This is a genomic window from Bradyrhizobium sp. GW821-FHT13H05 (assembly GCF_058804065.1).
The window spans coordinates 1-57671 of the sequence record NZ_JBXAPO010000015.1 but is presented as its reverse complement, the minus strand read 5'-3'; the positions used below and the strand labels follow the sequence as shown (position 1 = coordinate 57671).

General features: G+C 64.8%; 47 protein-coding genes, 2 tRNA genes and 1 pseudogene (1 of these 50 running past the window's edge). 33 read left to right on the top strand and 17 right to left on the bottom strand.

Annotated features, from left to right (window positions below):
* Positions 1 to 707 carry the 3' portion of a hydroxymethylglutaryl-CoA lyase gene (locus tag AC1RR3_RS31345; RefSeq protein ID WP_492827944.1) on the top strand. Its footprint begins 205 nt before the window's first position, so 707 of the gene's 912 nt are visible here — the last part of the coding sequence; its start codon lies off the left edge, out of view; it ends in the stop codon at positions 705 to 707.
* A gap of 206 nt (positions 708 to 913) precedes the next feature.
* Here the strand turns inward: AC1RR3_RS31345 and AC1RR3_RS31340 are convergent, their stop codons facing one another.
* The 4 genes from AC1RR3_RS31340 to AC1RR3_RS31325 form a co-directional block, all read right to left on the bottom strand.
* Entirely contained in the window at positions 914 to 1840 is a 927-nt protein-coding gene (locus AC1RR3_RS31340) for a dihydrodipicolinate synthase family protein (protein WP_492827942.1), read from the bottom strand.
* A 73-nt stretch (positions 1841 to 1913) separates the two neighbouring features.
* Positions 1914 to 2897, bottom strand: a complete 984-nt coding sequence (locus tag AC1RR3_RS31335) for a TRAP transporter substrate-binding protein (RefSeq protein WP_492827941.1) — start codon at positions 2895 to 2897, stop codon at positions 1914 to 1916.
* A gap of 25 nt (positions 2898 to 2922) precedes the next feature.
* A complete protein-coding gene (locus AC1RR3_RS31330; protein WP_492827939.1) occupies positions 2923 to 4188 on the bottom strand; it encodes a TRAP transporter large permease in 1266 nt (421 codons plus the stop codon).
* A complete protein-coding gene (locus AC1RR3_RS31325) occupies positions 4188 to 4796 on the bottom strand; it encodes a TRAP transporter small permease (RefSeq protein ID WP_492828185.1) in 609 nt (202 codons plus the stop codon). The genes AC1RR3_RS31330 and AC1RR3_RS31325 overlap by 1 nt, the downstream gene beginning before the upstream one ends.
* Before the next feature lie 229 nt (positions 4797 to 5025).
* On the opposite strand from AC1RR3_RS31325, the gene AC1RR3_RS31320 reads away from it, so the two are divergent.
* A complete protein-coding gene (locus tag AC1RR3_RS31320) occupies positions 5026 to 5718 on the top strand; it encodes a GntR family transcriptional regulator (RefSeq protein WP_492827937.1) in 693 nt (230 codons plus the stop codon).
* Positions 5719 to 5836: 118 nt separating this feature from the next.
* Here the strand turns inward: AC1RR3_RS31320 and AC1RR3_RS31315 are convergent, their stop codons facing one another.
* From AC1RR3_RS31315 to AC1RR3_RS31305, 3 genes are read right to left on the bottom strand one after another with little or no spacing between them, the layout of a single operon-like run.
* The gene (locus tag AC1RR3_RS31315) at positions 5837 to 7195 is read right to left on the bottom strand and encodes a TRAP transporter large permease (RefSeq protein ID WP_492827935.1); all 1359 of its coding nucleotides are present in this window, start codon (positions 7193 to 7195) and stop codon (positions 5837 to 5839) included.
* Entirely contained in the window at positions 7192 to 7764 is a 573-nt protein-coding gene (locus tag AC1RR3_RS31310) for a TRAP transporter small permease (protein WP_492827933.1), read from the bottom strand. Before AC1RR3_RS31310 ends, AC1RR3_RS31315 begins: the two co-directional genes overlap by 4 nt.
* Entirely contained in the window at positions 7761 to 8783 is a 1023-nt protein-coding gene (locus tag AC1RR3_RS31305) for a TRAP transporter substrate-binding protein (protein WP_492827931.1), read from the bottom strand. Before AC1RR3_RS31305 ends, AC1RR3_RS31310 begins: the two co-directional genes overlap by 4 nt.
* Positions 8784 to 9135: 352 nt before the next feature.
* On the opposite strand from AC1RR3_RS31305, the gene AC1RR3_RS31300 reads away from it, so the two are divergent.
* Positions 9136 to 9378 carry a pentapeptide MXKDX repeat protein gene (locus AC1RR3_RS31300; RefSeq protein ID WP_492827930.1) on the top strand — a complete coding sequence of 81 codons (243 nt, stop codon included), beginning with the start codon at positions 9136 to 9138 and terminating at the stop codon, positions 9376 to 9378.
* Between the two features lie 138 nt (positions 9379 to 9516).
* Here the strand turns inward: AC1RR3_RS31300 and AC1RR3_RS31295 are convergent, their stop codons facing one another.
* Complete coding sequence (locus tag AC1RR3_RS31295; RefSeq protein ID WP_492827928.1) at positions 9517 to 9864, bottom strand: DUF6481 family protein; 348 nt, start codon at positions 9862 to 9864, stop codon at positions 9517 to 9519.
* Positions 9865 to 10130: 266 nt separating this feature from the next.
* Between AC1RR3_RS31295 and AC1RR3_RS31290 the strand changes: the two genes are divergently transcribed.
* The 3 genes from AC1RR3_RS31290 to AC1RR3_RS31280 all read left to right on the top strand — a co-directional run bounded on the left by AC1RR3_RS31290 (position 10131) and on the right by AC1RR3_RS31280 (position 11644).
* The gene (locus AC1RR3_RS31290; RefSeq protein ID WP_492827926.1) at positions 10131 to 10367 is read left to right on the top strand and encodes a hypothetical protein; all 237 of its coding nucleotides are present in this window, start codon (positions 10131 to 10133) and stop codon (positions 10365 to 10367) included.
* Between the two features lie 77 nt (positions 10368 to 10444).
* The gene (locus tag AC1RR3_RS31285; protein WP_492827924.1) at positions 10445 to 10693 is read left to right on the top strand and encodes a hypothetical protein; all 249 of its coding nucleotides are present in this window, start codon (positions 10445 to 10447) and stop codon (positions 10691 to 10693) included.
* Positions 10694 to 10867: 174 nt separating this feature from the next.
* Entirely contained in the window at positions 10868 to 11644 is a 777-nt protein-coding gene (locus tag AC1RR3_RS31280; RefSeq protein WP_492827922.1) for a hypothetical protein, read from the top strand.
* Between the two features lie 366 nt (positions 11645 to 12010).
* Here the strand turns inward: AC1RR3_RS31280 and AC1RR3_RS31275 are convergent, their stop codons facing one another.
* The gene (locus tag AC1RR3_RS31275; RefSeq protein WP_492827920.1) at positions 12011 to 12172 is read right to left on the bottom strand and encodes a hypothetical protein; all 162 of its coding nucleotides are present in this window, start codon (positions 12170 to 12172) and stop codon (positions 12011 to 12013) included.
* Positions 12173 to 12937: 765 nt separating this feature from the next.
* Here AC1RR3_RS31275 and AC1RR3_RS31270 point away from each other — a divergent pair.
* Both AC1RR3_RS31270 and AC1RR3_RS31265 read left to right on the top strand, forming a co-directional pair.
* Positions 12938 to 14599: an autotransporter family protein gene (locus AC1RR3_RS31270; protein ID WP_492827918.1), complete on the top strand. Its 1662-nt coding sequence runs from the start codon at positions 12938 to 12940 to the stop codon at positions 14597 to 14599.
* A 299-nt stretch (positions 14600 to 14898) separates the two neighbouring features.
* Complete coding sequence (locus AC1RR3_RS31265; protein ID WP_492827916.1) at positions 14899 to 15117, top strand: hypothetical protein; 219 nt, start codon at positions 14899 to 14901, stop codon at positions 15115 to 15117.
* Between the two features lie 147 nt (positions 15118 to 15264).
* Here the strand turns inward: AC1RR3_RS31265 and AC1RR3_RS31260 are convergent, their stop codons facing one another.
* Positions 15265 to 15483, bottom strand: coding sequence for a hypothetical protein (locus tag AC1RR3_RS31260; RefSeq protein ID WP_492827914.1), 219 nt, complete (start codon positions 15481 to 15483; stop codon positions 15265 to 15267).
* 179 nt (positions 15484 to 15662) lie between these two features.
* Positions 15663 to 15739: transfer RNA gene (locus AC1RR3_RS31255), tRNA-Arg, on the bottom strand.
* A gap of 405 nt (positions 15740 to 16144) precedes the next feature.
* Here AC1RR3_RS31255 and AC1RR3_RS31250 point away from each other — a divergent pair.
* From AC1RR3_RS31250 to AC1RR3_RS31220, 7 genes are all read left to right on the top strand, one after another.
* Entirely contained in the window at positions 16145 to 21349 is a 5205-nt protein-coding gene (locus tag AC1RR3_RS31250) for an alpha-2-macroglobulin family protein (RefSeq protein ID WP_492827912.1), read from the top strand.
* Positions 21346 to 23547 carry a penicillin-binding protein 1C gene (pbpC, locus tag AC1RR3_RS31245; protein WP_492827910.1) on the top strand — a complete coding sequence of 734 codons (2202 nt, stop codon included), beginning with the start codon at positions 21346 to 21348 and terminating at the stop codon, positions 23545 to 23547. The genes AC1RR3_RS31250 and pbpC overlap by 4 nt, the downstream gene beginning before the upstream one ends.
* 50 nt (positions 23548 to 23597) lie before the next feature.
* A complete protein-coding gene (locus AC1RR3_RS31240; protein WP_492827908.1) occupies positions 23598 to 25340 on the top strand; it encodes an ArnT family glycosyltransferase in 1743 nt (580 codons plus the stop codon).
* Position 25341: 1 nt separating this feature from the next.
* Positions 25342 to 26187, top strand: coding sequence for a phosphatase PAP2 family protein (locus tag AC1RR3_RS31235; RefSeq protein WP_492827906.1), 846 nt, complete (start codon positions 25342 to 25344; stop codon positions 26185 to 26187).
* Between the two features lie 65 nt (positions 26188 to 26252).
* Positions 26253 to 26987, top strand: coding sequence for a glycosyltransferase family 2 protein (locus AC1RR3_RS31230; RefSeq protein WP_492827905.1), 735 nt, complete (start codon positions 26253 to 26255; stop codon positions 26985 to 26987).
* Positions 26984 to 27322 carry a lipid-A-disaccharide synthase N-terminal domain-containing protein gene (locus AC1RR3_RS31225; RefSeq protein WP_492827903.1) on the top strand — a complete coding sequence of 113 codons (339 nt, stop codon included), beginning with the start codon at positions 26984 to 26986 and terminating at the stop codon, positions 27320 to 27322. Before AC1RR3_RS31230 ends, AC1RR3_RS31225 begins: the two co-directional genes overlap by 4 nt.
* Positions 27323 to 27365: 43 nt before the next feature.
* The gene (locus tag AC1RR3_RS31220) at positions 27366 to 27806 is read left to right on the top strand and encodes a DUF3592 domain-containing protein (RefSeq protein WP_492827901.1); all 441 of its coding nucleotides are present in this window, start codon (positions 27366 to 27368) and stop codon (positions 27804 to 27806) included.
* Here the strand turns inward: AC1RR3_RS31220 and AC1RR3_RS31215 are convergent.
* Both AC1RR3_RS31215 and metC read right to left on the bottom strand, forming a co-directional pair.
* Positions 27777 to 29468 (bottom strand): Na/Pi cotransporter family protein, encoded by a 1692-nt coding sequence (locus AC1RR3_RS31215; RefSeq protein ID WP_492827900.1) that lies wholly within the window; start codon positions 29466 to 29468, stop codon positions 27777 to 27779. The two genes, AC1RR3_RS31220 and AC1RR3_RS31215, sit on opposite strands and share 30 nt — an antisense overlap.
* A 133-nt stretch (positions 29469 to 29601) precedes the next feature.
* Positions 29602 to 30786, bottom strand: a complete 1185-nt coding sequence (metC, locus tag AC1RR3_RS31210) for a cystathionine beta-lyase (RefSeq protein ID WP_492827899.1) — start codon at positions 30784 to 30786, stop codon at positions 29602 to 29604.
* Positions 30787 to 31181: 395 nt separating this feature from the next.
* Between metC and AC1RR3_RS31205 the strand changes: the two genes are divergently transcribed.
* From AC1RR3_RS31205 to AC1RR3_RS31185, 5 genes are all read left to right on the top strand, one after another.
* The gene (locus AC1RR3_RS31205) at positions 31182 to 32198 is read left to right on the top strand and encodes an amino acid ABC transporter substrate-binding protein (protein ID WP_492827897.1); all 1017 of its coding nucleotides are present in this window, start codon (positions 31182 to 31184) and stop codon (positions 32196 to 32198) included.
* A 26-nt stretch (positions 32199 to 32224) separates the two neighbouring features.
* A complete protein-coding gene (locus AC1RR3_RS31200) occupies positions 32225 to 33430 on the top strand; it encodes an amino acid ABC transporter permease (RefSeq protein ID WP_492827895.1) in 1206 nt (401 codons plus the stop codon).
* Positions 33427 to 34947 carry an amino acid ABC transporter permease gene (locus AC1RR3_RS31195; RefSeq protein ID WP_492827893.1) on the top strand — a complete coding sequence of 507 codons (1521 nt, stop codon included), beginning with the start codon at positions 33427 to 33429 and terminating at the stop codon, positions 34945 to 34947. Before AC1RR3_RS31200 ends, AC1RR3_RS31195 begins: the two co-directional genes overlap by 4 nt.
* Before the next feature lie 11 nt (positions 34948 to 34958).
* Positions 34959 to 35696 carry an amino acid ABC transporter ATP-binding protein gene (locus tag AC1RR3_RS31190; RefSeq protein WP_492827892.1) on the top strand — a complete coding sequence of 246 codons (738 nt, stop codon included), beginning with the start codon at positions 34959 to 34961 and terminating at the stop codon, positions 35694 to 35696.
* Between the two features lie 125 nt (positions 35697 to 35821).
* Positions 35822 to 36355, top strand: coding sequence for a DUF805 domain-containing protein (locus AC1RR3_RS31185; protein WP_492827890.1), 534 nt, complete (start codon positions 35822 to 35824; stop codon positions 36353 to 36355).
* Between the two features lie 23 nt (positions 36356 to 36378).
* Here the strand turns inward: AC1RR3_RS31185 and AC1RR3_RS31180 are convergent, their stop codons facing one another.
* The 3 genes from AC1RR3_RS31180 to AC1RR3_RS31170 all read right to left on the bottom strand — a co-directional run bounded on the left by AC1RR3_RS31180 (position 36379) and on the right by AC1RR3_RS31170 (position 39723).
* Positions 36379 to 37413: a cysteine synthase A gene (locus AC1RR3_RS31180; protein WP_492827888.1), complete on the bottom strand. Its 1035-nt coding sequence runs from the start codon at positions 37411 to 37413 to the stop codon at positions 36379 to 36381.
* A gap of 299 nt (positions 37414 to 37712) precedes the next feature.
* Positions 37713 to 38303 (bottom strand): hypothetical protein, encoded by a 591-nt coding sequence (locus AC1RR3_RS31175; RefSeq protein ID WP_492827886.1) that lies wholly within the window; start codon positions 38301 to 38303, stop codon positions 37713 to 37715.
* Positions 38304 to 38445: 142 nt separating this feature from the next.
* Entirely contained in the window at positions 38446 to 39723 is a 1278-nt protein-coding gene (locus AC1RR3_RS31170) for an NAD(P)/FAD-dependent oxidoreductase (protein WP_492827884.1), read from the bottom strand.
* A 421-nt stretch (positions 39724 to 40144) separates the two neighbouring features.
* On the opposite strand from AC1RR3_RS31170, the gene AC1RR3_RS31165 reads away from it, so the two are divergent.
* The 9 genes and pseudogenes from AC1RR3_RS31165 to AC1RR3_RS31125 all read left to right on the top strand — a co-directional run bounded on the left by AC1RR3_RS31165 (position 40145) and on the right by AC1RR3_RS31125 (position 52224).
* Positions 40145 to 41629, top strand: a complete 1485-nt coding sequence (locus AC1RR3_RS31165) for an efflux transporter outer membrane subunit (protein WP_492827883.1) — start codon at positions 40145 to 40147, stop codon at positions 41627 to 41629.
* A complete protein-coding gene (locus AC1RR3_RS31160) occupies positions 41619 to 42998 on the top strand; it encodes an efflux RND transporter periplasmic adaptor subunit (protein ID WP_492827881.1) in 1380 nt (459 codons plus the stop codon). The genes AC1RR3_RS31165 and AC1RR3_RS31160 overlap by 11 nt, the downstream gene beginning before the upstream one ends.
* Positions 42999 to 43035: 37 nt before the next feature.
* Positions 43036 to 46185 carry an efflux RND transporter permease subunit gene (locus AC1RR3_RS31155; protein WP_492827879.1) on the top strand — a complete coding sequence of 1050 codons (3150 nt, stop codon included), beginning with the start codon at positions 43036 to 43038 and terminating at the stop codon, positions 46183 to 46185.
* Entirely contained in the window at positions 46185 to 49292 is a 3108-nt protein-coding gene (locus AC1RR3_RS31150; protein ID WP_492827877.1) for an efflux RND transporter permease subunit, read from the top strand. Before AC1RR3_RS31155 ends, AC1RR3_RS31150 begins: the two co-directional genes overlap by 1 nt.
* 37 nt (positions 49293 to 49329) lie before the next feature.
* Complete coding sequence (locus AC1RR3_RS31145) at positions 49330 to 50070, top strand: tRNA-uridine aminocarboxypropyltransferase (RefSeq protein ID WP_492827875.1); 741 nt, start codon at positions 49330 to 49332, stop codon at positions 50068 to 50070.
* A gap of 198 nt (positions 50071 to 50268) precedes the next feature.
* Positions 50269 to 50985, top strand: coding sequence for an ABC transporter permease (locus AC1RR3_RS31140; protein ID WP_492827873.1), 717 nt, complete (start codon positions 50269 to 50271; stop codon positions 50983 to 50985).
* 163 nt (positions 50986 to 51148) lie between these two features.
* Positions 51149 to 51745, top strand: a pseudogene (locus tag AC1RR3_RS31135) (ABC transporter ATP-binding protein); the annotation flags it as partial.
* A gap of 57 nt (positions 51746 to 51802) precedes the next feature.
* A tRNA-Cys gene (locus tag AC1RR3_RS31130) sits at positions 51803 to 51876 on the top strand.
* Positions 51877 to 52077: 201 nt separating this feature from the next.
* Complete coding sequence (locus AC1RR3_RS31125) at positions 52078 to 52224, top strand: hypothetical protein (protein ID WP_492827871.1); 147 nt, start codon at positions 52078 to 52080, stop codon at positions 52222 to 52224.
* An 81-nt stretch (positions 52225 to 52305) separates the two neighbouring features.
* Here the strand turns inward: AC1RR3_RS31125 and AC1RR3_RS31120 are convergent, their stop codons facing one another.
* Complete coding sequence (locus tag AC1RR3_RS31120; protein ID WP_492827869.1) at positions 52306 to 52500, bottom strand: hypothetical protein; 195 nt, start codon at positions 52498 to 52500, stop codon at positions 52306 to 52308.
* Between the two features lie 259 nt (positions 52501 to 52759).
* Here AC1RR3_RS31120 and AC1RR3_RS31115 point away from each other — a divergent pair, with 259 nt between their 5' ends.
* The 4 genes from AC1RR3_RS31115 to AC1RR3_RS31100 all read left to right on the top strand — a co-directional run bounded on the left by AC1RR3_RS31115 (position 52760) and on the right by AC1RR3_RS31100 (position 57520).
* Entirely contained in the window at positions 52760 to 53023 is a 264-nt protein-coding gene (locus AC1RR3_RS31115; protein ID WP_426608876.1) for a hypothetical protein, read from the top strand.
* Between the two features lie 440 nt (positions 53024 to 53463).
* Positions 53464 to 54396, top strand: coding sequence for an ABC transporter substrate-binding protein (locus AC1RR3_RS31110; RefSeq protein ID WP_492827867.1), 933 nt, complete (start codon positions 53464 to 53466; stop codon positions 54394 to 54396).
* A 196-nt stretch (positions 54397 to 54592) separates the two neighbouring features.
* Positions 54593 to 56215 carry an amino acid ABC transporter permease/ATP-binding protein gene (locus tag AC1RR3_RS31105; RefSeq protein WP_492827865.1) on the top strand — a complete coding sequence of 541 codons (1623 nt, stop codon included), beginning with the start codon at positions 54593 to 54595 and terminating at the stop codon, positions 56213 to 56215.
* Positions 56216 to 56278: 63 nt separating this feature from the next.
* Positions 56279 to 57520 (top strand): acetamidase/formamidase family protein, encoded by a 1242-nt coding sequence (locus AC1RR3_RS31100; RefSeq protein WP_492827863.1) that lies wholly within the window; start codon positions 56279 to 56281, stop codon positions 57518 to 57520.
* Positions 57521 to 57671: the final 151 nt, after the last annotated feature.

Sequence of the window (57671 nt, the reverse complement as noted above, 5' to 3'; positions counted from 1 at the left end):
ACCTCAAGGGCGCGGAATTCCACGTGCTGGTGCCGAACGAGAAGGGCTATGACGCCGCCCGCGCTGCGGGCGCGAAAGTGGTGTCCGTGTTCGCTGCGGCCTCCGAGGGCTTTTCGCGTGCCAACATCAACTGCACCGTCGCGGAATCGATCGAACGGTTCAAGCCGGTGCTGGCGCGTGCCAAGGCCGACGGCGTGCCGGTGCGCGGCTATATCTCCTGCGTGCTCGGTTGTCCCTTTGACGGCGAGATCAAGCCAAAAGCTGTCGCCGATCTCGCCAACACGCTGTGGGAGCTCGGTTGCTACGAGATCTCGCTCGGCGACACCATCGGCGTCGGTACGCCGGCCAAAGCCAAGGAGATGCTGCGCGCGGTGAGCACCAATATCCTGCCCGCCAAGCTCGCGATGCATTTCCACGACACCTACGGACAGGCGCTTGCCAATCTCTATGCGGGGATGGAGGAGGGCGTGCGTGTGATCGATGCCGCCGCGGGCGGTCTCGGCGGCTGTCCCTACGCGCCGGGCGCGACCGGCAATGTCGCGACCGAGGATGTCGTCTACATGCTCGAGGGCATGGGCGTCAGGACCGGCGTCGACATGGCGAAGTTGCTCGCGGCAACGAACGAGATGAGCGGCGTGCTGGGCAAGCCGCCCGTGAGCCGCGTGGCGTCCGCGCTGAATGCGAAGAAGAAGCGGAGCGCTTCCTAGTTCTCCGTCATTGCGAGCGCAGCGAAGCAATCCAGAGTCCCTCCGCGGAAGGACTCTGGATTGCTTCGTCGCTTCGCTCCTCGCAATGACGACTGAGAGAGCTTCGTAGAGTGAGCAAAGGCGCGCAGCGCCGTGCCCACCATCTTTCTCAATCATTGGCAAATGGTGGGCACGCTGTCGCTTTGCCCACCCTACGAGACCTTCGATCAGGCCGCCTTCAACCCAACATCTGGCAGGCGGGGCCGGTTCTTGAGGGCGCGGACCATCATGGCCTCGACCTCGGCCTTCTCCTGCGGCAGCAGCGCGAGGCGGGGCGGGCGGGTGAGAGCGGTGCCGCGGCCCATGATGTGCTCGCACAGCTTGATGCACTGGACGAGGTCCGGGCGGGCGTCGAGATGCAGCAGCGGCATGAACCATTCGTAGAGCGGCATCGCTTCGGCGAAGCGACCGGCCCTGGCGAGGCGGAACAGCGTCTCGCCCTCGCGCGGGAAGGCGTTGGACATGCCGGAGACCCAGCCGACGGCGCCCATGGCGATGCTCTCGACGATGACGTCGTCGAGGCCGGCGAACAGCACGAAGCGGTCGCCGACCATGTTGCGGGTGTCAATGAAACGCCGCGTATCGCCCGAGGAGTCCTTGAAGCAGACCACGGTCTCGACGTCGGCCAGCGTGGCCAGGATGTCGGGCGTGACGTCGTTCTTGTAGATCGGCGGATTGTTGTAGAGCATCACCGGCAGGTCCGTCGCGCTGGCGACGGCGCGGAAATGCGCGGCGGTCTCGTGCGGCTTGGACGAATAGACCAGTGCCGGCATCACCATGACGCCGTCGATGCCGACGCGCGCGGCTTCCTTGGCGGTCTCGACGGCGAAAGCCGTGGTGAATTCGGCGATGCCGCACAATACGGGCACGCGCCCGGCCGCGACTGATTTCGCCGTCTCCATGATCGCGACCTTTTCCTTGCGCTCGAGCGAGGTGTTCTCGCCGACCGAGCCGCAGACGATCAGGCCGGAGACACCGTCGCGGATCAATCCGTCCATGACTTTCGCCGTCGCGTCGATGTCGAGCGAGAGATCGTCGTGGAATTGCGTGGTGACGGCCGGGAAGACGCCTTCCCAGGAAACGCGGCGGCTCATGAAGTGACTCCAAGCAAGGTTGCTGGCGGGGGGCTGGGACCGCCGGCTGTGGTGAAGAGGATGGCGGGGAAAGTTAGAGCGTGGCGCCGACCTTGCGCAGCTCGGCGAGAACCGGTGCCTTGGGCAGCCAGATCTTGTCGAACTCGGCGATGACGGCCTCGGTGTCGCCGGCCGGGACCTGGCGGATCGGAATCGGCGCGTTCTTGAAGTTCTCGATCAGGGCGGGCTCGTTGCCGGCGAGCTCGTCGATCTGCGCATCGAGCGTGGACTTGACCGTCTTGGCGATCAGCTCGCGGTCGGCTGCGGGGAGCGTCTGCCAGACCCGCCCGGAGACGACTGCGGCCATCGGCATGAAGACGGCGTTCATCTGGAGGATCACCTTCGAGACCTTGTCGAAGCGCTGGTTCCAGGAGAATTCGAGATCGGCCTCGAGGCCGTCGACCTGGCCGTTGGCCATCGCGTCGAACACCTGCGGCGTCGGGATCGGCGTCGGGGCGGCACCGAGCGAGGAATAGAAATCGCGATAGACCGGCGTCGGGTTGATGCGCAGCTTCATTCCCTTGATGTCGGCGAGGCTCGCCAGGTCCTTCGACGAGAACACGGCGCGCATGCCGGTGATGCCCCAGCCGAGACCGACGGTGCCAGTCTCCTGCGGCAGCACCTCGAACAGCTTGACGGCGACGGGATGCCGAACGAATTTCGCCACCGCCGGCGTCGAGCGGACGATGTAGGGCGCGTTGATCGCGGCGATGTGCGGCACGCGCGAGCCGAGCTCGGCGGCCTGGATGAAGCCCATGTCGAGTGCGCCGGACTGCAATTGCTGCATCATCGCCGGCTCGTTGCCGAGCTGGCCGGAGTGGAACACGGTCAGGGTCAGGCGGCCGTTGGTGGCGGCCTTGAGATCATCGCCGAATTTGAGCGCGGCCTTGTTCCAGGAATGGCCGTTGGGCGTGATCAGCCCGAGGCGGAATTCCTTGGCCTGGGCGAGCGCGAGCGAGGGCGCAAACACCGATGCGGCGGCGCTGGCGGCGAGAAAGCGGCGGCGTGAAAGCGGCATGGTCGGGCTTCCTTTTTGAACGGGCCTATTTGATGAGGATCAGCGAGAGCGACGGATAGAGCGAGAGCAGCACCAGCAGGACGCAGGAGATGACGAAGAAGGGCAGCGTCACCATGAACATCTTGCCGGGCTTGGCGCCGGTGACGGCGGCCGCGACGAAGAAGCAGAGCCCAACCGGCGGCGACAACAGGCCGAGCACCAGGTTGATCACCACCACGACGCCGAAATGCCGGGGATCGATGTGATAGACGTCGGTCGCGACCGGCAGCAGGATCGGCACCGTCATGATCAGGCCGGGAATGCCGTCGATGACAGTGCCGATCACCAGCAGGATGACGTTGCAGATCAGCATGAAGCTGATCGGGTCCTTGGCAGCCGTCTGGATCCAGGCCGCGGTTTCCTGCGGGACCTTGCCGAAGATCAGGACCCAGGAGAACACGGCCGCGGCGGCCACGAGGAACAGCACGATCGCCGAATAGATGCCGCTGCGCAGCATCATCTGCGGCAATTGCGAGAACTCGAATTCCTTGGTCCAGTATTTGCCGACCAAGGCAGCCGCAACCGCGCCGACGGCGGCGGATTCTGTCGCATTCGCAAGGCCGCTCAAGATGGTGCCGACGATGACGATCGGGATCAGCAGGGTCGGCGAGGTCCGCAGGATCGTCATGACGCGCTGGCGCGGCGTCTGATAGTCGGCACGCGGATAATTGTAGACGTATCCCATCAGCGCGATGACGAGGCAGAACATCACGGTGAGGATCACACCCGGCACGATGCCGGCGATCAGCATGTCGCTGACCGAAACCTGTGCCAGCACGCTGTAGACCACGAACATCACCGACGGCGGGATGATCGGGCCGAGCATGCCGCCATAGGCGGTCAATCCCGCCGCAAAGGTCTTGTCGTAGCCCTTCTTCTCCATCTCCGGCACCATGATCTGGGCCATGATCGCGACCTGCGCGGTCGCAGATCCCAGGATCGAGGAGATGAACATGTTGGCGAGGATGTTGACGTAGGCGAGCCCGCCCTTGAGCGAGCCGACGAACGCCATCGCCATGTCGACGATGCGGCGGGTGATGCCGCCGCCGTTCATGATCTCGCCGATCAGGATGAACAGCGGAATCGCGATCAGGCCGTAGCTGTCGACACCGCCGAACAGCTGCAGCGGATAGGACTGGAACAGCACCGGATTGCCTGATGCCGCGATGTAGACGAGGCCGGCGAGGCACAGGCAGAGCCCGATCGGCACGCCGACCAGCATGATCGCGACGAAGGCGGCGGACGTGATCATCAGTTGACCCCGTCGAGCTCGGAGAGCTGAAAGCCTCTCGGCGGCGTGCGCGGCACCAGCTCGAGGTCTTCCAGCAAATTGGCGAGGCCGTGGATGGTCATTGACGCCGCGAAGATCGGCAGCGTCAGATAGAGCACCCAGGTCGGCCAGTTCAGCGTCTGGGTGTGCTCGGTGTAGACAAAGTTGAAGGTCTCTGCTGCCAGCTTGCGCCCGTCGAAGCCGGCGCGGGCAAGGCCAATCGGATCCATCCAGAGCACGCAGGTGATGATGAGCGCGACACCGAACACGACGACGAGGCCTGTCGAGATCACCTTTGCGATCTTCTGGTGCTGTGGCGAGAGGCGCTCCGTCAGCATGGTGACCGCGAAATCGAGCCGCAGCCGCGTCATCGCGGATGCCCCGACGAAGGTCAGCCAGACCACGCAATAGACCGCGGATTCGTCGATCCAGTAGATCGGGAAGCGCGCGTAGCGGGTGACGACGTTCACCAGGATCAGGCCGGTGAGCAGGTACATCAGGCCCATCAGCGCGATGCGCTCGACCGCGAGCAGGGCGCTGGAGGCGCGGACGACCATGCGTCGAACGCTGAATGCGCGCGTGGCCGGCATCGTCTGCTCGATCATGAAAGAGGCCCCAATCCCTGAGAATTGTCGTGCTAAGGTCAAATGTATAATTTATACATTTCGGGTGTCAAATGCAGATTGCGGTCATTTCGGCGGCAGGACGCGCTTTTGGTGGGCACCGGGCTTGTATGGCTATTCGGCTTTTGCCTGGGCGTCTCATCATGCAAGAGAGACCGCGTCGGCCGATGAGTCGGGAAGGACAACGGAAGGTCAGATGAAACAGCCTCTGAAGCATCGCACGCTGTCGGCTGCGATCGTGGATCAGCTCAGACAAGCCATCCTCGACGGCACCTATCCGGCCGGCTCCCAGCTGCGTCAGGATGCGCTTGGCGACACCTATGGCGTCAGCCGCATTCCTGTGCGCGAGGCGCTATTCCAGCTGGATGCCGAAGGTCTGGTGCGGATCGTGCCGCAGAAGGGCGCCATCGTTTCGGAGCTGTCGCTGGACGAGATCAACGACGTGTTCGATTTGCGCTGCATTCTGGAGCCGCGACTGCTGGCGCAGTCGGCGCCGCATTTCTCCGCGGACGACTTCGATGCGCTCGACGACATCCACAGGCAGTTCGAGAAGGCGATCAAGGCGAAGAATGTCAGCGACTGGGGCCAGCTCAACGCCGACTTCCATCTGGCGCTCTATATGCACGCCCCGCAACCGCGCACGCGCGCGATCGTGCTGTCGCTGCTCCAGACCAGCGATCGCTACACGCGGCTTCAGCTCTCCAACACCAAGGCGATGGGCACTGCGGAGAAGGAGCACGCCCATCTGATCGCGCTGTGTCGGGCGCAGAAGGTCGATGAGGCCTGCCGGTTCCTGGAGCGGCACATCGAAGCCGTGCGCAAGGACCTGTTGCAGGTCGTGGCCGGCAGCGCGATCGCGCCGAAGGGGCGGCGGAAGAGCCAGCCGTAGTCGATGCGCTCGTAGCGTGGGCAAAGCGAAGCGTGCCCACCACTTTTAGCGGAATCACAAGAGATGGTGGGCACGGCGCTGCGCGCCTTTGCCTACCCTACGGCAATTGCGATTGCCGCTACCTGCTCCCGTCCGGCCCCATCACGAGATCCGGCAGTGCGGTCGAGATGCCCGGCACGAAGCACAGCAGCAGCACCGCGAGCATCATCAGCAGCACGAAGGGCAGGGTGCCCCAGATCACCTCGCTCAAGGGAATGTCGGGCGCGACGTTGCGGATGACGAAGATGTTGAGGCCAACAGGTGGATGGATCAGTCCCATCTCCATCACGATGGTCATGACCACGCCGAACCAGATGATATCGAAGTTGGCGGCGCGCAGCGGCGGCAGGATGATCGGGGCCGTCATCAGGATGATCGAAACCGGCGGCAGAAAGAAGCCGAGCACGACGACCATGACGAGGATCGCGAACAGCAGGCCCCAGCGCGGCAGATGCATCGCGACGACGGATTCGGCGACCGATTGCGAGATGTGCAGATAGCTCATGACGTAGGAATAGAGCAGCGACATGCCGATGATCATCATCAGCATGGTCGATTCTCGGATCGTCGATTTCATGATGGGCGCAAGATCGCTCGGCCGCCACACACTGTAGATCGCCGCGATCAGCGCCAGCGCCAGCAGGCCGCCGAGGCCCGCTGTCTCCGACGGCGTGGCATAGCCGCCATAGAGCGCGATCATGACGCCGGTGAGCAGCAGCACGAAGGGGATCACGCGCGGCAGCACACTAAAGCGCTCGGCCAGCGTGTATTCGTCGCGGGCGAGGATCGCCGCTTCCGGGCCGCCTTTCTTGTAGATCGCTTCGGCCGCGGCGTATTCCTGGCGAAAGCGGATCACGGCATAGGCGCCGAACAGGCTGACCAGCAGCAGGCCCGGACCGATGCCGGCAAGGAACAGCCGGCCGAGCGATTTTTCGGCTGCGACCGCGAACAGGATCATGGTGATCGACGGCGGCAGCAGAATGCCGAGCGTGCCGCCGGCGGCGATGATGCCGGCCGCGAAGCCGCCGGAATAGCCGCGCTTGCGCATCTCGGGGATGCCGGCCGAGCCGATCGCCGAGCAGGTCGCCGGGCTTGAGCCCGCCATCGCCGCGAACAGCGCGCAGGCGAACACGTTGGCGACGCCGAGTCCGCCGGGGACGCGGTGCAGCCAGGCATGCAGGGCCAGATAGAGATCCTGGCCGGCGCGCGACTTGCCGATCGCCGCGCCCTTCAGGATGAAGAGCGGGATCGACAGCAGCGTAATCGAGGCCATCTCTTCGTAGACGTTCTGCGTCACCGTATCGAGGGACGCTGTGGGCATGTAGATGCCCATGAATACGACGGCGACTGCGCCGAGGGCAAAAGCAATGGGCATGCCCGAAAACATCACGACCAGCGTCGCAATTCCGTAGGCGAGGCCGATACCGAACACGCTCATGGACGCTTCGCTCCTGCTAAAGGCTTGGCTCCTGCGAAAGGCAGCGCAAGCTGCACGAGGATCTGGATGCAGAGCAGGCTCATGCCGAACGCCATCAGCGAGTAGGGGATGGCGAGCGGCGGCGACCACATCGAGTTGGAGACCTGGCCGTCGACATAGGCCTCATGGGCCAGCGTCCAGGACTTCCAGGTGAAGAAGGCGCAGAACAGGAACGTCGCGGCGTCGACGAGCCAGAGCCGGATCCGGTTGGCCAGCGGCGACAGCAGCCCGACAAAGGCCTCGATACCGATATGGCCGCGGTTCTGCTGCACGTACGCAGCGGTCATGAAGGTCGCGCCGACCAGCAGGAATACTGCCGCTTCGTCCTGCCAGTAATTGGCGGCCTTGAACAAGGCACGGCTGAGGACGCTGTAGCTCAGGATGGCGCAGGCCGCGACCAGCGCGATCGCTGCGAACACGACGATGATGGTGTTGAGGATGGCGAGACCGCGATCGACCGCCGCCGCAAGGCCTGTCCTTGCGGCGGCGCTGGTCTGGTCGTCACGATCCGGGAGCGGACCGTGGCTCATGCAGCGACGTCGGTGGCGAGCTTGAGCAGGTTCGCGGCGGTCGCGGTCTTGGCGCCGTAATCCTTCCACGCGGTGTCGCGGGCGATGTCGCGCCATTTGCCGACGGTGGCGGCATCGAGCGCCGAGACCTTGGCACCGGCCTTCTCGTAGACCTTGGCGACCTCGACGTCGTCGTCCTGTGCGCCCTTGCGGCCGAACGCCTCGAGCTCCTCGCCGACGGCGACCAGGACGTCCTGCTGGTTCTTCGGCAGCTTGTCGAAGATCGCCTTCGACATCATCAGGGGCTCGAGCATGAACCAGTAGGAGGCGCCGGCGCCTGATGTCAGCGATTTGGCGACCTCTTCGAGGCGGAACGAGATCAGGCTCGTGGAGGAGGTGATGCCGGCGTCGCAGGCGCCGGTCTGCATCGCCGCGTAGATTTCGTTGGAGGGCACCGACAGCACCGAGGCGCCGGCGGTCTGGAGCACCATGTCCATCTCGCGCGAGCCGCCGCGCACCTTCATGCCCTTGGCGTCTTCAGGCGCGACGATCGGCTTGGAGCGGCTGGCGACGCCACCGGCCTGCCACACCCAGGACAGCAGGATGATGCCCTTGTCGGCGAGGAAGTCGGAGAGCGCCTTGCCGACCGGCTCCTTCTTCCAGCGCATGCCCTGGTCGTAGGTGGTGACGAGGCCCGGCATCAGGCCGATATTGGTCTCCGGCAATTCGCCGCCGGCGTAAGGCATCGGATAGAGCGAGATGTCGAGCGCGCCCTTGCGCATCGCGGAGAACTGCGCGTTGGTCTTGATCAGCGAGGAGTTCGGGTAGATCTCGGCGGCAATGTCGCCATTGCTGCGCTTGCTGACCTCGGCGGCGAACATGCGGCAGAGCCGGTCGCGGAAATCGCCCTTGTCGATGGTGCCGCCCGGGAATTGATGCGAGATCTTCAGCGTGGTCGCCGCATGCGCGGTCCCGGTGCCGAAACGAAGAATGGCGGGTGCGGCGACGGCGGTCGCGATCAGGTGGCGGCGCGTGAACATGGTGTGATCCCCTTGAACGTTTCTTCGAACGGTTCTTGTTTGCTGTGATTGGGTGGGTCGTTGAGACCAGCGCGTAGGCCCATCCTAGCCGGTCTTCCATCCGATGATCTCTAGTCTGATAGTTCGAGACGGAATGCCGCGGCAAGGGCCGGCATTGCTGCGCTGCACACTCGTCGTTCGTTCCGCGCCGTTTCAGCGGCGCCATACGCGAAGGTGATTGCGGCGAATAGGTGGATGGCAGCATCCCGCAAAAATTTATCGGCGGCGGCGTAACAACGCTGGCGGTCGATCCGTCGAGATCAGATAGCGGCGTCCGTCGCTGACAAACACGATCTCGAAGGGAAGATGATCCATGACCATTCGTAACCGCATCGCGCTTGGCGTCTCGGCTGCCGCTCTCTCGCTTGGCCTCGCGCTGTCGCCGGCCGCCTTTGCCCAGGACAAGATGGGCAAGGACGACGGCATGATGAAGAAGGACACGATGTCCAAGGACGGCATGAAGAAGGATGCCATGTCCAAGGACGACGGCATGAAGAAAGACCACATGTCGAAGGACGGGATGAAGAAGGACGACGGGATGATGAAGAAGAACTGATCTTCCACCGTCGTCGCAGCGTTTGCGACATGCAGACGCACGCTCTCGAGACGCCGGGGGCGGTCATTTGGACCGCCCCGCAGTGATGTCTTTGGTTCAAGTTCAATTGCAAATTCAATTGAACGTGAGGTGTAAACGCTACTTGCGCTTGGCCTTGCGGGCGGCGTAGCGGGCGTCGCGCTTGGCCTTCTGCTCGGCCTCGAGCTCGGCCGCCTTGGTTGCCGCTTCCTCGGCCTCACGCGCAAGTCGCGCAGCTTCGGCGGCTGCAGCTTCTTCCGCGATGCGCTTCTGCTCGGCCTTTTCCGCTTCGCGCGCAGTCTTTGCCTCGGCGCGCTTGGCCGCGAGGGCCTCGCGCTCGGCGCGCTTCGCCACCACCGCGGGATCATCGGGCCCGGGCTGCGACTTGAATTTGTTCAAAAGATTTTTGCGTGCTTCCTGCGCGGCCTTTTGCCGGTCGGAGAAACCTGGTTCCCTGAATCCACTCATCGAACGAACCTTGTCATCCTCGCTTTCAGTCTTACATCACTGTCTGTTGGTACGTCGGCTGGGCATAGCGGGCGCCGCGCGACGTAGAAGCGTGTACATCGGCGCGCGTCGCGAAGCCACCCATAATCGCAGCCGATCAGGTAGACGAAATATCGCCCCCCGACGATCTCTCGTAGCCCGGAAAAACTGCCGAATTGTGATGTCCCTCATAAAGGGGCCCCGAGGCGACGCCTAGCGTTTGCCCCGATACGAGACGGAGCACGGGCATGACGATCTCAAGACTGAGCCTGAAGGCGCTCGTAATCGCCGTCGCGGTGGCAGCCGTGGCCGGCGCGGCGCTGCTGCTCGCTCGTCCGCAGCCGATCGAAAGTGCCGTCCTCGGTACGGACTGGGAATGCACCCAGACCGCATTCGTGCTCACGACCTGCGCACCCCGGGTCCGCGAGGCGATCCCGGCCGTCGAAACCTCGCGCAAGGATGCGATCCGCCAGACCCGGGGCTGAACGGGAGAGGCTGGACGGGATGTGACGCCACGCCGCAGAGGTGATAAAGCGCGCCGCGCCCCTGTGATCGGTCAGCCATGTCCAAGCCCGAGTCAAAGCCCGAGTCCAAGCTTTCGTCCACGCCCAAACCGGGCGAGACACCGAAATCCCCGCCAAAACCTCAGTCCGGCGACAACCGGCGTGGCGCCATGGCCGGCCTGATCATCGCCATCGTGATCCTTGGCGTCGGCTGGTGGCTTGCCCGCGATCTCACCGCCGCCAGCAAGATGCAGGACTGCCTGATGTCGGGGCGGAGCAATTGCAACGTGATCGAGCCGGCCCGCTAGAACCGCTCCAGCGCGGCCCGCGCGGACGAAAAAATGCCGTGATCTTAATCATTTGTAACGGGACTAGCCGACCAAAGCAGGTCAGTTATGTCAGCCGGCATCAGCCAGGCGCGAGGCGAATCGTCTATCGCGTCAGGCACCACGGCAATCGAGAGAGTAGGGGGTCGAGCACGCATGAGTGCGTCCAGTCGTATGAAGATCATCATTCCCTTGGTTTCGGCCATGTCACTGCTCGCGCTTTCGGCGCAGGCACAGGACGCAACTGCGCCAAGGCATGACGGCCATCCGTCGGCAGGGCCGGGCGCCGGTGCGCCGCCACCGAACATGCGCAAAGGCCCGCCACCGCAGCAGACGGCCCGGCCTGCGCCGCAGCCCGGCGGTCCGCCCCATGCCGGCCCCGGTCCCGGCGGCCCCCACAATGCCGGCGGTCCGCCGCCCGGTCGTAATTTCGCCCGTGGCCCCGCGCCGGCGCGCGACTGGGGCGGACACGCCTATCGCGGTAATTTCGCCTGGGATGGTGGACGCTGGCGCCACGAGGTCCACAACGGCCGTTCCGGCTGGTGGTGGGACGTCGGCGGCGTCTGGTACTATTATCCGCAGCGGATGGCCGGTCCGCCCGCCTATATCTCGGAGGAGTACTACGACGACGTGCCGGTGGCCTATGCCCCGGCGCCGCCTCCGGTCGCCTATGAGCCGCCACCTCCGCCTCCGCCGCCGGCTGATCCCGGCGCGAGCGCGCTTGGTGGCGCCATCGTCGGCGGCGTGCTCGGCGGGTTGATTTCGGGCAACGCCTCGGGCGCGGCCGCAGGCGCCGTGATCGGCGGTGCGACCGGCGCGATTGCCGGTGCCACCGCCGCCTCGCGGCCCGGCTATTATCTGGCCCAGGGCAATTGCTACTACCGTTATCCCAGCGGCCAGTACGTGCAGGCCGATCCGCGCGCGTGCTACTGAAAATCTGAAAGCCAATATCTGAAGCGAAGAGGCGGGTGGAAAGCCCGCCTCTTTTGTTTTGGTGCCGATACGCCGGTCTCATTCGGCAGCGCACAACAACTGCCTCAAATTAACGCTGGCGCTCGTTGCCGCTTCACGCGAGTCTCAAAAGAAAAACGTCGGGACAAGATTCGCGGGGATGTGGGACATGCTGGATGCAATCCAGATCAGCGTGGCGTTGTGGGCCATGATCGTGTGCGGCGGGATCAAGCTGGCACAGGTGGCGCATTTCCTGTTCTAGCGCGTGATCCGCTGGGCCAAGCCTTCGTGCGCGGAGCTCCATGTGCGGAGCGTTGCGCGTGGAGGAGAGGGTGATCGCCTCGTGCGTTACGACACGAGCCAGTTGAAGAATGCCATCGCGCCCCAGACCAGGCCTCCGATCCAGGCCAGCATCACGATGCCGATAGTCGCAAGAAGGCTGACGCCAAACAGGTCGAACCTGTCCCGCGGTGTCGGGACGCGCGCGTCGGCTGCTGCTTCTCGTGTCATAACCGGCAAGACCACATGTCATCTCGCATCTTTGCGAGTGTTGAGCGCTGTTTAGCGGAGACGCCGGGTGCAGGCTGTGAGGCAATTCACAGATCGGTCCGAATGATGTCCGCTCTCACGGCTTCGTGCGGGACATGTCCCGAAACGATCCCGCCGTTCACGATGGAAATGACACCGCAATCATACGGACGAAATTGCCATCTGCTTGTCCAGATCGGGCGGATAGAATTGGCCTCATGTGTACCAAGTACGATCCACAGCATGAGGCTGAAGCCGCAATGAAGCGGGCCGCGGCCTCCGAAGGCGACGACCGGCAGAGACTCATAAAGCTGGCCCTGGCCTGGCATCAGCTCGCCCGCGATCGGCGCGACGAGCAGACGGACTGACTGCACTCAGGCGGGGACTGCCGGTCAGCGCGGCCGTCTCCCGATTTCGGACAAACGTGATTTGGCTTGATGATGTCGTCGTAGGCAGGTGATGCCATGCGCAGTGCGGCCGTGCGCGACACATGTTGTCTCCCTGCGTCGCAGCATCGTTGCAGTTCTCATCGATAGGAACAAAAACCCAATTATCTCAATGTCATAATATGTCTAGTTGCCAAATTATGTTGTTTTTGGGTCACGCTTAATTGCTAATCGTTGCTGGGAACCCGAACAGTAATTGCCCGTCCTCCTTCGTTCGACGTATTGCTTAGCGACTCGATATTGACGGCTATTCATTCGTTTTTCTGGAATTTCTTTAAGGGGGGTGGGAATGACTTCTTCCGTGACCCGTAAGGCCCTTTGGCTCGGTGGCGCTGCCTTTCTTGCGCTGGGGACATCGGCCAACGCGCAAAACATCGACACCCTTCCGCAGTGGAACGGGACCAGCTTCATCTCCTCGTATGGCGTGCCGAACACCGCGACCTACGGCCAGACCTTTACGCCGACCTCGGGGCAGACCAGGCTGAGCGGCTTCACGTTCCAGCTCGGTTTCGCCTCCAACCCGATCGCGTCGCAGGCCTTCGTCTATCAGTGGGACTCAGCCAATAGTCGCATCGTCGGTCCCGCGCTGTTTAGCTCGGGGACGATCAACTTGGCGGCGGGGGCCGGGTTTACTGCCGTCACGGTCAATACGGGCAGCGTCGCGCTCACGGCCGGACAGCAATACGTCCTCTTCCTGACGACGTCGAACCTCCAGGGCGGGGCGCCGGCGTCCTCCTCGCGCTGGGGCGCGCTGACCAACAACACGGCGATCCCCAACGGCCAGTTCGTCTTCCAGAACAATGGTCCGACATTCGCCAATCTGTTCACGAACACTTGGAGCAACATCGGCGAAGATCTCGCGATGCAGGCCTTCCTGTCGGGTGGCAATACCGGCGAGAACCTCGCCCAGGCGCAATCAGGCGCATTCCAGCTCGGCAGCTCCTACCTCTCGCTGCTGACCGATCCGTTCGCGACGAACAAGGTCTCGACGACGGGCACGCTGAGCTATGCCGGTGAGAAGCCGGTGCCGCCCGCGGTACGCTCGGCCTTCGGCGCCTATCTGAAGGCGCCGCCTCCGCAGGTTGTCTACGTCCCGCACTGGGATGTCTGGGGCGCGGCGTTTGGCGGCGCGAACAATACCGGCGGCAATGTCGCGGCCGGCACGTCCGATCTCTACACCCGCGTCGGCGGCGTCGCTGCCGGTGCGGACTATCGCTTCACCGCGGACTCGCTGATCGGCTTCTCGCTCGCCGGCGGCAACATCAACTGGTCGGTGACGCCGACGGTTGCCGGCGCCGGCAATGGCGGTGGCACCAGCGACACCTTCATGGCGGGTGTCTACGGCAAGTACGGCTTCGGGCCGGGCTATATCTCCGCGGCCGGCACCTACACCAATTACTGGATGGGCACGAGCCGTTCCACGACGCCGGGCGTCGATCTCTACAAGGCAGACTTCGAAGCCCAGGGTTGGGCAGGTCGCATCGAGGGCGGCTACAAGGTCGGCCAGTACTGGACCGTGAACTGGACGCCCTATGGCGCCATCCAGGGCCAGTGGTTCCGAACGCCCGGCTATACCGAGGCCACGGCGTTGGGTCCCGCCGCCGGTGCCCTGGCCGTCGTCGGCCGCACGGCAACCGCCTATCGCGGTGAGGTCGGCCTGCGCACCGACAAGATCGTGCCAGTGGACAATGGCGGCCAGCTCAATTTGTTCGGCAAGTTCGCCTACGCTCATGACGAGATCAGCAATCCGTCGGCGACGCTCAGCTTCGTCGGTCTCGGCGGCGTCGGCGCTGCGCCGTTCACCGTGTTCGGCGCGACGCCGGCACGTGACCTGGCGCTGACCACGGCCGGCGCCGAGTGGCGCACGGCGAAAGGCGTCTCGTTCCTGGTGAAGTTCGACGGCGAATTCAGCGACCGGTCGCAGACCTACGCCGGCACGGGCCGCATTCGCTACACCTGGTGAGCGGGCGCTCGCAGGGGACCCCAGGCGCGAGGCCGGCCATTGCTCGCCTCGCGCCTTTGTTTTTCTGAGGTAGCATGAGAAAGCCCCGTGCTCGGGGGGACAAGCACGGGGCCCTTCAAAGCCGACCGGGGCAGGGGAGGTCGGCACCACTCTGCTTCGTTGCATCAACTCTGCGGTCGCGGTCTCGTTCCGCGCGGCTTTCGTATTTTGTCGCGCCGCGGTTCGCTGTGACCGGTGTTGTGGTGACCCCGCCTCACTCGCTCGCAGGAACGTCTGTTCCTCGCCGACGTTGCCGTGCCATGACTGACACCGAATTGCGAGCACAGTCGTTCGAGATCGCCTGGAAATATCTGGATCGATCCGGCTTGCTCACAGGCGAGCACCGGGAGGCAGCCCGCTTCATCCTGAACAGGATCGATCGCATGATGCTGCGTGGAGAGCGACGCCGACTGCTGCTGTCGAACGCCGCGATCGATGCGTACCGCTTGCGGCCGATGCTCGTGACGCTGGATGCATGAACTGTCTGGAGAAGTGAAACGCAGCATTAAGACATGCGCGGTGCCGATTTTTGCGATTACGATTCGTGCTTTGCGAACGAAGCGGAGTCGGATCGTGAACAAACGAAATGTCGGCCGGGTGTTGGTTGATTTGGCGCAGCGCCCGGATCAATCGATCGCCAGGCATTCTTCCAAATGTGGCTTCTGGTGGCCGCGCCGCGCCCACGCCTGAACGGCAAAGGCGAGTTCATGCTGGCTCGTCGCGACGTTCGCAATGGAGGCCTGTGCCACCTCGATACGCTTTGTGACCACACTGGTGTTCACGACCCCCGCATCGATTGCCAAAAACGCCATAGCGATCACGGCAACCGCAGATGCGATAGCCATTCTCGTCCACTCGGCTGGCAGCATGGGAATCCTTATCGGGCGCACGTCGTTCGGCGCTTAGATAGGGGACATCTGTCCGGTTGGAAGGCCGCTGCGAGCGTACCCACGCGTTCGTGAAGCACGATAGATTTTGGTGACTGCGTGTGCGCCGACGGCTCGCTGGCACCACGGACTGCACTTGGCGATCCCGGCAGGAATCGAACCTGCAACCCTCAGAGTAGAAATCTGATGCTCTATCCAGTTGAGCTACGGGACCGTCTTGAGCCGCCTGATCCCGGCGGCCGGCCGTTCATCTACCATGCCAATATGAAAAATATCGTCTTTCGCCAAGCCTGAACCGAACCGTTTTCGCACCTAAAGCGACAAAGCGAGACGGTGGGGTGTCAGGGTGCCGGGTTGAGCGGCAGCGGACTGGACGATGGGTCACATCGCCGGGAACGCTGATCAGCTTCCGGGACACGGCCGCCGGATGACTGGTCGGATGTGGCTGCGCCATCAGGACGGCGTGCGCGGCGGTATCGCGATCGGTCTCCTCCGGGCTTGCCTTGTCATGGCGAATGCGACGATTTGCACCTTTGGTTCCATCGCCTTGAGTCCGTCACCTTCTCCGCGCATTTCATGCGACAAGCGGCGTTCGTCCGCGATTTCCGGGAGTCCATCCATGATCGGTCTTGTTCGCGCCGTCACACTCTGCGCCGCGCTGACGCTCGGCCTTTCGGCCGCGCTGGCCGCCGACAAAGCCTTCAAGCGCGACGATCTTGCCGATTCCGCGATCAAGCTGGAGGCGCAGATCAAGAGCGAGGCGGGGCCGGTCGCCAAGACCAGCGCGACGCTGCGCACCGACGCCGACGCCGCTTTCCGGCGCAATGATTATCGCACCGGCCTGTCGGTGCTGGGCCAGATCGCGGCGACCACGCCGGAGGATACCGGCAACTGGCTTCGGCTCGCCAAGGTGATCTTCCAGATATCGCCGAAAAGCTCGAGCGAGCAGACCTTCCTGCTGGAGCGCGCCTCGACCGCCGCCTACATCGCCTATCAGCGCGCCGGCAATCCGGGCGAGGAGGCCGATGCGCTCGCCGTGCTCGGCAAGTCGCTGGCCGAGCGAAAGCTGTGGCGGCCGGCGCTGGATGCGCTGCGGCTGTCGCTTGACATGCGCGAGGTCGCCGATGTCCGCGGCCAATATGAGAAGATGCGCGACGAGCACGGCTTCCGGCTGCTCGACTATACCGTGGACTCGGATTCGGCGAGCCCGCGCGCCTGCTTCCAGTTCTCGGAAGAGCTGGCCAAGCGCACCGATTTCGCGCCGTTTTTGGCCCTCGCAGGTCAGGACAAGCCGGCGCTGTCGGCGGAGGGCAAGCAGCTCTGCGTTGACGGCCTGAAGCACGGCGAGCGCTATAACATCAATCTGCGCGCCGGCCTGCCGTCCACGGTGAAGGAGGGCCTGCCGAAATCGGCCGAGTTCAACGTCTATGTGCGCGACCGCAAACCGTTCGTGCGCTTCACCAGCCGCGCCTATGTGCTGCCCCGGACCGGCCAGCGCGGCATTCCCGTGGTCAGCGTCAACACGCCCGCGGTCAACATCAACGTCTTCCGGATCGGCGACCGCAATTTGATCAACACGGTGGTGGACAGCGATTTCCAGAAGACGCTGTCGAAATACCAGCTCTCCGATCTCGGCGACGAGCGCGGCGTAAAAGTCTGGACCGGCGAGCTCGCGACCGCGATGGCGCTGAACCAGGATGTCACCACCGCATTCCCGGTCGACCAGGCGCTGGGCGAGCTTCAGCCCGGCGTGTACGTAATGACCGCCGCTGCCAAGGGCCCGGGCTCCGACGACGACTACCAGCTCGCTACGCAATGGTTCATCGTCTCCGACCTCGGGGTCACAGCCTATTCGGGCAATGACGGCATCCATGTCTTCGTGAACTCGCTGGCCTCGACCGATCCGGTCGGCAAGGCCGAGGTTCGGCTTGTCGCGCGCAACAACGAGATCCTGGCGACGCGCAAGACCGACGAGAGCGGCCATGTGCTGTTCGAGGCTGGCCTTGCGCGCGGCGAGGGCGGCCTGTCGCCGGCGATGCTGACGGTCACGGGCGAGAAGGCGGATTACGCCTTCCTGAGCCTGAAGACCTCGGCCTTCGATCTGTCCGACCGCGGCGTCGCGGGCCGCGTGGTGCCTGCGGGCGCCGATGCCTTCGTCTATGCCGAGCGCGGCGTCTACCGCTCCAGCGAGACTGTCTACCTCACGGCGCTGCTGCGCGACGGGCAGGGCAATGCCGTCACGGGTGGACCGATGACGCTGGTGGTCGAGCGCCCCGATGGCGTCGAGTACCGCCGCGCCGTGCTGGCCGACCAGGGCGCCGGTGGCCGCTCGCTCGCCGTATCGCTCAACTCGGCCGTTCCGACCGGGACGTGGCGGGTGCGCGCCTTCACCGATCCGAAGGGCTCGTCGGTCGGCGAGACCACCTTCATGGTCGAGGACTACGTTCCTGACAGGATCGAATTCGACTTGTCCGCCAAGGACAAACTGATCAAAGCTAACGCTCCAGTGGAGCTTAAGGCAGACGGCCATTTCCTCTACGGCGCGCCCGCCTCGGGCCTCGCGCTTGAAGGCGACATGCTGATCGCGCCCGCAAGCGAACGGCCGGGCTTTTCCGGATACCAGTTCGGCGTTGCCGATAAGGAGACCACCTCGAACGAGCGCACGCCGCTGGAGAATTTGCCGGAGGCGGACGCCAACGGCGTTGCGACTTTCCCGGTGACGCTGGACAAGCAGCCGGCCTCGACGCGCCCGCAGGAGGCGCAGATCTTCGTCCGCATGGTCGAGACCGGCGGACGCGCGGTCGAGCGCAAGCTCGTGTTGCCGGTCGCGCCCGCGACCGCGCTGATCGGCGTCAAGCCGCTCTTCGGCGACAAGAACGTTGCCGAGGGCGACAAGGCCGAGTTCGACGTGGTGTTCGTCTCGCCAGAGGGCCAGACGTTGCGCCGCGACGGCCTCCGCTACGAGCTCCTGAAGATGGAGTCGCGCTATCAGTGGTATCGCCAAAACAATTACTGGGAGTACGAGCCGGTCAAGTCGACCTCGCGCGTCGCTGATGGTGACGTCACGATTGCCGCCGACAAGCCGTCGCGGATCTCGCTCAACCCGCAGCCCGGCCGCTACCGGCTGGATGTGAAATCGAACGATGCCGACGGCCCGGTGACCTCGGTGCAGTTCGACGTCGGCTGGTATTCCGACGGCAGCGCCGACACGCCCGATTTGCTGGAGACCTCGATCGACAAGCCGCAATACGCCTCCGGCGACACCATGACGGTGTCGGTGAATGTCCGCAGCGCCGGCAAGCTCACCGTCAATGTGCTCGGTGACCGCCTGCTGACGACGCAGACCATCGACGTCAAGGAGGGGACCGCGCAGGTCAAGCTTCCGGTCGGCAAGGATTGGGGCACCGGCGCCTATGTGGTGGCAACGCTGCGCCGCCCGCTCGATGCCGCGGCACAGCGCATGCCGGGGCGCGCCATCGGCCTAAAGTGGTTCGGGATCGACAAGCAGACCCGTACGCTCCAGGTGAAGCTGACGCCGCCGGCGCTGATCCGGCCGAACGGGACGCTGAAGATCCCGGTCAAGCTCGACGGGCTCAATCCGGGCGAGGACGCCAAAATTGTCATTGCCGCGGTCGATGTCGGCATCCTCAATCTCACCAATTACAAGCCGCCGGCGCCGGATGATTACTATCTCGGCCAGCGCCGCCTGAGCGCGGAAATCCGCGATCTCTATGGGCAATTGATCGACGGCATGTCGGGCACGCGCGGCCAGATCAAGTCCGGCGGTGACGCAGGAGCTGCCGAATTGCAGGGCTCGCCGCCCGCGCAAAAGCCGCTGGCGCTCTATTCAGGAATCGTCACCGTTGCCGCTGACGGCACTGCGGAGGTGAGCTTCGACATTCCGGAGTTCGCCGGCACCGCGCGCGTCATGGCGGTGGCCTGGACCGCGACCAAACTTGGCCGCGCCAACACCGACGTCGTGATCCGCGACCCCGTGGTGCTGACCACGACCCTGCCGCGCTTCCTGCTCAACGGCGACCACGGCACGGTCAATCTGGAGATCGATAATGTCGAGGGCCAGGCCGGCGACTATGTCATCAACGTGAAGACGGGCGGGCCGGTGAAGATGACCGGCAATCCCGCAACCACCGTGAAGCTCGCGGCCAAGCAACGCAATTCGTTCACGCTCGCGATCGATGCGACCGCGGCGGGGCAGGCGACGCTCGACGTCGACATCAAGGGGCCGAATGGCTTGGCACTCGCGCGCCACTATGCGCTCGACGTCAAGGCGGCAACGCAGGTGCTGGCGCGGCGCTCGATCCGGACGCTGGCGAAGGGCGAGAGCCTGACGCTGACCTCGGACATGTTCGCCGACCTCGTGCCGGGCACCGGCAGCGTCTCGGTTTCCGCGAGCCTGTCGACCGCGCTCGATGCGGCGACGATCCTGAAGGCGCTCGACCGTTACCCCTATGGCTGCTCGGAGCAGATCACGAGCCGCGCCATGCCGCTGCTCTACGTCAACGACCTCGCGGCCGGTGCGCACCTCGCCATGGACACCGAGGTCGACCAGCGCATCCGTGACGCGATCGAGCGGCTTTTGGCCCGTCAGGGCTCCAATGGCTCGTTCGGCCTGTGGTCGGCGGGCGGCGACGATGCCTGGCTCGACGCCTATGTGACGGACTTCCTCACCCGCGCCCGCGAAAAGGGCTTTGTGGTACCGGACGTGCTGTTCAAGAACGCGCTGGACCGTATCCGCAACTCCGTGGTCAACGGCAACGAGCCGGAGAAGGACGGCGGCCGCGATCTCGCCTACGGCCTCTACGTGCTCGCACGTAACGGGGCCGCGCCGATCGGCGATCTCCGCTACCTCGCCGACACCAAGCTCAGCAACCTCGCAACGCCGATCGCGAAGTCGCAGCTTGCCGCTGCGCTGGCGCTGGTCGGCGATCGCAACCGCGCGGAGCGGGTCTATGGTGCCGCGCTCGACAGCCTGGCGCCGAAGCCCGTGCTGGAGTTCGGCCGCACCGACTACGGCTCGCAGCTCCGCGATGCCGCAGCGCTGGTCTCGCTTGCCAGCGAAGGCAACGCGCCGAAGGCAACGCTGACGCAGGCGGTGTCGCGGGTCGAAGTCGCGCGCGGGCTCACGCCCTACACCTCCACGCAGGAGAATGCATGGCTGGTGCTGGCGGCGCGGGCGCTGGCCAAGGAAAACCTCTCGATCGAGGTCGACGGGCAGTCCGTGAAGACTGTGCTCTATCGCAGCTACAAGGCTGCGACGCTGGAGGGCAAGCCGCTGAAGATCACCAACACCGGCGATGCGCCGGTGCAGGCGGTGATCTCGGTGTCGGGCTCGCCGGTCACGCCGGAGCCGGCAGCATCGAACGGCTTCAAGATCGAGCGCAGTTATTTTACGCTCGACGGCAAGCCCGCCGACATCAGCAAGGTCAAGCAGAACGACCGCTTCGCCGTGGTGCTGAAGATCACCGAGGCCAAGCCCGAGTACGGCCACATCATGGTGTCTGATTATCTGCCCGCGGGCCTCGAGATCGACAATCCGAAGCTGGTGTCGTCGGGCGACAGCGGCACGCTGGACTGGATCGAGGACGGCGAGGAGCCTGAGGATACCGAGTTCCGCGACGACCGCTTCACCGCGGCCGTCGACCGGGCCTCCGACTCCAAGTCGGTCTTCACCGTCGCCTATGTCGTGCGCGCGGTTTCGCCCGGCAAATACGTGCTGCCGCAGGCCTATGTCGAGGACATGTACAATCCCTCGCGCTATGGCCGGACGGGCACGGGCACTGTCGAGGTGCGGGCGGCGAAATGAGTGGTGCTGGGATCAGCGAGGGCGATAATTGCTCCCGTCATTCCGGGGCGGCTCGAAGAGCGGAACCCGGAATCTCGAGGTTCCGGGTCTGGTCCTTCGGACCATCCCGGAACGACGGCCGCCGCGCAGGGCACGGCCGTCGTATCCTCGCAGTCGCCGCGCTTGCGTTGATCCTCGCCATCGTGGGCTTCGTCGGCTGGGTCTATTCGCTCGGCCCGCTGCCACTCGACGAGTCCCGCGCGGTCTCCACCACCATTGTCGACCGCAACGGCAAGCTGCTGCGTGCCTATGCGATGGCGGACGGACGCTGGCGGCTGCCGGTCGAGACAAAGGTGAATGTCGATCCGACCTATCTCAAACTGCTGTTCGCCTATGAGGACCAGCGCTTCTATGCCCATGACGGCATCGACCCGCTCGCGCTGGGGCGCGCGGCGTTGCAGCTCACGACACGCGGCCACATCGTGTCCGGCGGCTCGACCATCACCATGCAGCTGGCGCGGCTGATGGAGCCGCGGCGGCAGCGTTCGCTCTACGCAAAGCTGCGGCAGATGGTGCGCGCTGTCGAGATCGAGCGCAGCATGAGCAAGAGCGAGATCCTCGACCTCTATCTCGCGCTGGCGCCCTATGGCGGCAATCTCGAAGGCATCCGCGCCGCCTCGATCGCCTATCTCGGCAAGGAGCCGAAGCGGCTGTCGCTGGCCGAAGCCGCCTTGCTGGTCGCGCTGCCGCAATCGCCGGAGACGCGCCGGCTCGACCGCTATCCCGACGCGGCGCGCAAGGCCCGCGACCGCGTGCTCGATCGCATGGTCGAAGAGCACGTGATCAGCCTGGACGACGCCAGGCAGGCCAAGCTCGTGCCCGTGCCGACGCTGCGCAAGCCGATGCCGATTCTGGCGCCGCACGCCTCCGACACGGCGCTCGCAACGGTCAAGGATACCTCGGTCATCAAGCTGACGCTGGATGCGAACTTGCAGAAAGTGCTGGAACCCTTGGCGCGCGACCGCGCCATTGCGCTCGGGCAAAACATCTCGGTCGGCATCATCGTGGTCGACAATGAGAGCGGCGACGTGCTCGCGCGCGTCGGCTCGGCGGATTATTTCGACGACAGCCGGGCCGGGCAGGTCGACATGACCCGCGCCATCCGCTCGCCAGGCTCGACGCTCAAGCCCTTCATCTACGGGCTCGCATTCGAGGACGGCTTCGTCCATCCCGACAGCCTGATCGACGACCGGCCCGTCCGCTTCGGCTCCTACGCGCCGGAAAATTTCGACATGACGTTCCAGGGCACGGTGCCCGTGAAGAAGGCGCTGCAATTGTCGCTGAACGTGCCGGCCATCGTGCTGCTCGACCGCGTCGGCGCGAGCCGGCTGTCCTCGCGGCTGCGGCAGGCCGGCGGCAATCTGGTCCTGCCCAAGGACGAGGCGCCGGGCCTCGCCATGGGCCTCGGCGGCGTCGGCGTAACGCTCCAGGACCTCGCCCAGCTCTACGCGGGCTTTGCCCGGCTCGGCACCACCAAGCCGCTGCGCGAGGTGATGGCCGCCAGGGACGACCGGGAGCCGCTCCGGCTCTTGGACCCGGTCGCAGCCTGGCAAGTCGGCAACGTGCTGCTGGGCACGCCGCCGCCGGAAAACGCGGCCCACAACCGGATCGCCTTCAAGACCGGTACCTCCTACGGCTATCGTGACGCCTGGTCGGTCGGCTTCGACGGCCGCATGACCATTGGCGTCTGGGTCGGCCGGCCCGATGGCGCGCCGGTTCCCGGCCTGATCGGCCGCGTCGCCGCCGCGCCCATCCTGTTCGACGCCTTCGCCCGCACCGGCAAGACGCTGACGCCGCTGCCGAAGCCGCCCAAGGGAACCCTGGTCGCCAGCAACGCGAAGTTGCCGTTGCCGCTGAAACGGTTCCGCGCGGTCGGGGAGTTGGTGCGGGCCGGCGGCGAGCAGGCGCTGCACATCCAGTTCCCGCTCAATGGCTCGCGGATCGACGTCGATCGGTCGGGGGGCTCTGAGGCCGCAGCCATGCCCGTAAAAGTGGCCGGCGGCGTGCTGCCCATGACCGTCATGGTTAACGGAACGTCGCTCGGCGAGATCGACGGTCGCCGCCAGCGGCTGATCGATCCGCCCGGTCCGGGCTTTGCGCGGCTCACCGTGATCGACGCCACTGGCGCCGCGGACACAGTTGTCATTCGAATTCAATGACTCGGCCTTAACCGGTTGTCGGAATGACGGTTTCAGCGTAAGCGGAACCAATGGCCGAGACCTATCCAAGCCCCCGTTTTGGAGCCCCCCGTGAGCCGAAAGCGCCGGTGAATCCGGGCAGCCGGCTCGTGCTCATGCTCGACTTCGCCACGGCCAGCCATGCCCGCGCGGTCGCCTTTCTGCTGCTGTGTGGGCTGCTGCTGTTCCTGCCGGGCTTCTTCACGATCCCGCCGGTCGATCGCGACGAGGCACGGTTCGCCCAAGCCACCAAGCAGATGGTCGAAAGCGGCGATTATGTCGACATCCGCTTCCAGGAAGACGTCCGCTACAAGAAACCGGTCGGCATCTACTGGTTGCAGTCCGCCGCGGTTGAAATTGCCTCGGCACTCAAGCTGCCGAAGGCCGAATTGCGCATCTGGGTCTATCGGCTGCCGTCGCTGATCGGCGCCATCGGCGCCGTGCTGATGACCTATTGGGCCGCGCTCGGCTTCGTCACGCGACGCGCCGCCGTGCTCGCCGCACTCCTGATGTGCGCCTCCGTGCTGCTCGGCGTCGAGGCGCGGCTCGCGAAAACCGACGCGATGCTGCTGTTCTGCGTGACCGCCGCCATAGGTGCGATGGCGCGCGCCTATCTGTCCTGGCAGCGCGCCGAGGACGAGACCCATCCGCCCTGGACCTGGCCCGCGATCTTCTGGACAGCGCTCGCGGTCGGCATCCTGATCAAGGGTCCGCTGATCCTGATGTTCGCCGGCCTGACCATCGTCGCACTGGCGATCCAGGACCGCGATTCCTCCTGGCTGTGGAAGCTGCGCCCGCTCTGGGGCCTGATGTGGATGCTGGTGCTGGTGCTGCCCTGGTTCGTCGCGATCTTCTGGCGCGCCGGTGATGCCTTCTTCGCCGATTCCGTCGGCGGCGACATGCTGAGCAAGATCGGCGCCCAGGAATCCCATGGTGCGCCGCCCGGACTGTATCTCGCGCTGTTCTGGATCACCTTCTGGCCGGGCGCGCCGCTGGCGGCGATGGCGGCGCCTGCGGTGTGGCGGGCGCGCCGCGAGCCGGGCGCGCAGTTCCTGCTGGCCTGGCTGATCCCGTCCTGGATCGTGTTCGAGGCGGTGCTGACCAAGCTGCCGCATTACGTGCTGCCGCTGTATCCGGCGATCGCGATCCTCACCGTCGGCGCGCTGGAGCGGAACGTGCTGTCGCGCTCGTGGCTCGCGCGCGGCTCGGCCTGGTGGTTCGCGATTCCTGCTTCCGCCTCGATCATCGCGGTGGTCGGCGCGGTCATGCTGACACGGCAGCCGGCCTTCGTGGCCTGGCCGTTCATCGCGGCTTCGCTGATCTTCGGCCTGTTCGCCTGGTGGCTGTTCGACAGCAATCGTGCCGAGCGCTCGGTGCTGAACGCACTGGTCGCAGCCCTGATGCTGGCGTTCGTGGTCTACGGCATCGTGTTGCCGTCGCTGACGCCGGTGTTTCCGAGCATCGAGGTCGCGCGCGCATTGCGCAACGTCACCTGCGTCGGACCGAAGGCCGCCGCTGCCGGCTATCACGAGCCGAGTCTCGTGTTCCTGACGGGCACGCAGACACTGCTCACCGACGGCTCGGGGGCAGCAGACTTCCTGCGGCAGGGCAGCTGTCGCTTCGCGCTGATCGAGCAGCGCTCGGAGCGCAGCTTCGCGCAGCGCGCCGAGGCGATCGGGCTGCGCTACAAGGTCGGCACGCGCATCGACGGCTATAACTTCTCGCAAGGGCGCGCGATCTCGATCTCGATCTTCCGTTCGGAAGGCACCGAATAGGATGCCCGTGACGACCGACATCGCGCCGCGTCCGGGCTATCCCGCGCAATTGCTCACTGTGGCGGGGCGTGCGCTGGCGCAGCTCGTGCGCTCGCCCTCGCATTCGCGCCGCGCCGAAGCTGCGCGAAAACTGGCGCGGCATTCGCTGTGGCTGAGCGCTGCGGGCGCGGCCCTGGTTATCGTGCTGATGGTTGCGTTCGACCGGACCGAGATCCAGCTGATGCCGGCGCGCGGCACGCCGGGCCTCTGGCCGATCCGCATCCTCACCGATTTCGGCAAGGACGAGTATGTGCTCTCCGTGCTCGGGGCTGCGCTGGTGATCGTGGCGCTGGTTTCGGCCGGCGTGTATGGCACCCGCCGCGCGTTGCTGCTCGGCCTCGGCACGCGGCTCCAGTTCCTGTTTCTGTCCGTTGCCCTGTCCGTGTTCGTCGCCGAGATCCTGAAATATCTGATCGGCCGCGGTCGTCCGTTCGTCGGCGGCCAGGCCAATCCGTTCAACTTCGTCCCGTTCGAGGGAACGGGGGCCTATGCCAGCCTGCCGTCCGGCCACGCGGTGACGGCGTTCGCGCTGGCGTTTGCGGTCTCGGCGCTGTGGCCGCGCCTGCGCGTGTTCATGTTCACTTACGCGATCGTGATCCTGCTGACACGCCTCGTGCTGCTCGCGCATCATCCGAGCGATGTCGCGGCCGGCGCCCTGGTCGGCATGGTCGGCGCCATGGCGGTCCGCTACTGGTTCGCGGCCCGACGGCTGGGCTTCGCGATCCGGGCTGACGGCAGCATTCTGGCCCTTCCGGGACCGGATGGAGGGCGCCTCAAAAGGGTTGCCCGCGGCGCCTCCGCCCCATAAAAGCGGCTGCTTGCCGGGGCCTCCGGTTCCCCAGGGGCAGGCCAATTCCAACCACGAGCTTCGCTTTGTCGTCGTCCCAGCCTTCGGTCTCCATCGTCGTTCCCGTGCGCAACGAAGCCGACAACATTGCGCCCCTGATCGCGGAGATCACGGCAGCGCTCGATGGCCGCTGGGATTACGAGATCGTCTACGTCAATGACGGTTCGACGGATGCGACCGGCGAACGGCTCAACGCCATCATGGCGCAGCGGAGCAATCTACGGCAGCTCCGTCACGCCAGATCCGGCGGCCAGTCGGCCGCGGTGCGCAGCGGCGTGCGTGCCGCGCGCGGCGCGATCGTGGCCACACTCGACGGCGATGGACAGAACAATCCGGCCTTCCTGCCGGACCTGATCTCGGCGGTCGAGAAGAGCACCCATGTCGGACTTGCCGCGGGCCAGCGCGTCGGGCGCAAGGATACAGGCTTCAAGAAACTCCAGTCGCGCGTGGCGAACAAGGTCCGCAACGCGATCCTGAACGACGGTACGCGCGACACCGGTTGCGGCCTGAAGGCATTCCGGCGCGAGGTGTTCCTGATGCTGCCCTATTTCGACGGTTTGCATCGCTTCCTGCCGGCGCTGGTGCGCCGCGAGGGCTACGAGATCGCCTATGTCGACGTGATCGACCGGCCGCGCCATTCCGGCGTGTCAAACTACGGCTTCTTCGACCGGCTGTGGATCGGGATCATGGATCTCGCCGGCGTGTGGTGGCTGATCCGCCGCAAGAAGCCGACACCAGACGTGACCGAGGTGAAGGCATGATCATCCATTACGGCCAGGCGCTGAGCGACTATCTCTACGACGTCTTCGTCGCCAAGTTCGATTTCTGGCTCGCGTTCGGCCTCGTCGCGCAGCTGTTCTTCACCGCGCGCTTCCTGGTGCAGTGGATCGCGAGCGAGCGCGCCGGCAACAGCGTGGTGCCGATGGCGTTCTGGTTCTGCTCGATGGGCGGCGGGTTGATGACGCTGGTCTACGGCGTCGTGAAGCGCGAGCCCGTGATCATCCTCGGACAGGCGCTGGCCACGGTTATCTACATCCGCAACATCATGCTGATCATCAAGAACCGCGGGCGCGCGTCGAAGACGCTGGAGCGCTGATCCAAGGTCGAGCGCGGCAAGGCATCCGGATTTCTCGATCGGCATGCGCAAATTACCGACCATCGTGTTCGTATCGGTGCTTCTGGTCGGCCTGACTTCACTTGGGCTCGGCCTTGTCGAGCTCGGCAGCACCATTGCATTCCTCGCGCGAGCCGAGCAGACGGAGGCGCGCTTCTCCGGCGCCGTCGCGCGAAGCGGCGGCAATCATGGCGGGACGTTTCTCTATCCGACGTTTCAATTCGTGACACGCGACGGCCGTGCGATGACGTTCACGTCCGCATCAGGATCGACCGATCAACCCTATGCGGACGGCGAGCGCGTCAAGATCGCCTATGACCCTCGACGGCCCGACGATGCGCGCCTGGTGTCGTTCCTGACGCTGTGGATTGCTCCGGTTCTGCTCTGTTGCGCAGGCCTGCTTCTGGCCGGCGGCGCGGTTGCCGTTCGCACAGCCCTAGCGCGGCAACGCCGAGGCGGCGCCTGACGCGGGCAGGGCGGCCGTCTCCGTCTCGGTCCTGCGATAGGGCTCGCCGGCCGCGTCCAGCACGGGATAGGCGACCGAGCAGATATGCGAATGGATGCGGCGCAGGTCGCGCAGCACGTCGAGGTGCAGCGAGGTGGTCTCGATGGTTTCTGGGCGGCCCTCGCGCAGGCGGTCGAGATGGCGCTCGACGGCGGCAAGCTCGGTGTTCTTCAGGGTGGTCTTCTCCACCAGCAGCTTGCGCGCTTCGTTCGCATCGCCCGACATGAACACGCCGAAGGCGATCCGGAGCGATTCCATCGTGCGCTTGTGGAAGGCGGCGAGCTCCTCGGAGCCCTCGGTCGAGAATTGGAAGCGACGCTTGATCTTCTTGGTCGCAAGCTCGCTCAGGCTCTTGTCGATGATGTCGCCGATATGTTCGAGGTTGATGGCGAAGGAGATGATCTCCATCGCGCGCCGCCCCTCGCTCTCGTCGAGGCTGCCACGCATGAGTTTCGTCACGTAGAGCTTGATGGCTTCATCCAGGCCGTCGACGACATTGTCCATCTTCGAGACCTGGTCGACCAGGACACGGTCGCCCGTCATCATCGCGGTCATGACCTTGCGCAGCATGACCTCGACAAAGTCGCCCATGCGCAAGGTCTCGCGGGCGGCGTCGGCGAGCGCCAGCGACGGCGTCTCCAGCGCGGTCTCGTCGAGATAGCGCGGACGGGCCGGGTCGGTCTCCTGCACGCGATCCGGCAAGAGGCGGGTCAACAGGCGCGACATGGGGTCGAGCAGACCGATGAAGATGATGGCGGTGCCGACGTTGAAGGCGATGTGGAAGGCTGCCGTCATCCTGGCGAGATCGGGCTGCCAGCCATGCATGTGCTCGGCGAGCACGCCCAGGAATGGCAGCACGAGGGCGATTCCGACGACGCGGTTGATGAGATTGCCGAGCGGCAGACGGTAGCTGGCGGGATCGTCGCGCCTGGCGCCTTCGAACACGGGATTGATGGCGCTGCCGAGATTGGCGCCGAGCACGAGGGCCAGTGCAGCGTAGGGCGTCACGAATTGCGAATAGGCCAGCGACATGATCAGCAACACGCTGGCGACGCTGGAATGCACGGCCCAGGTGATGAGCGCGGCGATCACGATGCACAGGATCGGATCCCCCGTGATGGCCGCCATGATGACGCGGACGCCGGGCGCATTCTCGGCCGGCGCCAGCGTGTCGAGCAGGATGTGCAGCGACAGCAGCATCAAGCCAAGACCGATCGCAATACGGCCGATATCCTTGATGCGCGAGCGTGGGCCGGAGCGGAAGGCAACGAGCCCGAGGACGAACAGCACGGGTGCGACGGCTGCGATGTTGAATGAGAGCGCCTGGACGATCAGCGTGGTGCCGACATTGGCTCCCAACATGATGGCGAGTGCCGCAACGAGGCTGAGCAGGCCCTCGGCCGCGAACGAGCTGGTGAGCAGGGCCGTCGCCGTGCTGCTCTGAAGCAGTGCGGTGAGCCCGAGGCCGGCGGCGAACGCGCTGGCGCGGTTGCCCAGTGCCTTACCGAGCAGGCGGCGCAGGTCGGGGCCGAAGGCACGCAGGATGCCGCTCTGGACCATATGCAGGCCCCACAGCAGCAGCGCGACGCCGCCCATCAGATCGAGCAGTACCAACGTTCCCATGCTCCGTGTCCGGATGAGAGTCGATTGGTGAGGCTAGCGCCAAATGCCTGGGGTTCAAACCATTTGTTGGCGCATCGGTGTTAACGTTTGCGCGGGTTGCACGTTCCCGCGGCGCGATGCCTTGTGAGCAGGCTCACATTGCCGCCTTGAGGGCAGCGAAGCCGAGATCGAGATCGGCCTTGAGATCGTCGGTGCTCTCGAGTCCGATGTGCAGGCGCAGGGTAGGTCCGCCCGGCGCCCACTTGGTCGCGGTGCGATAGCCGTCGCAGTCGAAGGGAATCGCAAGGCTCTCGAAGCCGCCCCAGGAAAAACCCATGCCGAACAGTTTGAGCGTGTTGAGCATGGTGTCGACCGCCGTCTGCGGGGCCGGTTTCAGCACGATGCTGAACAGGCCCGAGGCGCCGGTGAAGTCGCGCTTCCAGATCGCATGACCAGGATCGGTCTCGAGCCCCGGATGCAGCACGCGCGCGACCTCGGGACGGCCAGCGAGCCAGCGCGCCATGTCGAGCCCCGAACGATGATGCTGCGCCAGCCGCACCGAGAGCGTGCGCAGGCCGCGCAGCGCGAGGAAGACGTCGTCGGGACCGGCGCAGACACCGAGCAGGCGGATGCCTTCGATAATCTGCGGCCAGGCCTTGGCATTGGCCGAGATGGTGCCGAACATGATGTCGGAGTGACCGCCGATATATTTGGTGGCGGCCTGCATGCTGATGTCGACACCCTGATCGAGCGAGCGGTGATAGAGCGGCGTCGCCCAGGTGTTGTCGTCGATGACGAGCGCGTCGCGGGCATGCGCGACCTCGGCGATGGCGCGAATGTCGGGCATCTCGAACGATTGCGAGCCCGGTGCCTCCACCAGCACAGCGCGGGTGTTCGGCTTGAACAGCTTGTCGATGCCGGCGCCGATCATCGGATCGAAATAGGTGGTCTCGATACCAAGGCGGGCGAGCATGCCGTTGCAGAAATTGCGCGAGGGCCGATAGACGTTGTCGCAGACCAGCAGGTGGTCACCGGTCTTCAGCACCGAGAGCAGGGTGGTCGATATCGCCGACAGACCCGAGGGCACGATGCCGACGCCGGCACATTGCGGCCCCTCCAGCGCCATCAGCGTCTCCTGGAACGCCTTGGTGGTGGGGGAGCCGTGGCGGCCATAGGTGAACTCGCCGCGATGGGCATGCAGGTCCTCGGCGGTCGGATAGAGCACGGTCGAGCCGTGGAACACCGGCGGATTGACGAACCCCTTCTGCGCCTTGGTGTCGCGGCCGGAGGTGACCAGCCGGGTCTCGGCGTGCTGCTGGGAGGGGTGCGAGGAATCCATGCGCCTGCTTTCAAAACTGCGTTTCCGCCAGGCGCGAGGCACCCTGCGGGCCGGCCGAAAGGCCGCTGTCGTTAATAACAGAACACAGAAGAGTCCCGTCAACCCCTTGACCCGGCTCGCCAGTCGTTCTGTGATGCGCAGGTGCTATTCAGTCGCCGCATGTTGAGGGGCCTGCCGCGACCTTCGATCCATCGTCTGACCGGACCTTGCGCCACAGCCATCATGGCGGGCGCCTGCGGCGGGGATTAAGGTATGGCCTCCCGAGATCGGCGAGTGTTCGGCAAGGTTTTCCAGCATGACTCTTGCAGGGCTTGTCTTGACAAGGCTTGCCCTGGCAGAGGCGATCCTGAGACAACATTCCTGACCTTCAGACGACCTTGAAAGGCCTTCACCCCATGAAACGCGTAACCTTGGCTCTCACCCTTGCTCTCGCCGCCGGCCTCTCTGCCCAGGCCGCCGATGCGCAAACGCTCAAGACCATCAAGGACCGGGGCACGCTGTCCTGCGGCGTCAGCCAGGGCCTGCCGGGCTTCTCCTCGCCCGACGACAAGGGCAACTGGACCGGACTCGACGTCGACGTCTGCCGCGCCATCGCGGCCGCGATCTTCAACGACCCGACCAAGGTCAAGTTCGTGCCGACCTCGGCCAAGGACCGGTTCACCGCGCTGCAATCCGGCGAGATCGACGTGCTCTCGCGCAACACCACCTGGACCATCTCGCGCGACACCTCGCTCGGGGCCAACTTCACCGGCGTGACCTATTATGACGGGCAGGGCTTCATGGTGAAGAAGTCGCTCAAGGTGAATTCCGCGCTCGAGCTCAACAGCGCCTCGGTCTGCGTGCAGACCGGCACCACCACCGAGCAGAATCTCGCCGACTACTTCAAGGCCAACAACATGAAGTACGAGGTGATCGCGTTCGGCACCAACGACGAAACCGTCAAGGCCTACGAGGCCGGCCGCTGCGACGTCTTCACCACCGACCAGTCGGGCCTCTACGCCAACCGCCTCAAGCTCGCCAATCCCAATGATCACATGGTGCTCCCCGAGATCATCTCGAAGGAGCCGCTCGGCCCGATGGTGCGCCATGGCGACGACCAGTGGTTCGATATCGTGAAATGGACGCTGTTCGCGCTCGTCACCACCGAAGAGCTCGGCATCACCTCGAAGAACGTCGACGAGAAGGCGAAACTGGAAAATCCGGAGCTGAAGCGCGTGCTCGGCTCTGACGGCAATTTCGGCGAACAGCTCGGCCTCACCAAGGACTGGGTGGTGCGGATCGTGAAGGCCACCGGCAATTACGGCGAGGTGTTCGATCGCAACGTCGGCGCCGGCTCGCCGCTCGGCATCGCCCGCGGTCTCAATAATCTCTGGAACAAGGGCGGTCTCCAGTACGCGCCGCCGATCCGCTGATCCCGCCTGATCAGCGGCGCGCGCCCATGAGCACCGACGCTCGAAAACCGCCGCTCCAGATCGCGCTGAAGATCAGGCGCGTTCTGGGCGGCAAGGCAGGCTGGAACGGCGTCGCCGTCCAGTTTGCCTTCGCGGCGATCCTGGGCTGGATCGGCTATGAGATCGTCTTGAATGCCCGTGCCAACGTCGAAAACCAGCACATTGCCACCGGCTTCGGCTTCCTCAGGAACAATGCCGGCTTCGACGTCAACCAAACCCTGATCTCCTATACGGGCTCGGACACGTTCCTGCGAGTGTTCGTGGTCGGACTGCTGAACACGCTCGTGGTCTCGTTGGTGGGCATCGTGTTCTCCACATTGATCGGCTTCATCGTCGCGCTGTGCCGGTTATCGCCGAACTGGCTGCTGTCGCGCGTCGGGGAGATCTATGTCGAGATCATCCGCAACCTGCCGCTGCTGTTCCAGATCCTGTTCTGGTACCTGGCGGTGCTCGGGGCGTTGCCTAACCCGCGGCAGAGCATCTCGCTGTTCGGCGTCGCCTTCATCAGCAATCGCGGCCTCGTGATTCCCCAGCCGATTGGCCAGGCCGGGCTGGCACCGTTCCTGGCGGTGCTGGTCTCGGGCATCATTGCCGCGTTGGCGTTGCGCATCTATGCGCGGCGGGCGCTGTTTTTGCGCGGGCGGATGATCCGCCTCTGGCCTTACGTGCTGGGCCTCGTGATCGGGCTGCCGCTCGTCACCATGCTGGTGTTCGGTCTGCCCTTTACGGTCGAGCTGCCGCAGCTCAAGGGATTCAATTTCGCCGGCGGCGCGCGCATCATCCCGGAATTCGTGGCGCTGACGCTGGCGCTGTCAACTTACACTGCGGCTTTTATCGCCGAGATCGTGCGCGCCGGCATCCTGTCCGTCCACGCCGGCCAGATGGAGGCGGGGGCCTCGCTCGGCCTCAGCCGTGGCACCACGCTGCGGCTGATCGTGGTGCCACAGGCGATGCGCGTGATCGTGCCGCCGCTGACCAACCAGTACCTCAACCTCACCAAGAATTCCTCGCTGGCGGTCGCGATCGGCTATCCGGAACTCTTCTCGGTGTGGGCCGGCACGTCGCTCAGCCAGACCGGCCAAGCGATCGAGATCATCACCACGACGATGGGCGTCTACCTCATGATCTCGCTCATCACCAGCGCCGTCATGAGCGTCTACAGTTGGCGCCTCAGCCGGAGTCTCGGCGCATGACCGACACCACCGCGTCATCCTATGTCCGTCAGGACCTGGTCACTGAGCGTCCCGCGCCGGTGAAGACCACCGGTTTTGTCGGCCTGCTGCGCACCCGCCTGCTCAATTCGCCGACCAACATTCTGCTCACGATCGTCGGCGCGCTGCTGCTCTGGTTCACGATCGTCCCGTCGGTCAGGTTCCTGATCGTCGATGCGGTCTGGAGCGGCCAGGATCGGACGGCTTGCCTCGCCGAGAAGGCCGGATTCACCGTCGGCGCCTGCTGGCCCTTCATCCAGGCCAAGCTGCCGCAGTTGATCTACGGTTTCTATCCCGAGGCCGAACGCTGGCGGGTCAATCTCGCGCTCATCCTGGCGGCGGTCCTGCTGTTGCCGCTGCTGATTCCGCGCCTGCCGGCGAAGGGGCTCAACGCCGGCCTGTTCTTCTTCGCCTTCCCGGTGGTCGCGTTCTTCCTGTTGCATGGTGGCGGCATCCAAGGCTTTGGCGTGAGTTGGACCGCCGGCCTGCTGGAATTGTTCGACGACAGCATCATCAGCGCCGGGCAGGTCCTTCTCAGTCTCAGCAAGACATCGGCCATCGCGCCGCTGCTGTGGCTCGTCGGCAACCTCATCGCGCTGGTCGGCATAGCGGTCCACTGGCTGATCTTCCCGCTGACCTGGCTGCGGGACCAGCTCCAGGGGACGGGCCAGTCGGTCTGGGTCGATTTTGCGATCACGACCGCGTTCGTCTCGCTGATCGTCTTTGTCCTTGGCGGCGGCATGCGCGGCGGCGGGCGCGCGCTCGCGTCGAGCATTGCTACCTTCGTCGCCATGGCGATCGTCATCAAGCTGATGGGGCTCGACCACGGCGGGTTGCCGATCGTTGCCACTAACCTCTGGGGTGGCCTGCTGGTCACTCTGGTGGTGTCCGTCACCGGCATCGTCACCTCGCTGCCGATCGGCATCGCGCTGGCGCTCGGGCGCCGCTCCACCATTCCGCTGATCCGGATTTTCTCGATCGCGTTCATCGAGTTCTGGCGCGGCGTGCCGCTGGTCACGGTGCTGTTCTTCGCGACTTACATGCTGCCGCTGTTCCTGCCGGGCAATTTCACCGTCGACGGCCTGGTGCGCGCGCTGATCGGCATCGCGCTTTTCACAGGCGCCTACCAGGCCGAGAACGTCCGCGGCGGTCTCGCTGCGATCCCGCGCGGGCAGAGCGAGGCGGCGGCGGCGCTCGGGCTGTCCTGGTGGAGGACGACGTCACTGATCGTGCTGCCGCAGGCGCTGCGCCACGTCATCCCGAACCTCGTCAACAGCTTCATCTCACTGTTCAAGGACACGTCGCTGGTCTCGATCGTGGCACTGTTCGACCTGCTGGGCTCGCTCCGCGCGTCGTTCTCGGACCCGAAATGGTCGACGCCGTCAACCTTGTTCACCGGCTTTGCCTTCGCCGGCATCATCTACTTCATCTTCTGCTTTGGAATGTCGCGCTACTCGCTCTTCGTCGAGCATCGCCTCAACGCTCACCGCCGCAACTGATCGAGCTCACCATGACCGACCCCATCGTCAAGATTTCCGGCCTCAACAAATGGTACGGCGAGTTTCACGTGCTGCGCGACATCGACCTCGAGGTCCACAAGGGCGAGCGCATCGTGATCTGCGGTCCCTCGGGCTCCGGCAAGTCGACGCTGATCCGCTGCATCAATGCGCTGGAGGAATTCCAGGAGGGCGAGATCGTCGTCGACGGCATCGAGCTCGGGCCGAACCTCAAGCACGTCGACGCCGTGCGGCGCGAAGTCGGCATGGTGTTCCAGAGCTTCAATCTGTTTCCGCATCTGACCGTGCTGGACAATTGCACGCTGGCGCCGATCTGGGTGCGCAACATCCCCAAGAGAGATGCCGAGGCGACCGCGATGAAGTTCCTGGAGCGGGTCAAGATCCCGCATCAGGCCAACAAGTTTCCGGGACAGATGTCCGGCGGCCAGCAGCAGCGCGTCGCGATCGCCCGCGCCCTGACGATGAATCCGAAGGTGATGCTGTTCGACGAGCCGACCTCGGCGCTCGACCCCGAAATGGTCAAGGAGGTGCTCGACACCATGGTCGACCTTGCCGAGGAGGGCATGACCATGCTGGTCGTGACCCATGAGATGGGCTTTGCCCGCGAGGTCGCCAACCGCGTGGTCTTCATGGATGCCGGCCAGATCATCGAGGCCAACACGCCGAACGAGTTTTTCGCGGCTCCCCAGCACGCGCGGACGAAGCTGTTTTTGAGCCAGATCTTGCGGTGATCCCCGTAAGGCTAAAATTGTAACGATCGCCCTCGCGCGCCGTAAACCATGCCGTTCGCGACGGCTCGCAGCTTCACGCGTCCGAAAGCTCTTTCTGCGCATGTGCGCCGAAAGGGGATGCGTCCATGCTCGGTTTCCTGTTCGGCCTCAATGCCCGTCTCGGGCGCCTGCATTTCTTCCTGGCGACGATTGCGCTTGCTGTCGTGATGACCGGGATCTGCTTTGCCATCGCGATGGCGGTTCTGCGCGGCGCCTCGTCCAGCATGATCCGGCCGGAAGAACTCATCAAGAACTGGGCGATGATCGCTGCGATGGTGTTCTTCGGACTTGCGACCTTCACGCTGCAATCGATGCGCATCCGCGACATCGGCTGGGATCCGGTCTGCGTGGTGCCGGCCTGGATCGCTCTGATGATCGTCGATCACGTCGTCGCAGGCCGGTTTCCGGCCTGGGCCATCGGGCAGGAGCATCAGGGCACTGTCGTCGGCGGGATGGTCAATCTCGTGCTGATGCTTGCGCTCACGTTCTGGCCGAGCGCCGGCAGCGAAGGCTCCCCCAGCATTCCCTTCCAGCCGCACACGCGCGACGCCAAGCCGTCGCTGTCGAACCAGCGCCTGGCGCGCGTGTCGCAGGGCGGGCCGCGACCGACGTGGAGCTGACTGTTCGGAGCTGGCTGCCTGGGCTAGACGAACGGCGGCTTGATGTTGCTGCGCTTCTCCAGCCACTCCGGCACCGGCAGGTTCTTGGCGCGCATGAAGTCTGCATTGAACAGCTTTGACTGATAGCGGCTGCCGGAATCGCAGAGCACGGTAACGATGGTCTTGCCGGGCCCGAGCTGCTTTGCGAGCCGCATCGCACCCGCGATGTTGATACCGGTCGAACCGCCGAGGCACAGACCCTCGTGCTGGAGCAGCTCGTAGATCACGCTGACGGCTTCAGCGTCCGGAATGAGATAGGCGTCATCGACCTTCGCGCTCTCGACGATCGCGGTCGCCCGGTTGAGGCCGATGCCCTCGGTGATCGAGCCGCCGGGCGTCGCCTTGGCTTCGCCGCTCCTGAAATACTCGAACATCCCCGCACCATGCGGATCGGCACAGGCGATCCGGATGGTCTTGTTCTTCTCCTTCAGATAGCGGCTGATGCCGGCGAGCGTACCGCCGCTGCCGACCGAGCAGACGAAGCCGTCGACCTTGCCGCCGGTCTGCTGCCAGATCTCCGGTCCCGTGGACTCGTAATGCGCCTTGGCATTGTCGAGGTTATTCCACTGGTCGGCAAACAGCACGCCGTTGGGCTCGGTCTTGCGCAGCTCGTCGGCGAGCCTGCGGCCGACATGCTGGTAGTTGTTGGGATTGGCAAAGGGCAGGGCCGGGACTTCGATCAGCTCGGCTCCGCACAGCTTCAGAAAGTCCTTCTTCTCCTGGCTCTGCGTCTCCGGAATCACGATTAGCGTGCGATAGCCGCGCGCGCTGGCCACGACCGCAAGCCCAATGCCGGTATTGCCGGCGGTCGCTTCCACCACGAGACCGCCGGGCTTGAGCTCGCCGCGCTTTTCGGCCTCAAGGATCATCCACTTGCCGGCACGGTCCTTCACAGACTGGCCGGGATTCATGAACTCGGCCTTCCCCAGAATGCTGCAGCCGGTCGCCTCCGAGGCGCGCTTGAGCTTGATCAGCGGGGTGTTGCCGATGGCTTCGACTACGTCGTTTCGAATGGTCATGTCAGGCACTTACCGGTCGGTTTCGCAATTGCTGGGTGACCCTAAAGGAGGGGGGCCAGGCATACAAGCCGACCCGCCAAACTCTTGTTGCTGCTTTGCGAAGAGGACCTGATGGACGTCGCTATGTCCAGAAGACTCCGGCTGCGCAACAGGACAGATAGTGCGCCCGAGGCCGCCGGAACAGGCCGTCGAAGCCGAACGGCGCGAGGCTCAGCCAAGCCGCGCGTCATTTTCTTGCCGAATGGCGGGCGCCTGACGAAATCCTGCTCGAAGGTGGCCCTGCGGATGACAAGATGCCGTCAGATCTGATTGAACTTGTGAGCGGACACGATGATCCCGACATACGAGCCAAAGACGAGAATATAGAAAAGGACCGTTGACCAGAACAGAGTTCGGAGCGCGCTGAGTTGGCCACCGTTGTTGTACCAACGATTGAGCAACGCAAATGATTTGTGCCCGTTTTGGCTGGGAGGCGCGGGAAAGAAAGACTCAATTTCATGAGCTCTCTGCAACATCGTTCCCGCACCGTTGCGAAATACAAATACAAAGGCCAATGACCAAACTGAAAAAACAAGTCCGATCACGCTGAGAAAATAGATCTGCAGGACCCTGTAATCCGTGCTTCCGAGCAAAATTGCGTCAAATCGGATTGGGTGAATGTTCGGCTTGATCGTATCGGCGGCTTTTGCGATTTCGCTCAGGGGTTTGGCCATCTCGCTAAAGAGACTGCCGACGTAATTGAGAACTGCGCCGGTGAACAAGAAGAACAATGGAAGCAGGACGGCCATCGTATTCAGGCCCGAGGAAAAGGCGTTGGATATTGCGGCATATTCGGCTAATGCGAACTTCTCCCATTCGGCAGGCTGGACGGTTTCGGACGTATTCGGCATTTCATGTCTCCGGACAGTGTTCATGAAGTTTCGACGCGCGCTCAAATTCGCGAACATGTTATTCAGTGTCCAGGACCGGGAAAAGTAGCCGGGCAGATAATCGGGCGAAAGCAGCACATCTATTATTTGCTGCTGCGCTGCATCACCTTCGCCACGGGATCGTGCCCCCCAGCGCCTGCGCAACATCAAGCCCCGCGCGCACGCCGTCCTCATGGAATCCGTATCGCGTCCATGCGCCGCAAAACCAGGTGCGCCGTTGGCCCTGGATTTCCCCAAGGCGCCGCTGCGCCGCGAAGGCGGCCACGTCATATCGCGGATGCTGGGTCATGTACTGGCCGAAGGTCAGTTCGGGTTTCGGCCGGATTGGCGGATTGAGGCTGACGAAGATCGGCCGGTCGCTATCGATCCCCTGGAGAGGATTCATCCAATAGGTCACGGCAAGATCGTTGGTGGCAGGGCCGTCGCGCTGCCAATCGAGATAATTCCAGCATGCCCAGGCCTGTTTGCGCCTCGGCATCAGCATGGGGTCGCGATGCAGATAGATCGCGTTGGAGGAATAGCCGATCGCGCCGAGAATCTCCTGCTCGGATTGATCGGCATCGGACAGCAGCCCGAGGGCTTGATCGCTGTGACACGCGATGACGACCTCGTCGAAAATCTCGCGCAGCCCCCGATCATCCGTAACCGCAACGCCGTTCTCCGTTCGCTCGACCGACCTGGCCGGCGCGCCAAGTCGCAGCCTGTCCTGAAACGGCGCCGTCAGCTTCTCGACATAGTGGAGGCTGCCGCCGCGCACCGTGCGCCAGACCGGGCGCTCGTGCTGCAGTAGTCCATGATCGCGGAAGAACGCGACGAAGTGTTCGGCCGGGAAGGCCGCGATCCGTGCGGCGGGCGTCGACCAGATCGCGGCTCCCATGGGAGCAAGGTAGTCGGATAGCAGACGGGATGAAAATCGTTCGCTGGCGAGATAGTCGCCGAGCGAGAGGTCGCGAAGCCGCCCCGCAGCGAGATCATCGATACATTGTCCGTTGAAGCGGACGACGTCCCGCAACATGCGCAGGAAGGACAGCGAGAACAGGTTCTTCGGCTGAACGAACAAGCCCGCGAGCATCTGCGGCCAGGTGCTGCCGCCACCTCGCCATTCGAGATTGCCGGTGGAGACGGCAAAGGTCATGGAGGCCGGCTCAGTCTGGACATCGAGCAGGCGAAGCAGTGTCGTGAACTCGGGATAATTCACCTCGTTGTAGATGATGAACCCGATGTCGACCGAGACCGAGACGCCTTCATAGTCGACTGTGACCGTATGGCTGTGCCCTCCGGGCCTGCGCTCTCGCTCGTAAACTGTTACGTCGTGATGAGCGCTCAGGGCCCACGCGGCAGAATTGCCGGCAATCCCGGCTCCGATGATCGCAATCCGCATCCCGGGCCCTTCGAACTCGGAACCTTCCTAGCAGCGACGGCGTCGCGTGCAAATCGCTTCCGGACCGGGGTGGAGCCCGTTTACAGGTCGGCGCGCCCGCCCTCGATGGCTTCGACGCCGGTGTTGCTGCAATATCACATGAAATCTTGGTAAGCTTGAACGCGCTCGGCGCGCCCTGGAGAACATGAGAAAGCACTGCAACACAAGACGATTTCGTATTTTCTTCGTGTTGATATCAGTGAGTTCGGGCAACCATCTCGCAGCTGCGGGACTGTCCCGCTGTTCCGCGCCCGGCTAGTATGAAGCCTAGGGTTCCGCAGAAAGCATCACCTGTGAACGAGTTACCAAAAGCCCCCCGACTGTCTGCCTGCGAATCGGTTAAGCCGGCTGCGCGGTGGCGGCTTGATCTGCCCGGCAGGGGGTGGATGTGACACAGCATGTTCCGGCGATCGCCATACGGCGGTCTTTGGGGTCTGCATCCCGGGCGCGCCGTGCGGCGCGCTGGGTTGCAGTGCTGTGCCTTGCTGCCGGTTCGGGCGCGTGCGTGCTGACGCAGGATCTTCCGGATCCCGCGCTCGATGTTCCCACACAGTACAAATACGCCGGCAAGGGCGATGCGCCGCCGTCACTGGATTGGTGGCGCGGCTTCCGCTCGTCGGAGCTGACGCAGCTGATGGAGGAGGCACAGACCGTCAACCTCGACATCGCCGCTGCGGTCTCGCGCATCGTCGAGGCTGACGCCCAGGCGCGGCAGGCGGGCGCGGCGCTGTTGCCGAGCCTGTCCGGCACCGGGCAGGAGACCTATTCGCGCACCTCCGGTTCCTCCGCCTCGGGGCTGACCAATGGCGGCCGTGAGGTCGTCAACTACCAGGCCTCGCTGAGTGCGAGCTACCAGCTCGATTTCTGGGGCCAGAACCGCGATGCGCTGCAGACCGCGGAGGAGACCGCGAATGCGAACCGCTTCGATCGCGACACCGTCGCGCTGACGACGCTGGCGAGCGTCGCCAACGCCTATTTCCAGGTATTGGCCTCGCAGGACCGCATCAGGACCTCACAGCGCAACATCGCGAGCGCACAGCGCATCCTCGATGCGGTCAGGGAGCGCCGCAAGGCCGGTACCGGCACCGATCTCGACGTCGCCCAGCAGGAGAGCGTGCTGGCGAATCAGAAGGCCCTGGTGCCGCCGCTGCGCCAGACGCTCGACCAGAATGCCAACGCGCTCGCGGTGCTGGTGTCACGGCCGCCGGAGAGCGTGCGCCTGCTCGGCGGCTCGCTGAACCGGGTCGCGATCCCGCGCGTGACGCCGGGCTTGCCATCCGAACTGCTGACGCAGCGGCCGGACATCCGCCGGCAGGAGGCGCAGCTCGCCTCGGCCACCGCCAATATCGGCAATGCCCGCGCGCAGTTCTTTCCGACCATCCAGCTCACCGGCAATGGCGGCTATCAGAGCTCGGCGCTGGTGTCGCTGTTCCAGCCGCATGCGGCGTTCTTCCAGCTTGTCGGCAGCGCGACGCAGCCGATCTTCGACGGCGGCAAGATCCTCGGCAATTTCGAATATGCCAAGGCGCGGCAGGACGAGCTGCTGCAGACCTACCGCAAGACCATCATTCAGTCCTTTGCCGACGTCGACAATGCGCTGTTCTCGATCAAGCAAACCACGATCAAGCTGCAATTGCAGCGCGACGTCCTCACCGCCTCGCGGCGCGCCTTCGATCTCTCCGAGCAGCAATTGCGCGCCGGCACTGCCGACATCGTGACCGTGCTCAACACCCAACTGACCCTGTTCCAGGCGGAAGACGCGCTGTCGCAGGCCCAACTCGCACGGCTTCTGGCCATCGTTAGCCTGTATCAGGCGCTCGGCGGCGGCTGGGAGCCGCGCATGGAGAAACCGGTCAATGCTCTTTAAGCCGGATAAGAAGCAGGGCGTGAAAGAAGGGACGGCGAAGAAGTCGCGCGGCCGCGGTTTCATCATGACCCTGATCACGCTCGCGATCCTCGGCGGGCTCGGCTATTTCGGCTGGACCATCTGGCATCAGCAGCCGCAGCAGGCGAACGGACGCAACCAGCGGCCCGATCTGCCGGTGCCGGTACTGGCGGCGACGCCCCGCATCCAGGACGTGCCGGTCTATCTCGACGGCGTCGGCGCGATCCGCGCGCTCAACACCGTGACCGTGCGCTCGCAGGTCGACGGCAAGCTGATCGCGGTGAACTTCACCGAGGGTCAGGACGTCAAGAAGGGCGACGTGGTCGGCGAGATCGATCCTGCGCTCTATCAGGCAACGTATGATCAGGCGGTCGCGAAGAAGGCGCAGGACCAGGCCCAGCTCGCCAACCAGCGCATCGATTTGGCGCGCTACGAGCAGCTCGCGGCGTCCAATGCCGGCTCCAAGCAGCAGGCCGACACCCAGCGCGCGCTGGTGGCGCAGACCGAGGCGCTGGTCAAGGCCGACCAGGCCGCGATCGACAATGCGGCGGCGACGCTGAGCTACGCCAAGATCGTGGCGCCGCTGTCGGGGCGCACCGGCCTGCGTCAGGTCGACCAGGGCAACATCATCCACGCCTCCGACACCACCGGCCTCGTCGTCATCACGCAATTGCAGCCGATCGCAGTGTGGTTCAGCCTGCCGCAGCAGCAGATCATGCGTGTCAACGCAGCCGCGGCGAAGGGCTCGCTCGCGGTCGACGTGTTCGGCAATGACGGCGTCACCGTGATCGATACCGGCAAGCTCACCGGCATCGACAACCAGGTCGACCAGACCACCGGCACGCTCAAGCTCAAGGCGGAATTCCCCAACGCCAATTACCAGCTCTGGCCCGGCCAGTTCGTCAACGTCCGCCTCAAGGTCGAGACCTTGATGCAGGCACTGGTGGTGCCGACATCGGCCGTGCAACGCGGCCCGATCGGGACCTTCAGCTACGTCATCGGCGAAGACAATGTCGTCTCGGCCAAGCCCGTGACGGTGACGCAGCAGAACGAGCATGACGCCGTAATCGCTGGCGGCCTGTCGGCGAACGACAGGGTCGTGACCACGGGCTTTGCCAATCTGTCCGACGGCTCCAAGGTCATCGTCGGCCGCGACGACCAGACTCCGTCGGCCGATCTCGCGCCGCGCAAGCGCACCCGCGCGCCGGATGGCCAGAAGAAGGACGGACAAGGCAAGGACGCCGATTTCCGCGCCAAGCGGAAGAGCAGCGAGGGCGACCAGAAGGGCCAGACCGGACCGGCACCGGCGCAGGGGACTGAATCATCGGGAAGTGGAGCCAAGCAGCCATGATCCCGACAACAGCCGCCTGAAGCGGCAGGCGCATCCCATGGGTGTTTCCGAACCCTTCATCCGCCGCCCGATCGCGACCTCGCTGCTCGGCATCGCGCTTCTGATCGGCGGCGCGCTCGGCTATTTCTCGCTGCCGGTCTCGGCCTTGCCGCAGGTCGACTTCCCGACCGTGCAGGTATCGACGCAGCTGCCGGGGGCGAGCCCCGACGTGATCGCCTCGCTGATCACCGCGCCGCTGGAGCGGCAGCTCGGCCAGATCCCGTCGCTGACGGCGATGAACTCGACGAGCTCTTTCGGCGTCAGCCAGATCTCGCTCCAGTTCGATCTCAACCGCGACATCGACGGCGCCACCCAGGATGTCCAGGCTGCGATCAATGCGGCGGCCGGTGTGCTGCCCAAGACGCTGCCTTATCCGCCGACCTACGCCAAGGTGAACCCGGCGGATGCGCCAGTCATGACGCTGGCGCTGCGTTCGGACACGATCTCGCTGCGGGCGATGAGCGACATCGCCGACACGCTTTTGGCGCAACGTTTGAGCCAGATCTCCGGGGTCGGGCGCGTCTCCGTGCTGGGCGGGCTGAAGCCGGCCGTGCGCATCCAGGCCGACCTCGCGCGCCTGGCCGCCTACGGCATCGCCATGGAGGATTTGCGCGCCGCGATCTCCAACGCCAACGTCTCCGGGCCAAAGGGCTCGCTCGACGGCGCGCAGCAATCCTACATCATCGCCGCCAACGACCAGATCGCCGCCGCCGACGCCTATAAGCCCATCATCATCGCCTACCGCAACGGCTCGCCTGTTACGATCGCCGACGTCGCGCAGATCGTCGACGGCCTTGAGAACGACCGCACCGGCGGCTGGTACCAGGGCTCGCCGGCCGTCATCATCGACATCCAGCGCCAACCCGGCGCCAACGTCATCGACGTCGTCAGCCAGATCCGCGCCGAGATCCCGAAGGTCCAGCGCGCGATCCCGGCCGGCGTGAACCTCACCATCGTGTCCGATCGCACCGTCACCATCCGCGCCTCGGTGCGCGACGTGCAGTTCACGCTGATCCTCAGCGTCGTGCTGGTGACGTTGGTGGTGCTGCTGTTCCTGCGCTCGCTCAGGGCCACGCTGATCGCCGGCGTGGCGCTGCCGCTGTCGCTGATCACCAGCTTCGGCATCATGTATTTTGCCGGCTTCAGCCTCGACAATCTGTCGCTGATGGCGCTGACAATCGGTACCGGCTTCGTCGTCGACGACGCCATCGTGATGATCGAGAACATCGTCCGCCACATGGAGAACGGTGACGGCCCGATGGAAGCTTCGCTGAAGGGCGCCAGCGAAATCGGCTTCACCGTGATCTCGCTGACGGTGTCGCTGATCGCCGTCTTCATCCCGCTGCTGTTCATGTCGGGCCTGGTCGGGCGCATGTTCCGCGAATTCGCGCTGACGCTGACGATCGCGGTCGTGACCTCGGCCGTGGTCTCGCTGACGCTGACGCCGATGATGTGCTCGCGGCTGCTCAAGCACGCGCATGAGGAGCTGGCGGTGCCGGGGCTGGCCGCGGTCAGCCGCTTCATCGACCGTACCGTCGAGGCCTACCACCGAACGCTGCTCGTGGTCCTGCAGCACCAGCGCCTCACGTTGGCCGTGACCTTCGCCACGCTGATTGCAACCCTGGTGCTCTATGTCGTCGCGCCAAAGGGCTTCTTGCCGCTTCAGGACACGGCCTCGATCACGGCCGTGACGGAGGCGGGGGCGGATGTGTCGTTCGCGGAGATGCAGAAGCGGCAGGCCGAGGCCGCCGACGCCATCAAGGCCGATCCTGACGTGACCGGCGTCGTCTCGGTGATCGGTGCGGGCTCGGTCAACCCGACCACCAATGTCGGCCGTCTCGTCATGACGCTCAAGCCGCGCGGCGAGCGGCGCGACGATGTCAGCGTGGTCGTGACCCGTCTGAAGGAGAGGGTGGCGGGCATCCCCGGCATGACCGTCTATTTCCAGCCGGTGCAGGATGTGCAGATCTCGACCCAGTCGAGCCGCTCGCAATATCAGTACACGCTGACCGGCACCGACGCGGCTCTGGTGTCGGAATGGGCGCGCAAGCTGGTTGCGGAGATGCGCCGCGATCCGCTGTTCCGCGACGTCTCCTCGGAGGCGCAGGAAGGCGGCCTGCGGGCGCAGCTCGATGTAGACCGCACTCGCGCGGGCCAGCTCGGCGTGAGCCTGCAGGGCATTACCGACACGTTGAACGACGCCTTCGCTCAGCGCCAGATCTCGACCATCTATGGCCAAGCCAACCAGTACCGCGTGGTGCTGGAGGCGCTGCCGATGTACCAGCGAGATCCGTCGGTCCTGTCAAAGCTCTATCTGCCAGGCGCCGCCAGCGCCACCGTCGGCGCGCCCAACGCCCAGGTCCCGCTCTCGGCCGTGGCGACGCTGAAGCGCACCACGGCGCCGCTGGCGATCTCGCATCAGGCGCAATTCCCGGCGATCTCGCTGAGCTTCAACCTCGCGCCGGGCGCGGCGCTCGGCGATGCCGTCGAAGCCGTGAAGACGATCGAGACCCGGATCGAAATGCCCAACAGCATCGTGGGCGTTTATGCCGGCGACGCCGCCGAATTCGCCAAGGCGCTCGCGGGACAGCCATGGCTGCTGCTCGCCGCGGTGATCACGATCTACATCGTGCTCGGTGTGCTGTATGAGAGCTACATCCACCCGATCACGATCCTCTCGACGCTGCCCTCGGCCGGCGTCGGGGCGATCCTGGCGCTGATGCTGTGCGGGCAGGACCTCTCGGTGATCGGCCTGATCGGCATCATTCTGTTGATGGGCATCGTCAAGAAGAACGCGATCATGATGATCGACTTCGCGCTCGAGGCCGAGCGCGGGCAGGGCATGTCACCGCAGGAGGCGATCGTGCAGGCGTGCCTGTTGCGCTTTCGCCCGATCATGATGACGACGCTGGCAGCGCTGTTCGGCGCGCTGCCGCTGGCGATCGAGAGCGGCACCGGCGCTGAGCTGCGCTTTCCGCTCGGCATCTCCATCATCGGCGGCTTGTTGCTGAGCCAGCTTTTGACGCTCTACACCACGCCCGTGATCTACCTCGCGCTCGACCGCATCAACCGCCGCCTCGAGCAGGCGCTGCCCCCGGCCGAATCCGGCGGCCCGCCGGTCGCCGGCGCCACCGAGGGGATGCAGTGATGGCATCGATCTCGGAGCCCTTCATCCGCCGCCCGGTCGCGACCACGCTGCTGTCGATCGGGTTGTTCCTGCTGGGTGGCGTCGCCTACGAGTTCCTCCCCGTCGCCTCGGTCCCGAACGTCGACTTCCCCGCCATCTTCGTCTCCGCGAGCCGGCCGGGCGCAGATCCGTCCGTGATGGCCGCGACCGTGGCCTCGCCGCTGGAGCGGCGGCTCGGCGAGATCTCGGGCATCAATCAGATCACCTCGACGAGCTCGCTCGGCGTCTCCAACATCCAGCTTCAGTTCGACATCGGCCGCAACATTGACAAGGCCGCGCGCGACGTGCAGGCGGCGATCAACGCCTCGCTGGTCGATCTGCCGAGCGACCTGCCGACGCTGCCGCGCTTCCGCAAGGCCAATTCGGCCGGCGCACCCGTCTTCGTCCTGGCGCTGACCTCGAAGACACTGTCCGCAAGCGCCATTTACGACGTCGCCGATACTGTCCTGGCCCAGCGCATTTCACAGGTGCCTGGTGTTGGCGACGTGACGGTGAGCGGCGCCGATCAGCCGGCAGTACGGATTCAGCTCAACCCCGTGGCGCTGTCGAACGCCGGTATCGCCACCGACGACGTCCGGACCGCGATCATCAACGCCAACCCGCTCGGCCCGGTCGGCATCTTCAATGGCGAGCGCCAGAGCGAGACGCTGTCGCTGAACAAGCAGATGCGTACGGCGAAAGAGTTCCGCGACGTCGTCATCAAGAGCTCGAACGGTAATTTCGTGCGGCTGTCCGACGTCGCCGATATCGAGGACTCCGTCCGCAATGCCCGCTCGATCGCCTGGTTCAACAAGCAGCCGGCGGTGCTGATCCAGATCACCAAGCAGGGCGATGCCAACGTCATCGACACCGTCGACAGGGTCAAGGCGCTGATCCCGGACCTGAAGCAATGGATCCCGGCCGGGGTTGATATCTCCACCCTGGTCGATCGCACCAGCACCATCCGCGCCAGCGTCCTGGACATGCAATGGACGCTGCTTGCGACGGCGATCCTCGTGATGGTCGTCGTGTTTGTGTTCCTGCGCCGGCTCACCCCGACGATTGCTGCCGGCATCTCGGTGCCGCTGGCGCTGGCCGGCACCTGTGCCGGCATGTGGGTCGCGGGCTTCTCGATCGACAATCTCTCGCTGATGGCGCTGGCGATCTCGGTCGGCTTCGTGGTCGACGACGCCATCGTCATGATCGAGAACATGTACCGCAATCTCGAGCACGGCATGCGGCCGATGCAGGCGGCGCTGGAAGGCGCCCGGCAGATCGGCTTCACCGTGGTCTCGATCAGCCTGTCGCTGATCGCGGCCTTCACGCCGCTCATCTTCATGGACGGCATCGTCGGCCGGCTGCTGCGGGAGTTTTCGCTAACGCTCACTTTCGCGATCGTGGTCTCGACGCTGGTGTCGCTTACGGTGACGCCGATGATCTGCGCCCATTACATCCGGCAGACCACCTCAGGCACGGCGACACTGTTCGATCGCGTCATTGAAGGCTCGCTGTCGCGTATCGTCACCTTCTACGCCCGCACCTTGCGGACGGTTCTGGAATTCCCGCTGCTGACGCTGCTGGTGTTCTTCGCTACCATCGGCCTGACGGTGACGCTCTACATCAAGGTCCCCAAGGGCTATTTCCCGACCGACGATTCCGGCTTCGTCATCGGTGCGACACGCGCTTCGGCCGATATCTCGTTCCAGTCGATGCTGGCTCTCCAGCAGCGGCTCGCCGACATCGTGATGCAGGATCCGGCCGTGGCCGGGATCGGCTCGACCGTCGGCAGCGGCGGAGGGGGGCCCGGAGCTGCGACCTCGAACCGCGGCACCATGTTCATCAGCCTGAAGCCGCCGGAGGAACGCGACCACGTCTCGACACAGGTCGTGATCGACCGTCTCAGGCGCGCGCTGTTCCCGGTGCCCGGCATCCGCCTGTTCATGTTTGCCGCCCAGGACGTGCGTGCCGGCGGACGGCAGAGCGATTCCGACTACCAGTACACGCTCTCCTCGACCGATCTCGGTCTGTTGCAGCAATGGGCGCCGATCGTGGCCAAGCGCATGGAGAGCGTCGAGGGCATCACCGACATTTCCAGCGACCGCGATCCCGGCGGACTTCAGCTGACCTTGTCCATCGACCGCCAGAAGGCCTCGGCGCTCGGCGTCCGCGTTCAGGACATCGACAATGCGCTGAACAACGCATTCTCGCAGCGGCAGATCGCGATCATCTACACCCAGCGCAACCAGTACATGACCGTGCTGGAGATCGACCCGAAATTCCAGGTCGATCCCTCCAATCTCGAACGCATCTATGTCGCCGGCGCAGGCGACGCGCAGGTACCGCTGTCGGCCGTGGTGCGCGCGACGCGCGGCCTTGCCGCGCTCGCGGTCTATCATTCGCAGTCATTCCCTTCGACCACGGTGTCGTTCAACCTGCTGCCGGACGTGCCGCTCCAGACTGCCACGCAAAACGTCCAGCGCGCGGTCGAGGAGCTGCACATGCCCGAAGGTATCCGCGGCAGCTTTGACGGCAATGCCGGTGATTTCGCCAAAACCAGCGGCCGCCAGCCGCTGCTGATTCTTGGTGCGCTGGTGGCGATGTATATCGTGCTCGGCGTGCTCTATGAGAGCCTCGCCCATCCGCTCACGATCATCTCGACGCTGCCCTCGGCCGGCCTCGGCGCGCTGCTTGCCTTGCAGGTGACCAACACGCCGCTGACGGTGATCGCCTTCGTCGGCATCATCCTGCTGATCGGCATCGTCAAGAAGAACGGCATCATGATGGTGGACTTCGCACTCGACGCCGAGCGCCAGCGCGGCCTGTCCTCGGCGGAGGCGATCTTCGAGGCCTGCCAGGCGCGTTTCCGCCCCATCCTGATGACGACGATGGCCGCGCTGTTCGCGGGCATTCCGCTGGTGGTCGCGACCGGTCCCGGCACGGAGCTGCGCCGTCCGCTCGGCATCACCATCATTGGCGGCCTGTTCGTCTCGCAGATCCTGACGCTCTACACCACGCCGGTGATTTACCTCTTGATCGACCGCCTGCGGCGCCGATCCGAGCCGCGCCCGCTGCCCGCGCCGGCGGAATAGGTTGTTGAAGTGCCGCGCGGAGCGTATAGCGGCGATCATGTCAAACCCGCCCGAGACCACGGCCGCCGCGCCGGAGCCGATCCCCGAATGCCCGCACTGCCAGAAGCCGATGCCGCTCTGCATCTGCGACAGCGTCACGCCGATTGAAAATCGCCTCTCGCTGCTGATCCTCCAGCATCCGCAGGAGCAGGACAAAGGGCTCGGCACCGCGCGGCTGACGGCGCAGCATTTCGCCAAGGCCACGGTGCGGGTCGGCCTGTCCTGGCCGAGCCTGTCCAAGGCGCTGGGGCAGCATATCGAGAATGCCGCACGCTGGGCCGTGCTCTATCTCGGCTCGGCACGCGCGGCCGATCTCGAGGCCGAGGGCGAAATCCTGGCGCTGACCCGCAAGGGTGAGATCGCGGACAACCAGCGCTCCATCCTCGGCAAGCTCGAAGGTGTGGTGCTGCTCGACGGCACCTGGAGCCAGGCCAAGGCGCTGTGGTGGCGCAATCCCTGGATGCTGAAATGCCAGCGCGTCATCCTCAACCCGGCCCAGCCCTCGCGCTACGGGCGCCTGCGCAAGGAGCCGCGCAAGGACGGGCTCTCGACCATCGAGGCCGCCGCGATAACCCTGGCTGGCCTGGAGAAGCGCCCCGATATCGCCGAGACGCTGAATGCCAGTTTTGAACGGATGTTAACACGCTATCGCGAGGTCCAGGCCGAGATGCCGGAACTGGCTCCGAAGCCGCCGGTGAAGGACCGCCGGCGCGGTGTCCGGCGGGGCAAGCGAGCCTGACTTCAGCTCACATCGCCCGTACGGTTGATTGCCCCGCGAGGAGTGGGCAGATAGAGACGCTCGGCCAACACTTGGCCATCTGCTATCTGTACCATCCTCGCAAATCCGGGAAGCCAAGGGGGCAGGCGTATTCAGCTCGCGACGAAGGAAATCCTGACACAGGCAACGCGGTTCGATCGGTGGGGCACGCTCGCGCTGATGGACATTTCGCTGCGCTACCGGCGTACCGTGATCGGCCCGCTCTGGATCACGCTGACGCTGGCCGCGACAATCGCCAGCGTCGGCACGGTCTATGCGACCCTGTTCAAGCAGGACATTGCCGCCTTTCTGCCGCTGTTCGCCGTCGGCCTGATCGTCTGGACCCTGATCGCCACCACGCTCCAGGAGGGCTCCAGCATCTTCGTGACCTCCGCTCACCTGATCAAGGCCGTGCCGGCGCCGCTGGTCGTGCATGTCCTCCAGATGATCGCGCGCAACGTCCTCATCTTCGCGCATCATCTGGTGATCGTGGTCCTGCTCTACGTCGTGATGCCGTGGCCGCTGCACTGGACCATGCTGCTCGTGGTGCCCGGTTTTGCCATCCTGCTCGTCGTTCTCCTCGGCGGCTCGGTCGCGCTCGGCATGCTCTGCGCGCGCTTTCGCGACATCGGGTCGGCGATCGTCAGCGGCCTGCAATTCGTCTTCTTCCTGACGCCGATCATCTGGACCGAGGACACCGTGCGCGGCACTGCGTTCCAGTGGCTGATCCGCGCCAATCCGTTCGCCACCTTGCTCGATCTCGTGCGCCGGCCGCTGCTGTCGCAGCCGACCGATCCGGAGCAATGGTTGCTCGGGATGATCTACGCAGCCATCGTGGCCGTGATCGCCCTCTACAGCTACGCGCGCTATCGCCACCGCGTGGCGTATTGGCTGTGAGGCAGGTATGAGCCTTGCTGCCCACATCCTGCTTCGCAACGTGTCGGTGACGTTTCCGGTGCTGTCGTTCCGCGACCGCTCGCTGCGCAGCCGGTTCGTCAGCGCGGTGACGCTGCGTCGCAAGGCGGCGGTTCCGCACATCGTCACTGCGCTCAACGACGTCAACCTCGACATCCGGGGCGGCGACCGCCTCGCCATCATCGGCGCCAACGGCGCCGGCAAGACCACACTGCTGCGGGTTCTCGCCGGCATCTACCATCCGACCGCGGGGAGCGTGGATGTCGAGGGCCGCTGCCTGTCGCTATTCGACCTCTCCGCCGGCTTCGACGAGGAAGCCACCGGCTACGAGAACATCATACGGCGCGGGCTGGTGATCGGCGCGCGGCGCGCCGAGATCGACGCACGGCGTGCGGAGATCGCCGAGTTCACCGAGCTCGGCGACCGGCTCGACCTGCCGCTGCGGACCTATTCCAGCGGCATGATGCTGCGCCTGATCTTCGCGGTCGCAACCGCGGTCGAGGGCGAGATCGTGCTGCTCGACGAATGGATCGGCGTCGGCGACCAGCAGTTCCGCAAGAAGGCGCGGCAGCGGCTCGACGAGATCGTCACCCGCGCCGGCATTCTGGTGCTGGCCTCGCACGACGTCGATCTGATCAAGAGCACTTGCAACCGCGCGATCCTGCTGGAGGAGGGGCGGATCACCGGGGCCGGCACGACCGACGAGATTCTCGGCCGGTATCTCGGGGGTGCGAAGGCGTAGCCACTCGCTCGGGGTTGCCTAAACCCTTGATCCCCTATATTGCTCCGCCCTCGTTGGGGCCACGTGGCGGAGTGGTTACGCGCCGGTCTGCAAAACCGTTTACTCGGGTTCGAGTCCCGACGTGGCCTCCATCACAACACTCTGATCTTTCAGCCTAATTTTGATTTCAGCGCGGGTTCCAGCGGGACCGCTTGCCGCCGGCTGCCAAGGTGAGGCGGGACGCTGCCACCGGGTTTGCCCGGGGCTTGGCGGAAACCAGCGATTCAGGCCCGATGGCATAGACTTCGCATCTGCGAAGTGATGCGTCACGAACCCCTGGAGCTGGAGAGCACGTGAGCGACGTCGTCCAATTCGTCCCGAAATCCGAGCTGGAGCGGGCTCGTCTCATTCGTGAGGCGCGCGCGATCTATGACAGCATCTTTCCGCCGGCTGCACCCGATCGGGCGCCGCAGGATGGCGAGGAGCGCGTCAAGACCTGATCGGGGCCGCGCCGGTCCGGCGCATGGCCAGTAGCAAAACGCCCGCGAGAGCGGGCGCATCGGGTTACGTTGAAAGAGGCCTCAGCAGGCCGCGTACCAGCCGTCGGGAAACGGCAGCAAGGGCCAGGCGCCCTCATTGTCGTTGGCGGCTTTGGGCGTTGCGGCGTACGACCACGAGCGGGGCACGAATTCCTCCTCCGACGCGAACGCCAGATCGTCTTGGACCATGGCGTCCTGGACGGCATCCAGCAGCAAGTTGAATTCGGCTTCGCTCATCACACCCTCGCACAACGCGGATGGTGCAATGTCGCAAAGCCGGTTTGTTACCCGATTGAACCGATCGTTCGGATTTTAACGATCCGGCGATCGGGTTCCGTATGGTTAGCGATTTCTAAAAGTCCCCGTGGAACCCTAGTCGCCCCTGGCCGGCCGCCAGTGTGAAAGAGATCACATTCTCAGCGGTTTATTTCTCCTACCCCTTCGCACACCGGCCAATGCAGGCCGGCGGCAGGCAGGGCAGAACGGGAGAGCGGTCATGAAGGCGAGGTTCTTGCGGTTTGCGGGTGTGAAAAGCCGGGCGCGTCGCGCCTCGACGGTCGGGCTGTTCCTGACGCTGTTTGCCTCGGCCGCCCATGCGCAGCAGGGAACGCCCGAGCAACGCCGGGCCTGCACCCCCGACGTCTACCGGCTCTGCGCCGGCGAGATCCCAAATGTCCGCGCCATCACGGCCTGCTTGCGCCGTAACCGGTCAAGCTTGAGCGAGGCTTGCCGCACCGTGTTCGATCAGGCCGGCGGCTGACATACCGGCCCTGTGAATTTGTGCGCAGCAAGTGGCTCGTGCGGGCTCGCGAATCCGACATAGTCACCCTGTGGATATGCTGCGGACAGGCTGTGGAGGGCAGTGATGTGCTGTGGATTCTGTCCGCAGATACACCTGTCCAGCGCCGCATCTCCGTCAGAAAACGTCATATTCCTGTCAAATAGCCTCACCGGATGAGTCCGGATTGCGCACATTACTGTGCTCTCCTGGATGATTTGGTTCTCCCGAATTCGGAATCCCATACCGGCGGCGCTTGGTGCCTGCGAACAGTTTTTGTGCAGCTGCTTGCCCAAATCGCGGGCCCCCTCCGTCCAATTTTTTGTACGCCCGCGGACAAGCTTTCCCTCGCACACTCCACCTAGGCTCGCTCCCGAGATCTGGAACATGGCCATTGCCATGACAATTCGAAGGAGCTGGAGATGGAGACACGGGTATTGCCCCAAGTACGGCGGAACGCGCCGTGGGGGATCGCACGCGCATCATTGCCATGGCGCAAGCTCGCGCTCGGCGGCACCATCGTTCTCGGTCTCGTTGCCGCCGCACCGCTGAGCGCGCAGGCCGCAGCACCGGCCGCCTGCGCCGCGCTCCAGGAAAAATATCCGGACTGGAAGGGCAAGACGCTCGTCAACGCCATCAACCCGCACACGCCGGGCTATGAGACCATCGATCCCAAGGATCCCAGCAAATATATCGGCTTCGACATCGATCTCGGCGAAGCCATCGGCGAATGCCTCGGCTTCAAGCTGACCTACAAGCCCGTGACGTTCGCGGCGCTCCTCACCACGCTGGCCGCGGGCCAGGCCGACATCGTGATCTCCGACATCTACGCCACCAAGGAGCGCGCCAAGGCTGCCGACTTCATCACCTACTCGAAGGTGTTCGACGGCGTGCTGGTCGCCAAGGGCAATCCGAAGGGCATCAACGGCATCAACATGTCGATGTGTGGTGCTGCTGCCGCCGAAAACACCGGTTATGTCGAGGTGCCCCTGATCCAGGCCCTGGTGCCGGAATGCAAGAAGGCGGGCAAGCCCGAGCCGACCGTGCAGCTCTACGACAACAACGCCAACTGCATCCAGGCGATCCTCGCCGGCCGCGCCGACACCTATGTCAACGACGTCAACACCGTCGATAGCGCGGTGAAAGCCTATCCGGACAAGCTGGAGAAGGCGATCGCGGTGACGATCCCGTATTCGGTCGGCATCGCCGTTCCCAAGGACAAGCCGAAATTCCGCGATGCCGTGCTCGCCGCGCTGATCGAGGTGCAGAAGGCCGGCACGCATATGGAGCTTCTGAAGAAGCACGGGCTCGACGTGAACAACTTCAAGGAGCCGGACATCCTGACGGCCGATTAGGGTTTACCTCTCCCCGTCGGGGAGAGGTCGGCGCGAAGCGCCGGGTGAGGGGGGCGGCAAGCTCGCTGCAGCGTAACCTCTCACCCGGATCGCATCTGACGATGCGATCCGAGCTCTCCCTACGGGAGAGGTGGCCCATCTCCAGTTCGCCCGCCTTCGGCAAAAAACCTGATCACGCTCTGATGACGGCAGACTGATGTCGCTGTTCCTCCACTACCTGAGCATGCCGTATCTGCTCGAGGGCATCGAGCTCACCCTCGAGGTGACTGCCCTCGGGCTCGGCGGCGGATTGATCCTCGGATTGATCCTTGCTGGCATGCAGCTCTCGCGCTTCTGGCTGCTGGCGGCAATCGCCAGGGCCTATACCGTGATCTTCCGCGGCACGCCGCTGATCCTTCAGATGGTGTTCGCCTACGATGCGTTGCCGCATATCGGCATCAAGCTGCCGGCGGTGCTGGCGGCCGGTCTCGCGCTCGCCTGCAACGAGGCGCCGTTCATCGCCGAGATGCTGCGCGCCGGCGTGCTTGGCGTCGATCGCGGGCAGGTGACGGCCGGCCAGGCGCTCGGCATGACGCCCCGGATCCTGATGTGGCGGGTGATCGCGCCGCAGGCGATCCGCACCATGATCCCGGCCTTCGGCAACGAGGCTGTGAGCGCGCTGAAGAACTCATCGCTCGCTTCCGTCGTCGCGGTTCAGGAGCTGACACTGCGTTCGACGCAACTGGCGTCGTCGACCTTCGATTTCTTCTCGATCTTCTTCGCCTCGGGTCTGCTTTATCTCGTGCTGACCTTCGCCATCAGCGTCATCCAGCTATTCGTCGAATGGCTGCTCGATCTCGACCGCGCCAAGGGGCGGGAGCGCAAGCTTGCTGACTATCTGCCCTGGCGCCGCGTCGATCTCGGCACCAAGCTGGAGCTTGCGGAGGCGATTGTCGCCGATCCCGAGCCCGCACAGGCAGAGCTCACCGACACGCCGCCGCTGGCCTTGACGCGCGAGGAACGCACCCGACGCGCCGTGACCATCGCGCGCAACAACATCGCGGTCGAGACCAAGGATCTCTCCAAGAGCTACGGCGCGCAGAAGGTGCTCGGCGGCCTCGATCTCACCGTGCGCGTCGGCGAGGTGGTGGCGCTGCTCGGACCCAGCGGCTCCGGCAAGAGCACGCTGCTTCGCTGCATCAACCATCTCGAAAGCTGGGATGGAGGCACCGTGCGCGTCGGCGGCCGCCGTCTCGGTTTCGACGAGAACGGCAAGCCGTTGTCGCCACGCGACCTCGCCAACGAACGGGCGACCGTCGGCGTCGGCATGGTGTTCCAGCAATTCAACCTGTTCGCCCATCTCTCGGCCAAGGAAAACATCGCCGGTCCCTTGCGCTGGGTCCACGGCATGACCCGCATCGATGCCGACCGCCGTGCGGCCGAACTCCTGGAGCGCGTCGGCCTGACGCATCGCGCCGACGCGCTGCCGCGGCATCTCTCCGGCGGCCAGCAGCAGCGTGTCGCCATCGCCCGCGCGCTGGCGCCGAACCCGAGCGTGCTGCTGCTGGACGAGCCGACCTCGGCGCTCGATCCCGAACTCGTCAACGAGGTGCTGGAGGTGATCCGTCGCCTTGCCATCGACGACGGCCTCACCATGATCATCTCGACGCACCAGATCCGCTTCGCCGACGAGGTCGCCGACCGCGTCGCTTTCCTGAGCGGCGGCACGATCATCGAGGAAGGGCCGGCGCACGAGGTGCTCACCAATCCCCGCAATCCGCTGACGGCACGTTTCCTCAGCGTGATGGAAGCCGACAAGACTCCGGAGGCGGTGCGATGAGGGCCGTATCCACAACGTTCAGACCGCGTTCCCTGATGAGGCCAAGTTAGAAGAGACCACGTCATGAAGCATTTTACGCTGCCGGTTTCGCCGAAATCCGTCCACTGGGGCTATTTCTCCAAGGTGGTCGCGCCGGCCCTGACACTGCGCTCCGGCGATCGCGCCACCATCGAGACGCTGACCCATCACGCCAACGATGACTACGAGCGGATGATCGCCGGCGATCCCGGCGCCGAAAGCGTGTTCCAGTGGACCCGTGAGCACAAAGCCGTCGCGCGCCGCGGCTCGGGCCCAACGGAAGGCCCGTTCATCCGCGGCGCAGGCGAGGGGATCGGCGTGCATCTGCTCACCGGTCCGGTGGCGATCGAAGGCGCCGAGCCCGGTGACATCCTCGAAGTGCGCATTCTCGATATCAGGCCGCGGCCGAGCTGCAGCGCCTGTCACGCCGGCCGCTGCTTCGGCTCCAACGTCGCGGCCAATTGGGGCTTTCACTATCACGACCTGATCGAGGAGCCGAAGCCGCGCGAGGTCGTCACCATCTTCGAGCTCGACACCTCGGGCGAGCCTTATGCGAAAGCGGTCTACAACTACGTCTGGACACCGCAGACCGACCCCGATGGCATCGTGCACGCAATGATCGACTATCCTGGCGTGCGCGTGGACCACGCGACGATCAAGAAGCGCGAGAACATCCTGGCGAGCGTGAAGGTGCCTGCGCGTCTGCATTTCGGCACCATGGGCCTCGCGCCGTCGGAAGCCGACTTCGTCAGCTCGATCCCGCCGAGCTATACCGGCGGCAACATCGACGACTGGCGCATCGGCAAGGGCGCGCGGATGTTCTATCCGGTCGCGGTCCCCGGCGGCTTTTTCTCCGTCGGCGATCCCCATGCCGCCCAGGGCGACAGCGAGCTCGGTGGCACCGCGATCGAGACCTCGCTGACCGGCGACTTCGAATTCATCCTGCACAAGAAGGCCGACCTCGCCGGCACCAATCTCGAAGGTCTCGACCATCCCATGCTCGAGACCGATCAGGCCTGGTCGTTCTACGGCTTCACCTATCCGAACTATCTCGCCGCCCTCGGCGCCGACGCGCAAACCGAGATTGCCAATCATAGCAGTCTCGACCGGGCGATGCGCGATGCGTTCAGAAAACTCCGCCGGTTCCTGATGACCGTGCATGGCCTCAGCGAGGACGAGGCGATCTCGCTGCTGTCGGTCGGCGCCGATTTCGGCGTCACCCAGGTCGTCGACGCCAATTGGGGCGTCCACGGCACGATCCGCAAGAACATCTTTCGATGCGACTGATGGGGTGTAGCCCGGATGGAGCGAAGCGTAATCCGGGGCAGCGTCAATGGCGGCCCGAATCCCGGATTACGCTGCGCTCCATCCGGGCTTCTGTAACGGGCCTCAGTTAGTCAATCCCTTTTTGCGTCATCCTCTCGCCAGGAACCTGCTT

Bases quoted from the DNA above. Each gene is read 5' to 3' on its own strand.
- AC1RR3_RS31340 (WP_492827942.1), bottom strand. From the start codon at position 1,840: ATGAGCCGCCGCGTTTCCTGGGAAGGCGTCTTCCCGGCCGTCACCACG.
- AC1RR3_RS31335 (WP_492827941.1), bottom strand. From the start codon at position 2,897: ATGCCGCTTTCACGCCGCCGCTTTCTCGCCGCCAGCGCCGCCGCATCG.
- AC1RR3_RS31330 (WP_492827939.1), bottom strand. From the start codon at position 4,188: ATGATCACGTCCGCCGCCTTCGTCGCGATCATGCTGGTCGGCGTGCCG.
- AC1RR3_RS31325 (WP_492828185.1), bottom strand. From the start codon at position 4,796: ATGCCGGCCACGCGCGCATTCAGCGTTCGACGCATGGTCGTCCGCGCC.
- AC1RR3_RS31320 (WP_492827937.1), top strand. From the start codon at position 5,026: ATGAAACAGCCTCTGAAGCATCGCACGCTGTCGGCTGCGATCGTGGAT.
- AC1RR3_RS31315 (WP_492827935.1), bottom strand. From the start codon at position 7,195: ATGAGCGTGTTCGGTATCGGCCTCGCCTACGGAATTGCGACGCTGGTC.
- AC1RR3_RS31310 (WP_492827933.1), bottom strand. From the start codon at position 7,764: ATGAGCCACGGTCCGCTCCCGGATCGTGACGACCAGACCAGCGCCGCC.
- AC1RR3_RS31305 (WP_492827931.1), bottom strand. From the start codon at position 8,783: ATGTTCACGCGCCGCCACCTGATCGCGACCGCCGTCGCCGCACCCGCC.
- AC1RR3_RS31300 (WP_492827930.1), top strand. From the start codon at position 9,136: ATGACCATTCGTAACCGCATCGCGCTTGGCGTCTCGGCTGCCGCTCTC.
- AC1RR3_RS31295 (WP_492827928.1), bottom strand. From the start codon at position 9,864: ATGAGTGGATTCAGGGAACCAGGTTTCTCCGACCGGCAAAAGGCCGCG.
- AC1RR3_RS31290 (WP_492827926.1), top strand. From the start codon at position 10,131: ATGACGATCTCAAGACTGAGCCTGAAGGCGCTCGTAATCGCCGTCGCG.
- AC1RR3_RS31285 (WP_492827924.1), top strand. From the start codon at position 10,445: ATGTCCAAGCCCGAGTCAAAGCCCGAGTCCAAGCTTTCGTCCACGCCC.
- AC1RR3_RS31280 (WP_492827922.1), top strand. From the start codon at position 10,868: ATGAGTGCGTCCAGTCGTATGAAGATCATCATTCCCTTGGTTTCGGCC.
- AC1RR3_RS31275 (WP_492827920.1), bottom strand. From the start codon at position 12,172: ATGACACGAGAAGCAGCAGCCGACGCGCGCGTCCCGACACCGCGGGAC.
- AC1RR3_RS31265 (WP_492827916.1), top strand. From the start codon at position 14,899: ATGACTGACACCGAATTGCGAGCACAGTCGTTCGAGATCGCCTGGAAA.
- AC1RR3_RS31260 (WP_492827914.1), bottom strand. From the start codon at position 15,483: ATGGCTATCGCATCTGCGGTTGCCGTGATCGCTATGGCGTTTTTGGCA.
- AC1RR3_RS31250 (WP_492827912.1), top strand. From the start codon at position 16,145: ATGATCGGTCTTGTTCGCGCCGTCACACTCTGCGCCGCGCTGACGCTC.
- pbpC (WP_492827910.1), top strand. From the start codon at position 21,346: ATGAGTGGTGCTGGGATCAGCGAGGGCGATAATTGCTCCCGTCATTCC.
- AC1RR3_RS31240 (WP_492827908.1), top strand. From the start codon at position 23,598: ATGGCCGAGACCTATCCAAGCCCCCGTTTTGGAGCCCCCCGTGAGCCG.
- AC1RR3_RS31235 (WP_492827906.1), top strand. From the start codon at position 25,342: ATGCCCGTGACGACCGACATCGCGCCGCGTCCGGGCTATCCCGCGCAA.
- AC1RR3_RS31225 (WP_492827903.1), top strand. From the start codon at position 26,984: ATGATCATCCATTACGGCCAGGCGCTGAGCGACTATCTCTACGACGTC.
- AC1RR3_RS31220 (WP_492827901.1), top strand. From the start codon at position 27,366: ATGCGCAAATTACCGACCATCGTGTTCGTATCGGTGCTTCTGGTCGGC.
- AC1RR3_RS31215 (WP_492827900.1), bottom strand. From the start codon at position 29,468: ATGGGAACGTTGGTACTGCTCGATCTGATGGGCGGCGTCGCGCTGCTG.
- metC (WP_492827899.1), bottom strand. From the start codon at position 30,786: ATGGATTCCTCGCACCCCTCCCAGCAGCACGCCGAGACCCGGCTGGTC.
- AC1RR3_RS31205 (WP_492827897.1), top strand. From the start codon at position 31,182: ATGAAACGCGTAACCTTGGCTCTCACCCTTGCTCTCGCCGCCGGCCTC.
- AC1RR3_RS31200 (WP_492827895.1), top strand. From the start codon at position 32,225: ATGAGCACCGACGCTCGAAAACCGCCGCTCCAGATCGCGCTGAAGATC.
- AC1RR3_RS31195 (WP_492827893.1), top strand. From the start codon at position 33,427: ATGACCGACACCACCGCGTCATCCTATGTCCGTCAGGACCTGGTCACT.
- AC1RR3_RS31190 (WP_492827892.1), top strand. From the start codon at position 34,959: ATGACCGACCCCATCGTCAAGATTTCCGGCCTCAACAAATGGTACGGC.
- AC1RR3_RS31185 (WP_492827890.1), top strand. From the start codon at position 35,822: ATGCTCGGTTTCCTGTTCGGCCTCAATGCCCGTCTCGGGCGCCTGCAT.
- AC1RR3_RS31180 (WP_492827888.1), bottom strand. From the start codon at position 37,413: ATGACCATTCGAAACGACGTAGTCGAAGCCATCGGCAACACCCCGCTG.
- AC1RR3_RS31175 (WP_492827886.1), bottom strand. From the start codon at position 38,303: ATGCCGAATACGTCCGAAACCGTCCAGCCTGCCGAATGGGAGAAGTTC.
- AC1RR3_RS31170 (WP_492827884.1), bottom strand. From the start codon at position 39,723: ATGCGGATTGCGATCATCGGAGCCGGGATTGCCGGCAATTCTGCCGCG.
- AC1RR3_RS31160 (WP_492827881.1), top strand. From the start codon at position 41,619: ATGCTCTTTAAGCCGGATAAGAAGCAGGGCGTGAAAGAAGGGACGGCG.
- AC1RR3_RS31155 (WP_492827879.1), top strand. From the start codon at position 43,036: ATGGGTGTTTCCGAACCCTTCATCCGCCGCCCGATCGCGACCTCGCTG.
- AC1RR3_RS31150 (WP_492827877.1), top strand. From the start codon at position 46,185: ATGGCATCGATCTCGGAGCCCTTCATCCGCCGCCCGGTCGCGACCACG.
- AC1RR3_RS31145 (WP_492827875.1), top strand. From the start codon at position 49,330: ATGTCAAACCCGCCCGAGACCACGGCCGCCGCGCCGGAGCCGATCCCC.
- AC1RR3_RS31140 (WP_492827873.1), top strand. From the start codon at position 50,269: ATGGACATTTCGCTGCGCTACCGGCGTACCGTGATCGGCCCGCTCTGG.
- AC1RR3_RS31120 (WP_492827869.1), bottom strand. From the start codon at position 52,500: ATGAGCGAAGCCGAATTCAACTTGCTGCTGGATGCCGTCCAGGACGCC.
- AC1RR3_RS31115 (WP_426608876.1), top strand. From the start codon at position 52,760: ATGAAGGCGAGGTTCTTGCGGTTTGCGGGTGTGAAAAGCCGGGCGCGT.
- AC1RR3_RS31110 (WP_492827867.1), top strand. From the start codon at position 53,464: ATGGAGACACGGGTATTGCCCCAAGTACGGCGGAACGCGCCGTGGGGG.
- AC1RR3_RS31105 (WP_492827865.1), top strand. From the start codon at position 54,593: ATGTCGCTGTTCCTCCACTACCTGAGCATGCCGTATCTGCTCGAGGGC.
- AC1RR3_RS31100 (WP_492827863.1), top strand. From the start codon at position 56,279: ATGAAGCATTTTACGCTGCCGGTTTCGCCGAAATCCGTCCACTGGGGC.